This is a genomic window from Enhygromyxa salina (assembly GCF_000737335.2).
In the GTDB taxonomy this organism is placed as follows: Bacteria; Myxococcota_A; Polyangia; order Nannocystales; family Nannocystaceae; genus Plesiocystis; species Plesiocystis salina_C.
The window spans coordinates 1-56,776 of the sequence record NZ_JMCC02000008.1; the positions used below are offsets into that span (position 1 = coordinate 1).

Below are 56,776 nucleotides of genomic sequence, written 5' to 3' on the forward strand. Positions count from 1 at the left end.
TGACGACCCGGGCCAGGGCTGCGTTCTGGGGGGCCGGGTCGTCGCAGGCGAGCTCGAGCGCGGCCGCGACCGCGTCGCGCTGCGCGTGCTCGACGAGATCCCACCAGACCGGCGGACGCATGCCAAGCTCGTCGAGCAGCGCGGTCGCCAAGCTGCGGATCGCGACGCTGCGAACCTCTGGGTGGTCGGCCGTGGCGTCGCGCAGCGCGGCCGCGAGGGTCAGCTCTGCCATGCCCTAAGACCCCAGCGACAGCAGCAGCTGCTCGAAGTTGAGGCGGACGTTGGGGTTGCGCGCCAGGTTGGTCTGAAACTGCTGAATGGTCTGCATGTGGCCAGCCATGCGTGGATCTGTCTGCAGCCGCGGCATCCCGCGCAGGCCCTCGCGGCCGAGCAGGAGCTCGCGCAGGTGCAGCAGCCACAGCTCTGCGAGGCGCCCGGCCATGGCCCGCTGGCGGGCGGGCGTGGCCTTGGAGTCGGACTTGCTGGACTTGGACTTCTTGGACTTCTTCTTGGGCTTGCGCTTGGACTTGACCACGATGACCTCGTCCTCGCCGTCGTCGCCCTCGTCTTGCTCGGCCGAGGGATCTGGGGTCGCGAGCACGGCGGTATTCCAGGCGGACCACAGCGGCGAGCGGTCGCCAGAGAACACGGCGGGCGGCCCGAGCTCGAGCGCCCGCAAGGTCGCGGCCAGCAGCTCGCGGGTGGGCTCGAGGCTGGGGTCGCGCAGCAGCTCCAGGGCCACGCCGGGGCTCCCATCGGCCAGCGAGATCGCCAGCTCGCGACGCGCGTCGTCGATCGCCTCGGCGCTTGGATCCCGCGCGAGCTCAGCGAGCACGACGGCGCGGGTGTCCGCGAGCGAGAGGCCCTCGAGCGGGATCGTCATGCAGCGGCTCAGGATCGTGTCGAGGATGTCGCTGCGGTTGGCGCCGATCAGCGTCCAGTAGACCCCGGCGCTGGGCTCCTCGATCGACTTGAGCATCGCCGCGGCCGCGCGCGGGTGCATGCGATCCGCCGGGTCGATGATGATGACGTGGGCGCGGGCCTCGAACGGCGCGTGCTGGCTTCGCAGCGCGACCTCGCGGGCGGGCTCCGCCGCGATCGTGTTGGTCTTGCCTTGGCCCTCGAGCCGGCGAAGATCGGTGTGCCGGCCGCTGAGCAGCCGGCGGCAGGCGTCACAGCTGCCGCAGCCGCGGGCCGGGGCCACGTCGCAGATCAGCGCGCAGGCGAGCCCGCGCGCGAGCGTGGCCTTGCCGATCCCGCGCGGACCACAGAACACCAGCCCGTGGTGCAGGCGCTGGCGCTCGATCGCCCGCGACAGCATGTCCGTGACCCGTGCGTGGCCGACGACGCCCGGGAACCCGTGGTCCTGACTCACCCGCGCAGCGTAGCGCAAGCCTGGTGCGGGTTGACAGCCGGGTGGCGTTTCGCGGCCGCTTGCGACGCAAAGCGCGGCCGGTCACACTTGAGCGCCAGCCGGCCGCGCCGGCCGCCCGAGACCCCGATGAGCAGCGAAGACGGCAAACCAGGCCTTTTCACCCGCATGCGCCGCGCGATCTCGTCGTCGGTCAACGACGCGATGGATTCGATCAGCGATCCAGGTCAGGAGCTCGCGCTGATGCTCGACGACCTCGGCGCCGAGATCAAACAAGCCGAGGCCGACCTCAAGCAAGCGGTGGTCGAGCGCAAAATGATGGAGCGCAAGATCGCCGAGCTCGACAAGAAGGAGCAAGGCTGGGTCGCGCGGGCGGAGCAGGCCGTCAAGCTCGGCGACGAGACCCTGGCTCGCGCCGCGCTCGAGCGCAAGGTGGAGATCGGGCAGGAGCGCAGGGACATGCAGACGGGCCTGGTCGAGCAGACCAAGCTGGTAGAGGACATGGGCGATCACATCGCCACATCCAAGGCCAAGCTCAAGTCGCTCAACCTCCGCCGCGGCACGCTCATGGCTCAGGCCCGCGCGGCCAAGGGGGGCGGCAGCTCGGCGGCTGGGGTCGGCATGGCTCAGACCTCGCGGATCGACGCGATCGAAGACAAGATCGCCCAGCTCGAGGCCTTCAACGACGTCCACGCCGAGACCTCGCAGGGGCGCGCCGAAGAGGCCCGAATCGACGCCGAGCTGCGCAAGCTCGAGGGCAGCAGCGAGCTCGACGACGAGCTCGCGGCGCTCAAGGCCAAGATCGCGGGGGAGCGGCCCAAGGCGCTCAACAAGGGCAAAGACTGATCGCCGCGGCCCTTCTAAACTCCCCGTGAGCCTGTCGCCGAGCACGTCCGTCGCCACGCCGCGCTGGCAGCTCGCCGCGCTGCTCGGCGCCGTCGCGCTGGTGTTGCTGGCCGCGTTCCCCTACTTCGAGCAGGTCCGCAACGCCAACGAGCTCCCGCGCTTGTTGCAGGCGATGAGCCTGGTCGAGCACGGCGAGTGGGCGATCGATGGGCCGAGTCGGCGCGGCATTCCAACGGGCCCCGACGTCGCGCGCAGCCCGATCGACGATCGGCTGTATCCCAACAAGCCACCGGGCGCGAGCGTGGTCGGGGCGGTGGCGTACGTCATCGCGCGGCTCGGCGCCGAGCCGCCGACGCTGCGCGAATTCACCTGGTGGGCGCGGCTGTTGGCCGGCGTCGTGCCCGTCCTGATCATCGTGGGCTTGGCTTGGGGGCGCCTGCGTCAGTCGTACTCGGCCCCGGTCAGCGCGGCCGCGATCTCGCTGTTCGTGTTTGGGACGCCGATGTTCGTGTACGCCCGGCTGTTCTACGGCCACGCGCTCGCGGCTTGTCTGTTGTATGCGGGGGTGTTGGCGCTCGAGCGTGGCGTCGAGCGAGGCTCCTCGCGCGTGGTCGGGGTGGGGGCCGTGCTCGCGTCGGCGGCGATCACCGTCGAGTATGGGGCCGCGTTCGCGGGGCTCCCGATCGCGCTCATGTTCGTGTGGCCGATCCTCCGCGATCGGCGGGTCCGCGCGGCGCGGCGCTCGGGCACCACGCTGGCGGCGATCGCCCTTGGCTGCGCGCTGGTCCCCGTGATCGCGCTGTCGATCTACCAGCGCGCAGCGTTTGGATCTGCGTGGGCAACCGGCTACCACCACGCGGCGGATCCAGGCTTCGCCCAGCTGCACGGCCAGGGTCTGCTCGGGCTCGGGGCGCCGCGCTGGTCCAACGTCCTCACGCATCTGCTCTCGCCCAACACCGGCCTGTTGGTGTGGTCGCCCTTGGTCGTGATCGCGTGCGTGGGCCTGGGCGCGCTCGCGTGGCGGCCGGGCCCGACGCGGCGCGAAGCCAGGCTGCACCTGGCGATCTTCGTCGTGGTCGTGTTCGTGGGGCTGGGGCTGTCGTTCGAAGGCGGGTGGCGGGTTGGACCGCGCTATCTCGTGGTCGCTCTGCCGATGCTGATCCTGGGCATCGCCGAGTACATCGCCTGGGGGCTCGAGCTCGACAGCGCGCGGCGGCGCGGCGTGGCGATCGGCCTGCTCGGCGCCGCGGCGAGCTGGTCGTTGATCGCCAATTCGCTCGCCGCCACCCTGTGGCCGCACCTGGATCCAACCAACATCGCCGAGCCCTTCGGCGCTGTATTGCTGCCCCTGTGGCGGGATGGCTTCGGCCCCTATGGCATCCCCACCTGGTTTCGCGGCGGTCTGACCTTCACGCTGGCCCTGCCGATCGCCGTGGGGCTGGGCGGGCTCGGATGGGCGCTGCTGCGCGGGCACGAGCGGCCACGCGCGGCCCTGTTGCTGAGCTTCGCGCTCGGGGCGGGGCTCGGCGCGCTGGTGCCAACGGTAGCGATTCCACGCTCGGTCCAGGCTCACCCCAAGACCGAGCGCAATCTGAACTACATCGAAAAGGTCTACGAGCCCCGGGTCCACGCCGGCAAGCGCACCCCGGGTCGCAGCAAGGACTTGGCCAGCCCTACTTGAACAGGTTGCCGCCCAGCGGATCGTCGCTGTCGCCGGGATCGATCTTTTCTTTGTCGTCACGCGAGGTGTCTTCGCGCTCGAACTTGGTCGGGATGAAGGTCAAGGCGATCGCCAGCTTGCCGTCTTGGGTCCACAGCGACTGGCGCTTGCGCACCGGGTACGTGTCTTTGTAGGGCGCGATGACGGCCATGCCGTCGCGCTCGTAGGCCAAGGTGACCTCGAGCTTCTTGTCGCCCTCTTCACCCGAGGCGTTGAGCGTGAGCGCGTGGTGGTGGTCGGCGCCGTCGAACTCGAAGCGCCACTCGTTGCCGAAGCTACGCATCTCGCCGCGATGCTTGACGACGGTGCCGTCTTCCATGCGCACTTCTATCTTGACGCGCGCGCCGTAGTCATAGGTCTGCTCTTCACTGTCTGATCCGTCTTCGCCGTTCTGTGCCGCCGCCTGAACCTGAGTGGGGGAGACCAGGGGCGCGACCAGAGCGAGCGGGAGGACCAGAGGAAGGACTCGTACGATCCGATCCAAGGTATTCACGGTCACCCATTTTACACATGGCACCCCGCGCATCAAGTCAAATGGCTAACCAATATGGCCCCCCAGTCAGTTTCCGATCAGGAACTGGATCAGGCGGCGCTTGAGCGCCCCGTCGTAGGGTGGGGCGACGAGGTGCATCAGGTTGGGTCGCAGCTGCCGGTACACGGCCTTTTGATGGCTGAACGTCAAGAACCCCTCGCGTGCGTGATACTGGCCCATGCCGCTGTGGCCGACGCCGCCGAAGGGCAGCTCGTCTTGGGCAAAGTGCACGGCGGTCGCGTTGATCGACAGCGCGCCCGAGACCACGCGCCGACCAAAGCGATCGATCGTCTTCGCCGACTCGCTGTACACGTAGGCCGCGAGCGGGCGTGGGTGGGCGTTGATGTAGTCGATCGCCTCGTCGAGATCTGTATAGGTCTTGATCGGCAGCAGCGGGCCGAAGATCTCGTCTTGCATGACGCGCATCGAGTCGTCGACGTCGAGCAGCAGCGTCAGCGGGATCTTGTTGGCCTCCGCGAAGCGCTCGGGCGACTCGTCACCGGGGTTGATCTCGAGCAGCGTGGCGCCCTTTTCCCGGGCGTCTTCGAGGTAGCCCAGCAGCCGCTCGCGATGGCGCGCGTTGATGATCGCCGTGTACTCGCTGTTGTCCGCCAGCCGCGGGTACATGCTCGCGGCCTGGGTGCGGATCTGCTGGACGACGTCGTCGACCTTCGAGCTGTGGACCAGCAGGTAGTCCGGCGCGATGCAGGTCTGGCCGGCGTTGTAGAGCTTGCCCAGCAGCAGCGAGCCTACCCCTGCGCCAAATTTGGCGTCGCGGTCGATCAGCGCGGGCGACTTGCCGCCGAGCTCGAGGGTCACGGGCACCAGGTGTTCGCTCGCGGCCCGCATGACCAGCCGACCAATGCTGGTTGAGCCGGTGAACAACAGGTGATCGAAGGCCAGCGAAGAGAACGCCTGGGCGACCTCGACCCCGCCCGTGCACACGGTGACGTGCTCGGGGGTGAAGCTCTTGGCGATCAGCTCGGCCAGCAGCGCCGAGGTCTTTGGCGTCAGCTCCGAGGGCTTGATCATCACGCGGTTGCCAGCCGCGAGCGCGGCCGCGAGCGGACCGAGCGACAGCGACACCGGGTAGTTCCAGGGCGCGATCACACCGATCACGCCAAGCGGCACGTACTCGACCCGCGCCAGCGACGGCCAGGTGGCCCAGTGGGTGCTGCGTCGGCTTGGTCGCATCCAGCTGCGCAGGCACTTGATCGCGTGGCGAATGCTGAACACGGTCGGCATGATCTCGACCCGCAGCGTCTCGTCGGTCGAGCGGCCGGCTCCGTCGGCTCCGTCGGCTCCAAAGTCGACGGCGATCGCTGCGGCGATCCGATCTTGATTGTCCAGCACCAGGCGCAGCAGCAGCTCGAGGTGATGACGCCGCACCCGGTAGCCCGGCGGGCCCTCGTTCATGAAGGCGGCGCGCTGCAGCTCGAGGGTCGAGTTCAGCTGCTCGGCGGTGATCGACGGTGGGGACTCGCGGCGCAGTGCTTGCACGGACATGGGACCTCTGACGGCGGCTGACGGGCCAGCGCCGCGATGGTGGCACGGACCCAAGGTCGACGCAAAACGGTGTTCGGCGGGCGCAGCGGCGAGTTCAGTCGGCGGGCCGCGCGAGCGCTGCCGAAGGCCGGCGACGTGTCGAGTCACCCGGCGGACCCCCAACGGTGGCCTCGCCGTCTTCGCCGGCGATGCACCCGATCGAGATAGGGGTGCCAGCGCCGCTGATCAGTGGCGGATTCCTCAACCGTGGCCCCACGCGTCGGTATTTATGCGCGGACAATCATGCTCGCCGCACCGATCCAGGCACGACCCCCATTCGGCTCGGACCGCGGACCACTCCCGGCGAGCGCGGCCCCGTTCGGATCAAACCTCGGCCGACACACCTACGACGTGTTCGCTGGCGGCATCGTCGAGTGGCGGCAGGTCGATCTGCCCGAGGGCGCCGTCGAAGTCCTGCGCGGGGCGAGGAACCTCGCCTCGTCGGACTTCTGGACCACGTGCCGGTCGCAGTGGGACGGGGGAGAGTTCCTGCCAAACTGCTTCTACGAGGGCTTCGCGGCGTGCATGGTGTTTGCGAGCGAGGAGCAGGCCTGCGGCGACGATTCGGGCACAGGCACGGGTGAGGACCCGCCGATCGAGGAGCTACCCGAGTGGCCCGATGGTGGCCAGTACTCGGGGCCGTGCAACTCGATAGGGGAGTGCGCCGGGTTTGGAGGGGGACAGGCAGTGACCTGCGTCGGCGAGACTCGGACCTGCACGACGGGCTGCTTTGACGCGTCCGAGTGCGACCCTGCCCCAAACGGCGACGCCGTACCCGTGTGCGTCGATGGAGCGATCGGTGCCTGCCATCTCGACTGCTCGGGGGGCCAGACTTGCCCGAGCGGGATGTCCTGCACCGCGGGACTGTGCGGCTGGCCCTGATTCGTCGGTCGCGCGCTCGTCACCCTAACCAGGTCGTCCTCTGTTGTTGCGGATGACCAGCTGAGGTCCTAAGCAAGCCGACGCATACGCACGCGCTCGAGGGTCACCCCGAGACTCAAGCCAAGCCCCAGGCACGCGAGCGTCAGCGCCCACGATCGATCACGCTTGGGCGCAGGCGGCTCGGGACGCGGTCGCAGCCACACGTGGATCTGATTGGGCGCCAGCTCCGGAACGATCGCCCCGGCCAGCTCGGCGACCTCGGCCTCGAGTTGTTCAACGGAGGCGTCGGTGTGGGCAGGGGGCTGCGCGACCACGACCGCGCTGCCGTGCTCGGCTCGCAGCTCGAGATCCACGTGAACGGGGCCAAACTCCAACAGCTCGAGCGCGGTCGTGAGCTCGCCAGCGAGCGCCAACTCGCGACGGATACGCTCGCCCTCGCGGGTGGGAACCAGGCTCGCATCGGCGAACAGGCTGCGCTTGTCGGCCCGGCGTCGCTCCTGGACCGGGCGGGCCGGCGCCTCACAGCCAACGCTGAGAACCACCAGCGCAGTCATCAAGGTCCAGCTGCAGATCCTAGTGACGCGGCACACGGACGCAGCTTCGAGCAGATGCCGCGCATCACCAAGAAACCGACCAACCCGAGCCGAAACCATTCACGACGAAGGCATCCACTCTTGGGCGCGGGCCCGCTTGGCCAGTCGCGCCAGCAGCTTGGCGTGGCGCCGCGAGATCGTGGCGATGCTGGTCCCGAGCCGCTCGGCGAGCTCCTGCATCGTGGTGTCCTTCGTGTACAGGCCCTCGATGATCAGCCGCTCGTCCGGCTCGAGCTCGCTGACGAGGCTCCACATCCGGGCGCGCGCGTCGGCGTCGAGCAGCAGCTGCTCGGGATCTGGATCTTCGGCGGTGGCGGCCGCGTCGCCGAGGCTGATCGGCTCGGAGAGCCGGACCGAGATCACCGCCCGCCGGACCAACTCCCGGGCCGACTCGACCCGCTCCTCCAAGGTCTGACGCTGGCCGGCGGCTCGCTGTGCGTCTTGATCTTCGGCGGCTTGGGCCAGCAGCGCTTGCGTGGTGGCCAGTCGTCGCAGCGCCCGCTGCTTCTTGCGGCGACCGGGCGTGCGCTTGCGGATCTCGTCGATCATGGCCCCGTGGACCCGGTAGTTGGCGAAGGTCGCGAAGCTGGCCGGGCTCGATGGGTCGTAGCGCATCGCCGAGCGAACCAACGCCTCATTGCCAATGCTCTCGAGCTCTTCGACGCTCATGACGCCGACGCTGTGAGACACACGCCGCGCGATCGTCTGGACGAGGGCGGCGTGGCGCTCGACCCTCGCGGCCTGCTCGTCGTTCAACGGCGGGCTCATGCGGGGCTCCTAGCCTTGGTAGCGGGTCTGGGTCTCGCGCAGGTGCTTGCGCAACGCCCACTTTTGCTCGTCCGTGATGTCATGGAAGCGCACGCCCATGTCGCGCTCGGTGGCCCGCACGACCACCCCGCCGACGGGGATGCTCGCGTTGCTTGTCTGAAAGTCGAGGACCAGCTGCAGCTCGCGACCTTCTGGCTCCCAGGCCGGCGCGGCGAACCGGCAGCCGCCCAGCGAGATGTCGTCGAGGGGATGCGCGAGCATGACCTCGTCACCGATGACATCGGCGCTCACGTTGAGCCGCAGGCGAGGGTGGACGCGGGCCTCGTCACTCACGCCGCCATGATAACCGTCCTGCGCGCGAGTGACATGCGCTCATGACGCGATGACGACCTGACCCACAACGCCCGCTCGAATGTCAGTTCGTCAAACCAAGAACCTGACGCCAGTACTGGAACTGCTTGAAAATGCAATGTTTTTCGGGGGACCATGCTGGTCGCTTGCTTGCAGCAGCGCGGGATGGCAGTCCGGCTTCGGCCCACCCGACCCCCGACACGATGTCAGCTCCCGCGCACGTTCGTCCCCGCACCCCCGTGACCTCGCCGGTTCACGAGGTTGATTGTCCTACTCGTTCCCGTCGTGTCGCATCGGTGTTCGCGATGTTGATGGCGCTCTCGCCAGCCGTTCCGGTCGCGGCCACGGTCACGGCAACCGTGATGCTCGGGGGCTGCAAGGGGTCGCCCACGATCCCCGGCACCGAGGTCCCCGACACCAAAGACAACCGGCAGATCATCGCCGTGCTCGAGCGCTACCGGACCGCGTTCGTCTCACGCGACGCAGCGGCGGTGCTCTCGACCGCGCACCCAACCTACTACGATCACGCGGGGACCGACGATCCCAGCGACGACACCACCTACAACGAGCTGGGGTCGATCCTGCGTCGGCGGCTGTCGCAGCTCGATTCGATCCGGTTCACGATCGACTACCTCGAGGTCCAAGGTGTCGGCGATCGAGCGGTCGTTCGGGTCTGGATCGACGCGAGCTTCCGCTTCAAGCCCTTGCTCGACTCGTTCGGTGAGGCCCGCGCGTCGCCAACCTTCGCCCGGGTCATGGATCACTCGGAGTTCGAGCTGGTCCGCGAAGGCGACAACTGGCTGATCGTCCGCGGGCTCTGAGCGCAACCGCAAGCGCACCTTTGCAGCTGACGGATGCCGGGTCCCAGCGTCGGGCGTCCCGACCCTCTCGCTCGCGCAGTTCGCCGCGGTGTTGCGGGCGGGCAACCACACGCTCGAGCGCGCGCTCACGGATCCGCGGGTGTTCGACGGGATCGGCAGCGCCTACTCCGACGAGATCCTGCACGCGGCGAAGCTCGTCGGCCCGCTCGAGATCTACCGCGAGCGCGCCAACGGTACGCTGGACCTCGAGCGTGAGTCGCTGCACATCTGCGACGGCAGCGGGCGCATCTGCGGCGTCGAGACCTGGCCGGGGGCTGATCATCTGGAGCTGCCGCTTCGCCGGTCCTTGGGCGGGCGATCCTCCCAACCGAGGTCAGCGACCCTACCAACGGGCCGGTTTGGCAACGGAAATTTGGCATCTCTGCCGCAATTTTTTGCCAGCTTCAAAAAGGGATCCGTGCGACAAGGTGCCGACACCTACCCTTGCAAGGACATCATCACATGCTTCAAAACGGACGACGAACCCTCGGATTGATTTGCCTGACCACCTCATGGCTGACCGCGTGCGGTGACCCCTGCCTCGACGACGGTCGCGGCAAAGCCGGAGCCGTGTGTGACAACCAGACGGGTGCCGACGACTCGGGCACTGCCGAAGAGACCGCAACCGGCGCAGAGATGGAAGAGACCGCCGAGGCAGAGGCGGAAGAGACCGCCGAGGCAGAGGCGGAAGAGACCGCCGAGGAAGGCGAAGGGGCGACCTGGTGTGAGGACACCGACGCAGACGGCTTTGGCGATCCCGACAACTGCACGGAGGTACCCGTGGGCGAGGAGCCCCCGGCCGGCACCGTGCCCGAGGACATGGCCACCGACTGCGACGACGCCGATCCCAACACCTTCCCCGGTGCGGCCGAGCTCGACGATCCGATCGACGCTTGCATGACCGACGCCGACAATGACGGCTGGGGCGATGACATGCCGAGCTCGCCGGAAGCCGTGCCCGGCCACGACTGCGACGACAGCAACATCTTCACCTTCCCGGGTGCGGCCGAGCTCGACGACCCCATGGCCTGCATGCAGGACGAAGATGAAGACGGCTACGGCGAGCAGATGCCGTCAGAGGGCATCGCGGCCGGCTCGGATTGCAATGACGGCGACATCGAGGTCTTTATGTGCACGCTGTGGTGCGCCGACAACGACAGCGACGGCAAGGGTGATGAGGACATGTGCATCGGCGTGCCGCCGGGCGAGCTGCCGCCCGAGTTCTACGTTGATAACGACGACGACTGCGACGACACGAACCCCTTCATCTTCGTTGGCGCGGCCGATCTAGACGATCCCGACGCCTGCATGCTCGACGCCGACGACGACGGCTGGGGCGACGACTTCGCAGGCGAGATGCCCCCGGAGGGCGTCGTTGTCGGGCGCGACTGTGACGACGGCAACGAGATGCGGGTCGTGTGCGTCGACACGTCACCGTCGTGCGCCGACACCAACCTCGGCATGGGCACGCAGCTCGACGCCATGGCCTGGGGCGGCGACGGCAACTACACGTGGCTGTGGGACCACGAGATGACCCTCGACGACGCGATGAGCCCCAGCCCGATCGCGCAGCCGACGGAGATCACCACCTACACGGCGACGGCGACCGACGGCTCGGGCAACGTGGGCAGTGACCAGATCACCGTGCACCTGATCGATCGCCCGTGGGTGCTCGGTGGCATGGACGCCGAGTGCATGGCCGTCGGCTTCCTCGGCGCACCGGCACCGCACTCGTTCTCCAACATGAACACCACGACGTGCACGGACGCCAACTCCGATGCGACCGCCTACGTGTGCCCGACGGTGCACGAGAACGCGCGCATCACCGGCACGATGATCGTCAACCCGCCGGTCGACGACGACGACTACATCGGCTTCGTGTGGGGCTGGCAGAACTCCGACCAGTACTACATGCTGCAATGGAAGCAGGCCTATCAGTTCATCTTCGGCTGCGACAGCCCGGCTGGTATCACGGTCAAGCGCTTCAATCGCGTGGATCCCTACTCGCCAACCGACTTCGCCTGCATCACCGACACGGCCAACCAGACCGTGCTGATGCCCCCCGAGGAGACGACCATGCAAGGCTGGGTCCACGGCGTGACCTACGGGGTCGAAGTGCTCTACGCCAACGACCAAACCGAGATCACGATCACCGACACCGACAACAACTTGGTCATCGCCAACTTCGTCGTGATGGACGACACCTACCCCTCCGGCAAGTTCGGCACCTACGACTTCTCGCAGGTCCGCGCTTGCAACGGACCCTGGAACTCGACCTGCCTCTGATGCATTCACCCTACCCGGGTGAATGAGACATCCGATGCGGGGTCGCGGGGGGGCGTGAACGTCACGCCCCCCCGTACTCGTCGTGCTAAAGAAGAACGATTTTGACGACCTCGACGTCTCCGACGATGGCGTCGGCGATGTCTTGCTCGAGGGTCGCCTCTACAGCGGCATCGCATTCGAGCGGTACGAGTCGGGGGGGCTCCTTGCACTTGCTGGCTTTGATCAGGGCCGCAAGTATGGTGTTTGGCGAAAATGGTACCCGAGCGGCAAGCTGGAGTCCGAGAGGTTCTTCAACTGCGGCAACAACGGCCCCTGGCGTGAGTGGGACGAACGCGGGTTGCTGCGGGTGGATGATTACTGGGAGTGCGGTGTACTCGTTCGCAGGCGACGCTACGGGGAAGGCGGCGCCCTCGTCGAGACCTACGATCTTTCCCCAGACAGCACAGAGCACAAGCGACTCTTGCGGGCGCGTACCCGCATGACATGGAAGGTCGTCGACATCGATGTCGAGACCTGGCAGTTCGTCGAGCACCCGCCTGGCTGGGGGCTCGACGAGACCGCGGGGTGAGCAGCTCGAGTCGACGGCCCAGACCGACTGCGGCGCCAGCTACGAGGCGGCGCAAGCTGCCTGCATGAACCCCTGAGCGGGCCACCTGATCGGGCCACCTAATCAGGCCACCTAATCAGGCCACCTAATCAGGCCACCTAATCAGGCCACCTAATCAGGTTAGTCAGGCCAGCTGATCCGGGGGCGTCCACCAGCCCTTGGGATCGCGCGCGGCTTGGCCAAACACGACCTCGCCCGCGCCCTCGACTTGCTCGACGCGGTCGCGCCCGCGCGCGCTGATTAGCCCGCGCTCGTACAGCACCCGCGCGGCCGCGCCTGCGCTGGGGTAGCCCAGCACGCGATCATCGTAGCCCAGCACCCGGCGACCGTCGGGCTCGCGCACCAAGTTGATGTGGATGCCCAGCACGCGCTCGTGGACGGGGAGCTGCTCGGCGAGGGCGGCGACGTCCCGCGCGTAGTGCTGAAGGACCCCAAGCTTCACCTGGGTCGCGACGAGCTTGTCCCCGCGCAGCCGGCCCGCGCAGATGTCTGCGAACATGCAGTAGATCAACGCGTCGCGCTCGGCGTCGTCGCCGAACATGTAGATCTTTGTGCGCTCGGGGAACGCCTGGGCGAGCAGCAGCAGCGCGCCCAGCTTGAACGCGGTGTGCTCACGCAGGCTGCCAAACTCGCGCCGCCGAAACACCTCGAGCTGATCTTTGTAGGTGATCCCGTCAAACTCGACGCCGTCGATCAGCATCTTGCGCTCGATCGCCTTGCGGATGAACGGCGGGCTGGCCGTAATGAAGAACAGGGGCCGGTGCGCGCGGTCGCTGGGGCCCCCGCGCAAGGCGTGCAAGAGCGCGGTCGTGCCGGGCAGCGCCCGCTTGTCGACGGCGAACTCGAAGGGGATCTTGAGCATGCCCTTGACCTGCGAGATGCGGGTGTCGAGCCAGGTCTTGTCGATGTCCCAGATGAACGCGGGGCCGTCGTAGTCGCTTGGCAAGGTCCGCTGCAGCTTGCGGACCATGGGGAAGGGCGCACGGATCAGCTCATACTCGGGGGCCTCTCGATCAGCCATGGGGACCCCGCGATACGGATCCGGTGCCGGGCGCCGACCCGGTCGCCGCGCGGACCAGCGAGGGATCGATGTCGTCCTGGACCGCGGCGTTCATGAGCTCGGACAGCGCGGCGCGAGGATCGAGGCCCTCGTGCACGACCCGATAGACCCCATGCATGAGCGGCGAGCGGATGTTCAATTCGCAGGTCAGCTCAAACGCGATCTGGCTGGCCTTGACGCCCTCGGCGACCATGCCCAGCGAGTCGATTGCTTCGGTGAGGCTCATGCCGCGGGCCAGCGCCGCGCCGACCCGGTGGTTGCGGCTGATCGGGCTGGCGCAGGTGACCATGAGATCGCCGATCCCCGCGAGCCCAGAGAAGGTCATGGGATCGGCCCCGAGCGCGACGGAGAGCCGGGCGATCTCGGACAGCCCACGGGTGATGAGCAGGCTCTTGGCGTTCTCGCCCAGCTGCATCTGCGTGGCCATGCCGGCCGCGATCGCGATGATGTTCTTGAGCGTGCCGCCAAGCTCGACGCCGATCACGTCGGTGTTGCCGTACACGCGCAGCTGCTTGCTCTTGAGGTGATCGCGGGCGAGCTCGATGACCCGAGGAAAGCGCGAGGCGACCACGGTCCCGGCCGGCTTGCCCTCGATCATCTCGCGGGCGATGTTGGGGCCCGAGAGCACCCCGATCCGGCGCAGGCAGGTCTCTTCCAGCATGATCTGGGTCATGCGCTTGTGGCTGCCAAGCTCGAGCCCCTTGGTTGCGTGCACGGCGAGCTGCGAGGGATCGACGAGCTCACCGAGCTGCTCGCACACGCTGCGAAACGCCTGCGAAGGGATCACGATGAACATCAGCGGGACCCCACGCACGGCCTCTGCGAGGCTCGAGGTCGCTTCGATGTTGTGGGACAGGTGGACCCCCTCGAGGCCCGAGATGTAGCGGGAGTTGCGACGCAGCTGGTTGATCTCGTTGGCGAGCTCGGGCTTGCGCGCCCACAGCTTGACCCGGAACCCGTTTTGGCCAATCAGGTGGGCGACGGTGGTGCCCCAATTGCCGGCCCCCAACACCGAGACTTGGGCCGTTTGTTCGTCAGACATGTCGTGCTCCCCCCGGGCTGGCGAAGCTCGCGAGCGCAGGCGCGTCGCGGAGCCCGTAGCCATCGAGGCGGTTGCGATAGTAGAACAGCAGCTTGGCGTCGCATACGTGCAAGCGCACACCACGACGCTCGACGACGGGCTTGGGGTGGTAGGTGCCGAAGCTGCGCAAGGCGGCGCGCAGCAGCACCGCGACGTCGTCATTGGTGATCGCTTCGGTGATTACGCTGCTCAGGCGGATCTGGCCGGCGGCGCTGCGCTGCTCGAGCTGCTCGAGCAGCGCCTCGATCTCTTCTTCGACCTCCGGCAGCGCCAAGCTCTGCTCGGACCGACCCGAGCCGATTGACGACAACAGCCGGTACAGATCCACCCCTGGCTGGGCCCGACGCAGGAGCTCGAAGCAGGCGAACGCGAGCACATGGGTTGGGTGGATTACGTTCTGCCGCGAGAACTCGGTCAAGATCCGCTGCTCGAGCTCGCGGGTGTACTCGGCGTCGCGGGCCGGATCTTCAACGACCTCGCCGTTGACCTGAAGGTAGCCGCGCGCCGAGATCTGCCGGCCCTTGGGATCGAGCGAGTTGCCCTGGGCGTCGACGGGGTTCCCGAACGGATCCAGGGCCTGGCCAAACCGAATGTGAATCTTGAGATCGAGGGCGAAAATTCCCCGCAAGAAGTCGAGCCAGCGCTCCCACCGGGAGAACTCGTCGTCGACGATGATGTAGCGAGACTTGCCGACCTCGGCCAGCCAGTCTTCGATCAGGGTCGAGGCCTCGAGCACCAGCGGATACGAGATCGTGCACGGGACCACGTAGATGTCGGGGTTTGGCTTGCCCCGCATCAGGTTGTTTCGGTAGGCAGAGACCGAGCAGCCGAGCAGGCCCTTCTTGAGCCCACGCTCGATCGCCCCAGACCGGCTGCGGCTGCCGCCTGGAAAGAACAGGTTGTCCTGCCCGAACTCGAGCGAGACGGCGGTGAACGCCTTGAGGGTCCGCTTGTACAGCGGGTCGCGCTTGCGTCGGTCGACCGTGTAGGCCCCGAGGTTGTGCATGAACTTGCCGACGATCGGGTTGCGAAACAGGCTGAGCCCGGCCCCGTAGGTCAGCGGCGGCAGGCCGAGCTCGTGGACGGCGAACCCGATCAAGAGCGAGTCGAGGTTGGAGCTGTGGGTGGGCGTGACGATCAGGGTGCCGCGCTCGCGCAGGGTCTCGAGGTTGGCGGTCTCGCCCTCGATGATCACGTGCTGATCGAGGCGGGGGATGGCCTCGCGGCCAAACAGGCGCCGCGGTGACAAGCCGGTGAGCAGCGCGCTGAGCATTGGCGGGGCGACCTTGGCCGCGAACTTGTACACGGTTGGCGAGAAGTTGCCGGCGATCTCGTGGGTGTAGCGATCCACGATCTGGACCAGCAGCCGGCGCTGCTCGAGCGGCGTCGCGTGCTGCATCTGGCGATGCACGTCCGCGTAGAACTGCTTGTCGGCGAGGGTCTCTTCGTCGGTGGGATCCTGGCCGCGCAGGCGCTCTTGTTCCCACCACAAGGTCTCGTCGAGGGTCTCGGCGAGCGAGCGGCTTCCGACCCGCGTGATCACGCGTTCGGACACCTCGGACACGAGCTTGGCGACCTCGTCGGCGCTGAGCATGAGCGGCGAGCATAGGACAGTTTGGCCAGCCCGCGCCGACAAACATCAGCGTCACAGCCACCGACGACGCTTGCGGCTCGCGCGATCTGCCACGGCTTTGGCCGCGAAGCTCAGGCCCGTCACGACCGCCGCCACGCCAACACCCACGATCAACCGGCTGATCGAGACGTCGCGCAGATCGACGTGAACCTGGCCGTGGCGGCCGGCGTGATCGCTCGCGTCGGCGGCGGGAGCCGGTCCGCCACTCCAGCGTGGCGGGGCCGCGCCGAACTGCGCGGCGGCGTGCCAGCGGGCGTGGTCGCGGTCGAACGCGAGGCGTCGCTGCTCGTCGAGCAGGACTTGCTTGGCCCGAGACAGCAGGATCATCCGCTCGTTGGCGGCTTGGTCGTTGGGGTTTTGATCGGCGTGATCGCGGACCATCCGGGCCCGGTAGGCCGCCTTGATCTCGGCGCTGCTGGCTCGCGGGTGGACCTCGAGCAGCTCGTAGTAGTCGACGAAGACCATGTTCGTCCGCGATTATAGCCCGCAGAGCGGGCCCGACACGGACGGGTCGGTTGGGTTGGCAACGTCGTTGAAAACTGGCATTGTCACCGCGTGAAACTAACTTTCCTGCCTGTGAAGCGTGCCGCGGCGTCGTTTGTTTGGGCAGGTCTGGCCGTCACCGGATGCGAGAGCCCGCCTGCTACGGTCGATGACGAGACCAGCGCCAGCAGTGAGAGCGGGGACGGGGATGGCGACGGAGATGGAGATGGAGATGGCGACGGCGACGGCGACGGAGACGGCGACGGCGACGGCGACGAGCCGGACCCCTGCGACGCGCCCGTCGCCGGCGACGTGTGCTTCAACAGCGGCGGCTTCTTGGATCTGGGCGCGCCGCCAACGACGGTGTTGATCGATCACATCGACGCGGATCCACAGCTCGATCTGGTGGTGTCGAGCGTCTCGGCGTCTGGTGTCCGTGTGGTGTTGGGGCTCGGGGGCGGCGAGTTCGTCCAGGATCCGGTGGTGAGCGGCGTCGGGTTGGGGGTGCGTGGCGTCGCCGCGGGCGACTTCGATCAGGACGACTTCACGGATCTCGGCTTCGTCAACGTGTTCACGCCAGCCGGGACCGGCGTCAGCTACGGCGACGGCACAGGCAGCTTTGGACCGACCCCGTTCGCGTCGACCGGCGCAACCCCACGCTCGATCGCGGTTGGGTTGATCGACGCTGACAGCTGGCTGGACATCGCGGTCGTCGACGAGTCTGGCGACACGGTCTACGTGCTGCTCAACGATGGCATGGGCGGGGTGCCGGTGAGCTCGACGGTGGCCGTGGGCGCCGAGCCCTACGACCTCGCGCTCGCGGATCTCGACGCCGACGGCGCGCTGGATCTCGTCACGGTCAACCGCACCGACTCCAGCGTGAGCGTGGTCTGGGGGGACGGCCTTGGCGGGTTCGCGCCGATCCAAGCGCACGACGTGGGGGCCGGCCCGCGCGGGATCGCGATCGCGGATCTCGACGGCGATCGGCTGCCGGATCTGCTCACCGCCGATCATGACAGCGACACGATCTCGACCCTTCGAAATCTTGGCGACCGCGGCTTCGCCCCTGCGCAGTCGTGGGCCGTGGGGCCCAACCCCTACGCGGTGCTCGCCGCCGACGTCAGCGGCGACGGCTGGCTCGACCTGATCAGCGCGGACTCGGGCGCCGACACGATCACCGTCTACCCGTCACTCGCGGGCGGGTACGGCTCGCCGATCGACTTCCATGTTGGGGACGCACCCTTCGATCTCGCGGCCGCGGACCTCGACGGCGACGGCCGCAGCGACCTCGCCGTGGCCGTGTTTGGCGCAGGCCACGTGGCCGTGATGTTGACGGGCGCAGGTTGAGTGGGGGCGGGCACTCGCGGTACATTCCGCGCATGCGAGCCCGGTTGATCGCTGGATCCGTGCTGACCTGCTGCCTCACGCTGCCTGCTGTCACGGCCTGTGATTCGGGCAAGGAAGCCAAGCGCGACGACCTCGAGGCCGCGGGCGCGGCGATGCTCGGCGCGGGCAACGACGACAAGAACAAAGAGGCCGACGCCAAGGCCGCCGAGGCGCGTCGCAAGGCATTCAAGGAGAAGGCCGAGCAAGAGGCGGCCGAGACCGCCAAGCTCGAGGAGATCGCCGCCCGGCTGGTCAAGGCGGGCGACAAGCCCTCGAAGAACCTCGAGGCGGCGTGCGACTCGCTGATCGTGATCTACGAAAAGTGGATCCAGGTCGTCTACTTTGACGACGATGGCGCGCAGCTCGACTTCTTCGATCACAAGAAGAAGAACCTCGGCGTGCAGATGGCCAAGTGCGCCAAGCTGCAGAGCGTCCCTGCGACCGACTGCATGATCGAGGTCATCGAGGGCGTGACGGCCGAGGACTTCACAGAGGCGGACGCCAAGCTGCTGCAAGCCCACCCGGACTACATGTTCGCCAAGTGCATCGCCCAGTTTGCGCCGGAGACCCTGGAGTAGTCGCTGGGCTTGCGCAGGCGAGGTCGTTCACGCACAGTCCCGCCAGCATGGTAGGCGGTGGGGCAGGCAAACGGGCGGGCAATCGGACGGACCCTCGGGCGGGCGATCGACAGGCGCTGTCCAACGTCGGCGGGCCGGTCGAGGCCCGCGGTGACATGGCGTTTCGATTCCCGCTGGTCGAGGCGCTGCGAGCCCAGGATCTCGACGAGCCCTCGGAGCTGATCCACGGCTTTCATGCCTACCCGGCGCGCATGCACCCCGCGGTCGCGCGCGTGCTGTTGCGCGAGCTCAGCGTCGGGCCCGGGTCGGAGGTGCTCGATCCCTTCTGCGGCAGCGGAACGGTCGCGGTCGAGGCGCTGATCAGTGGGTGGCGGGCGCTGGGCAGCGACCTCGATCCGCTGGCGCTGCGCCTGGCCAGGGTCAAGACGGAGCGGCGCGGGCCCAAGACCCGCGCCCGGTTCTTGGATCGGCTCGCGGCGATCGGCGCGGCCTCGTCGGCTCGGGTCCGCGACCGCGACGACGTGCAGGCCAAGATCTCCGCGGACGAGCGGCGCTGGTACGAGGTGCATGTGCTCAAGGAGCTCGCCGGTCTGCTCGAGGAGATCCGCAAAGTCGACGACGAGCGTGACCGGCTCGCGCTCGAGATGGTGTTCTCGGCGATCGTCGTGAAGTTCTCGCGGCAGCGATCCGAGACCGCGGCGCGCACCACTGACAAGCGCCTGCGCAAGGGCCTGGTCACCGAGTTCTTCGTGCGCAAGGGTGAAGAGCTCGCCGCCGCGTGGGCCGAGCTGTCGGCCGCGATCCCGCGCCCGCACCACCTGCCGCGCTTCGTGCTGTCGGACGCGCGCAGGTTGCCGCGCACGCTGGCCGGCGAGTATCGCTGCGATCTGGTGCTGACCTCGCCGCCCTACGGCGGGACCTACGACTACCTGCACCACCACGCGCGCCGCCACGCCTGGTTGGGGATCAGCCCCAAGAAGCTGCGCGAAAAAGAGATCGGCGCGCGCCGCTACCTGTCGCGCGGCAACGGCGGAGCAGGGTCACGCGCGCGCTGGGACGACGAAATGACCGCGGTGTTGGGATCCATCGCGGAGCTGTTGCGACCCGACGCGGTGGCCGTGCTGCTGGTTGGCGACGCGGAGCTGGGCGGTGAGCGAATCGCGGCCGACTCGCAGCTCGAGCGTCTGGCGCCAGCCGCCGAGCTCGAGTTTTTGGCCGCTGCATCGCAGCCCCGGCCCGATTGGCGCGGTGGCCCGCCGCGCCGCGAGCACCTGGTCGCGCTGCGACGGGTCGACTTTGCCGGCCCGCGCGGCTGATTTTAACGCAGTTGGCTGCCCACGGTGAAGCCGTCCTCGGCCGAGCTGAATACAGGTGAAGCCGTCCACGAATACGGTTCGCAAGCCGGTGAGAAGCGGTCCAGCCGCATGCCTCCGGCATTGTGCTACGGCTGGGTGTGACCACAGAGCCCACGCGGTGCGTTTTGCCCCAAGCACTTCACCCGCAAATGCGCGCTGCGGTCGCCCATTTGGTCGCGTGATGTGATAGCTCAGAGGAAGTCCCGGAGGCCCGTTGGACAGCGAAGAACTCAGGTGGACCGAGCCAAACGAGAAGGAGCCCGAGAGTGGCACGCTCGTTGGTGGCCAGATTTCGCCGGGCGAAGCTGACTTCGAACCGGGGGCGAAGCTCGGTCGCTACGTGGTCCTGGCGCACATGGGATCCGGCGGGATGGGGGTCGTCTACGGCGCTTATGATCCGCACCTCGATCGGCGGATCGCGCTCAAGCTGATGCACCAGCGCGGCGACGATCCGGCCCAGGCCGAGCGGGCGTCGCAGCGCATGTTGGCCGAGGCCAAGGCGATGGCCCAGCTCAACCACCCCAACGTCATCAGCGTGCACGACGTCGGCACGATCGACGGTCGGGTGTTCATTGCGATGGAGTTCGTCGAGGGCGTGCCCCTGTCCGAGTGGATGCGGGTGCCAGGGCGCACCTGGCAGGAGCTACTGGGTGCCTTCACCAAGGCCGGACGTGGTCTCGAGGCCGCCCACGCGGCTGGTTTGGTCCACCGCGACTTCAAGCCCGACAACGTATTGGTCGGCGCAGACGGCCGCGTACGGGTGCTGGACTTCGGGCTTGCCCGGCGCATCGACGGCAGCCGCGACCCAAGCGAACGCCGCGAGCGCGAGGCTGGCACGCCCGCGTACATGTCCCCCGAGCAGCACTTGGGCAAGCCCCTCGATCACCGCGCCGACCAGTTCTCGTTCTGCGTGGCGCTGTACGAAGCCCTCTACAGCGAGATGCCGTTCGCGGCCAAGACTCGGCTCGAGCTGGCGCTCGCTGTCACAGATGGGCGGGTCGGGCCGGCACCCAAGCGCGCCTCGGTGCCAAACTGGCTGCGCTGGGCGCTGCTGCGCGGGCTGGATCCCGATCCCGACGGACGCTGGGAGAACATGGGCCAGCTGCTCGCGGAGCTCGGTCGCGATCCCAGCCACAAGCTGCGCACGATCGTGCAGTGGTCGGTGGCGTCGGTCGCCGTGGTCGCGCTCATGATCACGGGGGTGGTGCTCGCCAACGCTGGGCGCACGGACCCGGTCGAGCCGGCGTCACGCTGCACCAGCGGCGCCGACGAGATCGCCAAGGTCTGGAACGAGGAGCGGGTCAACGGGGTGCGTGCGGCGTTTGCCAAGGTCGACGCCGCGTGGGCCCAAGAGATCGGGCCCGAGGTCGAGGCCAAGCTCGGCGCGTGGGCGCACGACTGGGCGGCCATGCATCGTGAGTCCTGCGAGGCGACCGACAACGGCTCGCAGTCGCCGTGGATGCTCGACAGGCGGAGCGTGTGTCTGAATCGCAAGCGGGCCGAGTTTGACGAACTCGTCGACGTCATCAGCGGTACCAAGGCCGAGACCCTCGCGCGCGCACGCGAGGCGGTGGTCGAGCTGCCGTCGCTGAGCAGCTGTGAGGCGGCCGCGATCGAGCTGGACGGGCCGTGGCCCGAAGGTGAGACGGCGACCGGCAGCGAAGATGAGCAGGCCGTGCTTCAGCTGCTCGATCGCGATCTCTACCGCGCGCACAGCCTCGAGATGACCGGGGCGTTCGACGAGGCCCTGCGCCTGGCCAAGACCTGCGTCGACAAGGCCCGCGAGCTCGAAGATCAGACCCGCCTGGCCACCGCGCTGCTGACCCAGGCCCAGATCGCGATGGCAACGGGCGGGCACGAGGCCGCGGCGCCGCTGCTCGAAGAGGCCGAGTTCGCGGCCGAGCGGGCCGGGGCCGATCGCCTGCGTGGCGGCATCCTGATCGCGCTCGCGCGGGTCGACGCCAAGGCCCGCGACGGTCGCTCCGCGAGCCGCCACATCCGCGAGGCGCGGGCCGTGTTGGATCGTGTGCACGGCACCGCGATCGAGTACGCGGAGCTCGACGGCGTCGAGGCGCTGGCCTCGGTCGCGGATGGCCAGCTCGATCGAGCCGAGCAGCAAATTCGGGCCGCGATCGAGAGCATCTCGGCCGCCGAGGCAGAGCCCGACGCGCTGCCGCCGATCGAGCTCGCCCAGCTGCACGCCACGCTTGGCGTGATCTTGCGTGATCTTGGGCGCTACGCAGAGGCTCGGTCCGCGCTCGAGCACGCCCAGCAGCTGTGGATTGGCCGCTATGGTGAGCAGCACCCCAAGGTCGCCGCGGTCCGCTTCGAGCTTGCGACCATCGATGATCGGCAGGGCCGTCACGCCGACGCGGTCGCCGGCTACGAGGCGGCGCTGGTCGTGCTCGAGCAGGTGTTCGGCAGCGGCTCGCTCGACGTCGGCTACGCGAGCGCGGCGCTGGCCGTGAGCCTGGGTGAGCTCGGGCGCTATGAAGAGTCGCTGCGCCAGCATCAGCGCGCGCGGGCGATCTTTCGGGCCCAGGGGGATCGGGCGATGGTCAACCTGGCCAAGACGCTGGACGCAGAGGGGGTGGTCTACCTGCGCCGCGAACAGCACGACGAGGCGGTCAAGCTGCACGAGCAGGCCCTGAAGATCCTCGAGCGTGCGCGTGGGACTCGCGGCTTCGACGTCGCTGACCTCGCGCCGACACAGGTCCGCCTCGGCGAAGCTCTGATCGCGCTCGAGCGGTTCGAAGCCGCCCGCAAGCCGCTAGATGACGCGCTCGAGCTGTTGGTGTCGACCCAGCCGGCGCCAAGGCTCGAGCGCGAGCGCGAGCAGCTCGCCGCCGCGCGTCTGCTCGCCGCCAAGGCGTGGGCGAGCGGGGACGCGGCCAACGTCGAGCGTGCCCGTGAGCTGGCCAGCGCCGCGCGGGCGGACTATGTCGAGCTGCAGCGCGCCGACTCGGTCGCCGAGATCGACACCTGGCTCGGGTCTGAAGCGCTCGGCTCGGGTGGCGGCTGAGCGCTCACTCCAGCCAGCCGTGCAGGAACCAGCGGCGCCGCGGTCGATCGTAGAACACCCACAGCACCGCGCCGCTGCGGGTCTCGGCGAAGTAGTAGTCACGCTCGACCTCGCGCACCCACCAGCCACCGCTGGCACGATAGGGCCCGTGCAGGTGCTCGACCGGGCCAAGCTCGGGCTCGATGCACCAGCCGTCGGCTTCGTGGCGCGGTCGCGGAGGCAGCCGCTTGGGACGGTGCAAGAGCCGACGGATCCGCGGGGGGTGCTCGCCCTCGATCTGCATGTTGCGTTGCTCGGGGAAGCGCACGTGGGCGGTGGGGACGTAGGTCAGGCGGGCCTCGGGCAGATGGGCCGCGCGCAGCTGCGGGCGGGTCACGGCCTCGGGTCCAAGCGCGGCGCACAGGCGCGCGAGCGCTCGATCGGCGGCGTCTAGATCACGCCGCGCTTGCGTGCGAAACAGCGCGATCTGGCCGGGATCGGTGCGTTGGCCCTCGAGCTCGAGGGTGAACTCTTCGACGGCCGCGGCCAGCTCGAGCGCGTCGATGCGCAGCCGCAGCAGCTCGAGCACCTGCATGGTGTCGAGGGTTGGGGCGGCCGGCTCGAGCCGCTGCTCGACGGCGCCCGCGTGGTCGAGGCGCATGCGCAGGTGCAGGGCCGACATTGCCGAGCCGCGATCGGCGAGCTGCTCGAGCAGGCGCTCGAGCACGGGCTTGATCCGAAACAGCAGGCGGGTGACGTCGCCCTCGGGCGGATCGATCTCGACGCGCTCGTTGACCGGATCGACGAGCGCGCGGGCCTGCATCGGCGCCCAGTGACCGTCGCTGCCGCGCTGGTGCAGACGCTCGGCCTCGACGCCAAACCGCACGCGCAGCTCGGGCCCCGGCAGGGCCATGAACTCGCCGAGGGTGCGGACGCCGAGCCCGGCTAGATCGTCGCGCAGGCGGGCCGAGATACCCAGGCGATCGAGCGACACGGCGGCGGCCATTCGCGCCTCGCGGCCGGGATCCGCGATGACCCAGGCGCTGGCGCGCGCTGCCTGACCGCGGGCGATTGCGAGGCAGCGAAACCGGTGAAACCCAACGACGACCGTGGCCGCGAACCCGGCCGCGTTCACGGCCTGCTGCAGGGCCGTCGCCCACGCGCCGAGCTCACCCCACAGCGGCACCATGCCTGAGGGATCGATCCAGAAGCTGCCGGGTTGCTGAAGATCACCCGGCTCGACGCGCGGGGAAAAATTGAGCAGCACGCCGAACAGCTCGGACACGGCCAGCTCGATCCGCTCGGTCGAGATGACCGACGCGCGCAGCTGTGGCGCGAGGCTGCGCGCGGCCGCGAAGCGCATGCCCGGCAGCACCCGCAGGCGTCGCGCGTGCTCGTTGACCCACACCAACTTGGCCTGCGGACGGTCGGCCTCGACGACCGCGACCGGGTGCTCGCGCCAGCTGGGTTGATCGAGCAACAGAAGCTGCAAGGGCAGGGCGGGGAGCTCCACACAGGCCACGCGCTCGCGCTCGTCTGTGCCCGCGGTCCGGCCCTGAGAGGACATCGAAGCTGTATACTGAACGCGCCAGCAGTGTTCAAGCGCGATGCGACCGGGCACGGTGGACGCATGTCAGTGGTCTCAGTTAGCGGACGAATGAGGCGTGGTCTCGAGGGGTGCTTGGGCGCGTTGGTGCTGGTCTTGGTGGCGAGCTGCACCGACGATCGCGCGGGCGACTCGAGCGACGCCGAGCAAGGCACGTCTGGCGATGGTGATCCGGGCGATGGTGATCCTGGCGATGGCGATGGCGATGGCGATGGTGATCCGGGGGACGGGGACGGCGATCCTGGAGATGGGGATGGCGACGGAGATGGGGATGGAGATGGCGACGGGGATGGGGATGGGGATGGCGACGGCGACTGCCAGACCTGGTGCCCCACGCCCGGGACCAGCTGGCAGTGGCAGCTGACCGGTACCCTCGACACCAGCTTCGACGTCGTCGCCTACGACATCGATCTGTTCGACACCCCACCCGCGACGATCGCCGCGCTGCACGACGACGGTCGCGTCGTGATCTGCTACTTCAGCGCCGGCTCCCACGAAGACTGGCGGCCCGATGCGGATCAATTCCCACCCGCGGCGATCGGCGACCCGCTCGACGACTGGCCCGGTGAGCGCTGGCTCGACATCCGCGACGCCGAGGTCCGTGCGCTCATGCAGGCTCGCCTGGATCTGGCCCAGGCCAACGGCTGCGACGCGGTCGAGCCCGACAACGTCGACGGCTGGACCAACCCGACCGGCTATGATCTGACGGCGACGGATCAGCTCGACTACAACTCGTTCCTGGCCGCCCAGGCCCACGCGCGCGGGCTCTCGATCGGGCTCAAGAACGACCTCGATCAGATCCCGGATTTGGTCGACGAGTTCGACTGGGCGCTCGATGAAGAGTGCGTGAGCTACGACGAGTGCGAGCTGCTGCAGCCGTTCTTGGACGCCGGCAAGGCCGTGTTTCACGTCGAGTATGTCGATGACCCCAGCGAAGGCCCGGCCGCGGCCGCGAGCGTGTGCGGGCAGGTGCCCGACGGGTTCTCGAGCATGATCAAGCTGTGGGATCTGGACGCCTGGCGGCTCGCCTGCGGGGCGTGACCGGGCGAGTCACGGCGCCGCGAACCGGGCGAAGCACAGCGCGTGCACCAAGTTCCCCGCGAGATGCAGGCACGTCGCAAGCCCCACGCTTCGGGTTCGAGCGAACGCCAGGCCGAACACGACGCCACCAAACACGAACCCTCCCGAGAGGCGAGCCCCGTGAAGGACGTGCACCAGCTCGAACGACACAGCCTGGATCGAGATCGCGTACGGGCGTCGCAGGTACCCCTCCAAGGCCCGTTGGATCAGGCCGCGAAACAGCAATTCCTCGGTCAGCGCCGACACCAAAAAATACCCAATCAGCCAGCCCCACTCGAGCTGCCCCGAGCGCTTGAATGGGACATAGAGCGCGCCAAGGCTCCGCAGCGCCGCCTCGGGGGCGGTCGCGTAGACGATGGCCTGCGCACCCATGAAAACGCCGCATAGCCCAACGACCAGCCACCCGGCCTCACGCCACCGCGAGCCGAGCAGCTCGACGTTGGACTTGGTATTGAGGACGGTGAACGCTAGCCACGCCGGCACTGCAACGACGATGAGGTGCAGCGTCCGTCGTATCGTGAGCCCTGGGCCGCTCCCTGGCCGCGCGAGTCCCAACGCGTCCAGCGGCGCCCAACCCAGCCGCATGATGAGCAAGTAGGCGAACAACGCCAAGAGCGCCAGAGTGAGGTGGCGACCCCGGGCGAATCCTGTGGTGTCTAGATTCACGCGGCGTCAATCTTCCCCGTCGCCGCCTCCGCCCGATCCTTCACCACCGCCGCTATTGCCGCCCGCGCCACCACCACTGCTATTGCCCGGATCTCCACCCTGTCCGCCGGGTACGTTGGTCTCACTGTCGTCAGTGCACGCCGTCCAACCAAACGCACAGCCTGCGGCGAGCGCGGCCACCCCCGTGCAGATCAGCGCGACCCAACCCAGGCATGCAGGCTCGCTGGGGTCGGCGTAGAGGATGTTGGCCGGCTCGGTGCCGCCGATCGGATCACCGTCGACTACGCCTTCGAAGTCAATGTAGTCATCGTTGATCCACATTTCGATGTGATCACCGGTCGCCAAATCATGCGCGAAGACGTCCCCACCGAGTTGACCGTTCTCGCGCCAGATCGCGTACTCGATCTGGACGCCGCCATCTGTGTGGGAGCCACCTTCGAGGGCCTCGTGATCAGAGACTTGGCTGGCGACCGCGGTCGCGTGAAGTGGTGTGAGCAAGACACACAGTGCTGTGATTGTGGATGTCATGGACTCATACATGTTTGTATTTCTAGTTGATCGATCCAGTCTGCGCGCCGGAATTTTGTTCGCGTGGGCTGGCTCCGCACTGGGAGTCAACCCAGATCGAGTGGCGTCTCGCGTCAGTACGATTTCGATCGACGCGCGGCGCGGCCATGGGCGCGCCGGGTGATCAGCCGGTGCGCGCGTCCGTCCGCCGCGGGCATGACCCTCGGGCATGGCAGGCGGCGAGCGAGCCGGCGAACGACCGCGACGTCGAATCACGCCGCCGTCATCGGCAAGCGCGGCGCCGCTCGATGCGGCCACTCGGCCCGCCCAACCCGACCTACGCGACGCAGTCGGACTTGACCCAAAGGCCACTTGAGAGGGGCGGCCGCGCGTGCTTGTGTGACACCCATGCGCTCCACTCGTTTCTTGCAGCTCGCCTGGCCGTGTCTCGCTGTCTGTGTGCTCGCGTGCAGCGACGACGGCCGCCCGGCCGCCGACACCGAGGCGGGGGTCACCCAGGGCACCGGCTCCGAGACCGCAGACTCCGACGAGTCGAGCGACACCAACACCACCGACGACGGCGAGACGCTCGGCGATCCCGATCTCCCACCCGAGTGCGATCCCGGGTGCGAGGACAGCCAGCAGTGCATTGATGGCATGTGCTGTGACGAGGCCGCGATCTGTGGCGGGGTCTGCTGCCTCGGCGAAGAGGTCTGCTCGTTCACCGAGTGCGTGATCCCGGGCGACGAGTGCATCGACGCCAGCGAGTGCCCCGAGGACTACTACTGCGAGTACAGCCTGGGCGATCCAGCCGGCGGGATGGACATGTGCCAGGGCACCAGCATCGCAACAGGCAAGTGCTTGCCGAGCCCGCCCGACTGCCCGCCGGGCGAGCGGCCCGATCCCAACGAGGAGCTGACGTGTCTGCCGGTCTGCGAGTTCTTCCCCGAGACAAACTTCGCGCCCGAGCTCAAATTCCACGTGCCGGATCTGCACGTCATGATGTCGCCGATCGTCACCCAGCTCGACGACGACACCTGCGACGGCTTGGTCGACGAGCGCGACATCCCCGAGATCGTGTTCTCGAGCTTCGAAGGTAGCGCCTACAACAACAACGGCACCCTCCACGCGGTCTCGATCATCGACGGCGCGGTGGTCGAGAAGTGGGCGGTCAACCCTCAAGGTCCGCCGCTGCATCCTGGCGTCGAGATCGCGGCGGGTGACATCGGCGGGATGCCCGGCTCGGAGCTGTTCGCGTGCGCGGTGGGGGGCCAAGTTCGGGCGTTCAACCCCGACGGCACCGAGCTGTGGACGTCAGCCTATAACGGCGGCTGCCTGATGCCCTCGCTCGCGGATCTCGACCATGACGGGCAGGTCGAGGTCGTGGTCCGTGGCGGGGTGCTCGACGCGGCGACCGGCGCGACCAAGGCCACGTTTGGGATCACCCAGCTCACGGTCCAGGCGATCGACATCGACGGCGACGGCAACCTGGAGATCGCGGGCCCGCAGGCGGTCTACGAGGCCGACGGCACCTTGCTGGCGATGACCGGCGTGACCGGCAACTGGACCGCGGCCGCGGATCTCAACCTCGACTTCAACCCCGAGATTATCGTCGCGGAGTTTGGCTCGCACCGCATGCACATCTATCACTGGGATCAACAGTCCCAGCAGATCGTGATTGATCGGCAGAACCTCGACATCAACGGGCCGCTGTCGCCGGCGCTGTGCCCGATGGGCAGCGCGGGCAACACCGCGGGTGGCGGGCCGCCGACCGTCGCCGACTTCAACGGCGATGGCACCCCGGACGTGGCGATCGCCGGCGGGGTTGGCTACGCGGTCCTCGATGGCACCAAGGTCATGGACCCGATGGTCGCGGACGTTGACGCGTTCTTGTGGATCTCGCAGACCCACGACTGCTCGTCGGCCCAGACCGGCAGCTCGGTGTTCGACTTTGACGGCGACGGCTCCGCCGAGGTCGTGTACAGCGACGAGTGGTACCTGCGGATCTACCGGGGCACCGACGGCGAGGTGTTGTGGCAGACCTGCAACACGACCGGGACCCTGCGCGAGCTCCCGGTCGTCGCCGACGTCGACAACGACGGCCACGCCGACATCGTGGTCGTGTCCAACGACTACTCCTCGATCACCTGCGAAGACACCAAGCAGACCGGCGTGCGCGTGTTTGGTGACGAACTGGGCAAGTGGGTGCGGACCCGGCGGATCTGGAATCAGCACCACTATCACGTCACCAACGTCAACGAGGACGGCAGCATCCCGAGCCAAGAGATGCCCAACTGGCTGACCGAGGGGCTCAACAACTTCCGGCAGAACGTGCAGCCGCTCGGTGAATTTTCTGCGCCCGACCTGGTCGTGGATCTGCAGTCGCTGTGCCAGGGCGGCTACGAGGTGTTCGCTCGGGTCCGCAACATTGGCCAGGCCGCGGTGCCAGCCGGCGTGCTGGTTGGCTTCTACGACGGCGACCCAGCCCTTGGCGGCAACTTGTTGGCGCAGGGGATGACGACCAAGACCCTGTATCCGGCCGAGGCCGAGAACGTATTTTTGGACGCAAACCTGGTGCCCCAGGCGATCCAAGACGGTGATCAGGATCTGTGGGTGGTCGTCGACGACGGCATGCCCGAGCACCCGTGGCACCAGTGCCGGACCGACAACGACGTTCACCACGAAGATGTGGCGTGCGACATCATTGGCTGAGCAACGCTGATGTGACCCGGTGTCGGGACCGGGGGTTTCAGGCGCAGCTGTGAGCTTGGCGAGCGCGCGCGCAAGTAAAGCTCGCACGGGACAGGGGACATGGAGTGAGCTGAAGCGTAGACTCGGCGGCGATGCGGACGACACCGGCTTTCGTGGTTCAATCTTTCTCGCTCTTGCTGGCGTGCAACTTGTTGGCGTGTAACAAGAGCACCGACGACGCGGGCGACACCGTCGTCGATGTCGAGCCAGAGACGAGCGGTGACGGTGACGGCGACGCGCCGCCCGGTGATGGCGACGGCGATACCGGTGACGGTGATGGCGACCCCGGTGATGGCGACGGCTTCGTCCCGACCAACGACATCCCGTCGATCAACGACTGCGATCCGTTCGCGCAAGACTGCCCGGACGGCGAGAAGTGTGTGGCCTACGCCAGCACCGGCGGGACCTGGGACGCCAACAAGTGCGTGTCCGTGACCGGTACGGGGACCTCGGGAGATTCGTGCGTGTACCAAGGCGCGGCCTCGGGCGCCGACGACTGCGACGACAGCAACGTGTGCTGGAACGCGCTCGACGTCGACGGCATGCTGATCGGCACCTGCTTCCCGTTCTGCACGGGCGGCGTCGACAACCCGATCTGCGGTGATCCCGATACCAGCTGTCGGGTCGTCAACGACGGTGCGATCGCCGTTTGCCTGCCGAACTGCGACCCGCTCTTGCAAGAGTGCGCCGAGGGCCTTGGCTGCTACTGGAGCGGCGGCAGCCAGACCTTCCAATGCATCATCACCGCAGGCGGGATCCCAACCGGTGAGCCGTGCGGGTTCAACAACGACTGCAACCCCGGGCACTTCTGCGCCGACGCGGCCGCGCTCGAGACCTGCAACGGGGCGGCGTGCTGCGCCGTGTTCTGTGACCTCAACGAAGATCCCACCACCTGCCCGGCGCCGCTCGACTGCGTGAGCTTCTTCGAGGAGGGCCAAGCGCCGCCGCTCTACGAGGATCTGGGCTTGTGCATCCTGCCCGGCTGATCGCAACCAAGAATCAACACGACCCCCAGAGCTCCTTGCAAGCTTGGCCGCTTGCAGGGACAGCTCATGGATCAGGCCGGGTTCCGCGACGCGGCGCCCAAGCAGGGTTAGACGTCCCAGCGCAGGCTATAGGTGCACGCCTGCGCGCCCTGACGGCGGCACTCGCTGCCCATGTGCGTGGCGATGGCCCGCGGCTCAAACCGCCGAACCATCGTCGCAACGATCCCAAAGTCGAACTCGCACGGATACGGGGTCTCGCAGGTCGAGAGGATGTGGCTCGGGCCGAGCCGGTCGTAGCCATAGTGCCCGATCCCCTCGAGCATGGTCTGGGTGGCGGCGTCGTACATGACCCGGCCCGCGCGGCGGTGGTTGAGGTGGTAGGCCAGGTCGATCGATTGCACGGCGGTGTGCACGTCCACGGCCGAGGCCGGAAACACCGCGTTGTTGGGGATCTCGGCGCCGATGTTGAACAGGATCTGGGTGCCGAAGCGCTTGTCGACCTCGAGCAGCGCGTCGAGCCAGGACTGCTGCGGATACCAAGCGTCGCTGGTGTCGGGACGTCCGGTGTCGATCAGGCCGTGACGCAGCAGCGTCCGCTCGACGATCGCGCGCAGCGGACCAAACCCACCAACGGTCGCCAGCATCGCGGCACCGTAGATCTCGATGTCCGGCTCGAAAGCTCGGTACTGCATGGGCGCACAATAGCGTCTTCTCGACTCGGTTTAGTAGACGCGGCCCGCGTGTGTTCAGCTCCACTTGCAGCTCAATGCGCGAGCGCGCGGGCGAGGTCGGCCCACAGGTCCTCGGGGTCTTCGATGCCGACACTCAGCCGCAACAGGGCGTCGGCGATGCCCCGGCTGCGGCGCAGCTGCGGATCCAAGCTCGCGTGACTGGTCCGCGAGGGCAGGCAGATGAGCGTCTCGATGCCGCCCAAGCTCGTCGCGTGGGTGCACAGTCGCAGCCGCGCGAGCATGCGCTGGGCCGCGTCCTCGTCCCGACTCGCAAGCTCGAATGCGAGCACGGCCCCGGCGCTGCGCAGTGGCGCGGCGCACATTGCATCGCGCGCGAGGCTGGGGTGATGGACCCGCGCGACCGCCGGGTGATCCGCGAGCCGGGCCGCGAGCAGGTTCGCGGTTTGAACCTGTCGATCCCAACGCAGCGGCAGCGTGCGGAGCCCGCGGGCCAGCAGCCACGCCGCCTGCGGATCAATGCAGCAGCCGGTGTGACACAGGGTCGCGAAGCAGCGATCGATCGTTGCCTCGTCGCTCACGATCGCCCCGGCGATCACGTCGCTGTGGCCGTTGAGGTACTTGGTCGCCGAGTGCACGACCACGCTCGCGCCGAGCTCGAGCGGGTGCTGGGCCATGCCACCAGCGAAGGTCGCGTCGACGCCAAGCGGGACGCCGGCGGTCTGGCACAGCTGCGCGAGCTCGCGGACCCGGGCGACCTGCAGCAGCGGGTTGGCGATCGACTCGCACCAGACCAGGTCGGGCTCGAGCTCGCGCAGCAGCTGCTCGAGCTGGGCCGGCTCGCACGCGTCGAAGCGCGCGGTCTGGATCCCGCGGGCCGCGAGGCCGGTGGCGATCACCGAGTCGGTGCCGCCATAGACGACGTCGGCGCAGACGAAGCGGCCGCCTGGGGGGATCAGCGAGGTCAAGGTCGTGGTGATCGCCGCCATCCCCGACGAGGTCAGCAGCGCGGCCTCGCCATGCTCGAGCCGCGCGATCAGCTTGGCCGCCTCGCGGGTGGTCGCGGTCCCAAACCGGCCGTACACGTCGGCGTCGCGCAGGCCGTGCCCGGCCACCAGCGCGTCTGCGCCGGGTCCATCGAGGGTGTTGATCGTGCTGCGGGCGATCGCAGGGACGATCGCGCGACCTGGGATCGCGGGCCCGGGATCCGCGTGTGCGGGATAGTCGGGGTGCAGCAGCAAGGTCGAGGGCGAGGTCACGGATCGGTTGTCGACGAATCCGTGGGCCCAAACAAGCGCGAGCGCGGGTCGCTCGGCGGCGTCGCCCGGCGAGGGGCCTGAACGCTGAGCGTGCCTCAGGGCCCGAAATCCGCGGCCTGGACCCAGCTATGGACGCACCCGCGAGCGAGTCGGTATACCCGGCCCCGCGCGCTCATCGAGCCCGCGATCGAACACCCATGTCACGCCGCAACAAGATCACCGTCATCGGAGCTGGAAACGTCGGAGCGACGACTGCCCACTGGGCCGCGTCGCGTCACCTCGGGGACGTGGTCCTCGTCGACATCAAAGAGGGTCTGCCCCAGGGCAAGGCGCTCGATCTCGCCGAGTCTGGCCCGCCCATGGGCTTCGACCTCAACCTGGTCGGCACCAACGACTACGCCGACACGGCGGGCTCGGACGTCGTGGTGATCACCGCTGGGGTGCCGCGTCGCAAAGATCCGGTCACCGGCGAGTACACCAGCCGCGACGACCTGATCGAGATCAACCGCAAGATCGTTGGCGGCGTGACCCAAGCTGTCGCCGCGCAGTCGCCCGACGCAATCCTGATCTGCGTGGCCAACCCGCTCGACGCGATGTGCCACGTGACCTTCGCCGAGTCGAAGTTTCCCAAGCAGCGCGTGATCGGCATGGCCGGGGTGCTCGACACCGCCCGCTACAAGACCTTCATTGCGATGGAGCTCGGCGTCAGCGTCGAGGACATCCACGGCATGGTGCTTGGCGGCCACGGGGACACGATGGTCCCGCTGCCGCGTCACACCTCGGTCGCCGGGATCCCGCTGACCGAGCTCATGTCCAAGGACAAGATCGACGCGATCATCCAGCGGACCCGCAAGGGCGGCGGCGAGATCGTCGGCCTGCTTGGCTACTCGGGCTACTACGCGCCCGCCGCTGCAGCCTGCGTGATGGTCGAGTCGATCGTCCGCGACCGCAAGCGCGTGCTGCCGGTCGCGTGCCTGTGCGAGGGCGAGTACGGCTATGACGGCCTGTACCTGGGCGTGCCCGCCGTGATCGGCAGCGGCGGCGTCGAGAAGATCATCGAGATGCAGCTCAACGACGAAGAGAAGGCGATGCTCGACGTCTCGGCCAACGCCGTGCGCGACGTCGTCAAGCTGCTCCCGTACTGATGATGGTCCCGATCTGGGGGATCTGAGCGCGGCGATTTCGCAGGTCCGCGCTCGGGTTTGCGCCCACGTTTTCCCTTCTACCCAAGGACAAGAGATGAAGATTCACGAGTATCAGGCCAAGGATCTGCTGCGTGACGCGGGTGTACCCGTGCCGCTGTCGCAGGTCGCGTTCACGGCCGACGAGGCCCGCGCCGCCGCGCAAACACTGATCGAGAAGACCGGCAACGACGTCGTCGTCGTCAAGTCGCAGATCCACGCAGGCGGACGCGGCAAGGGGCGCTTCAAGGAGCACCCCGACCTCGGCGGCGTCAAGGTGGTCAAGGGCGCCGACGCGGCCAAGGCGATGGCCGAGCAGATGCTCGGCAGCACGCTGGTCACGATCCAGACCGGGCCCGAAGGCAAGGTGGTCAATCGCCTGCTGATCGAGCAGGGCATGGACATCGCCAACGAGCTGTACCTCGCCGCGACCCTCGACCGGGACACCGGTCGGATCACGCTGATGGGCTCGAGCGAAGGCGGGATGGACATCGAAGAGGTCGCCGAGACCCACCCGGAGAAGATCCTCAAGATCCAGATCGACCCGGCGTTTGGGCTGCTTGGCTACCAGGGCCGCGAGCTGGCCAAGGGCCTGGGGCTGACCGGCAAGACCGCCCGCAAGATGACGGGGTTCTTGGACAAGTTCTACAAGGCCTACGTCGCGCTCGACTGCGCGCTGCTCGAGATCAACCCGTTGTTGATCACGGGCGCGGGCGACGTGATCGCGCTGGATGCCAAGGCGACCTTCGACGACAACGCGATGTATCGCCACGCGAACATCGAGGCCCTGCGCGACCCGGACGAAGAGGACCCGGCGGAGCTCGAGGCCAAGAGCTGGGATCTCAGCTACGTCGCGCTCGACGGCACGATTGGCTGCATGGTCAACGGCGCGGGCCTGGCGATGGCGACCATGGACATCATCAAGTACTTCGGCGCGGAGCCGGCCAACTTCCTGGACGTTGGCGGCGGCGCGACCGAAGAGCGGGTCACCGCGGCGTTCAAGATCATCACCAAGGATCCGCAGCTCAAGGGCATCCTCGTCAACATCTTTGGCGGGATCATGAAGTGCGACACGATCGCGCGCGGGGTGATCGGCGCGGTCAAAGAGGTCGGCCTGCAGGTCCCCTTGGTCGTGCGTCTCGAAGGCACCAACGTCGAGCTTGGCAAGAAGCTGCTCGATGAGAGCGACCTCAAAATTACCTCGGCCGGCTCGCTGCGCGAAGCTGCCCAGAAGATCGTGGAGATGACCCAATGAGCGTGCTCGTCGACAAGAACACCAAGCTGCTCGTGCAGGGCATCACTGGCAAGACCGGTGAGTTCCACGCCAAGCTCTCGATCGAATACGGCACCTCCGTGGTCGCCGGCGTGGTCCCCGGAAAGGGCGGATCCACGGCCTGTGACGGGCGCGTGCCCGTGTTCGACAGCGTGGCCGAGGCCGTCGAGGCGACCGGCGCCAACGCCTCGGTCGTGTTCGTGCCGCCGCCGTTCGCGGCCGACGCGATCATCGAGTCGGTCGCGGCCGAGGTCCCGCTGGTCATTGCGATCACCGAGGGCATCCCGGTCAACGACATGATCGTGGTCAAGCGCTTCTTGGAGGGCCGGGCGTCCCGCTTGATCGGGCCCAACTGCCCCGGCGTGATCACCCCAGATCAGTGCCGGATCGGCATCATGCCCGGCTACATTCACAAGCCAGGCAAGATCGGCGTGGTCTCGCGCTCGGGCACGCTCACCTACGAGGCCGTGCACCAGCTGACCACCCTCGGGCTCGGTCAGACCACCGCGATCGGGATCGGCGGCGACCCGGTCAACGGCACCAACTTCGTCGACTGCCTGACGCTGTTCAACGAGGACCCCGAGTGTCACGGCATCGTGATGATCGGCGAGATCGGTGGCGCCGCCGAAGAGGCCGGCGCGGCGTTCATCAAGGACCACGTCAAGAAGCCGGTCGTCGGCTTCATCGCGGGGATCTCGGCCCCGCCCGGCAAGCGGATGGGGCACGCTGGCGCGATCATCTCGGGCGGCAAGGGCACGGCCGAGGCCAAGCTCGAGGCCCTGCGCGACGCCGGCGTGAAGATCGCCGACACCCCGTCGGACATCGGCTCGGCGATGGCTTCGCTGATCGGCTGAGTTGTTCTTCGCTTCGTTGGGCGCCCGATCGCAGTCGATCTGGCGCCCAACGTGATCGCATCGCCCGTGGCCATCGCCCGCAAGTCACTGTTCAAGCTGCACAACGGCGTGGGCCTTGGGGTCTTCGCGGTGGTGTTGATCTCGGCGTTGACCGGGGCGGTGCTGAGCTTTCGCGGGCCGCTGAAACAGCCGCCACCGAGCGCGCCTGTCGTCGCGGAGCACCTGCCGCTCGAGCAGATCATCGCGCGCGCGCAGGCGGCTGGCGACGGATCCCCGGCGACCGACGTGCAGCTCGCGCTCGAGCCCGAAGACCCGTATTTGGTCTGGCTCGACGATGACGCCGAGACCGAGGTGTTCCTGGATGGGGCCGGCAACGTGCTCGAGACCCGCGAGGGGCGGGGGCGGCTGACGCGGGTTTTGTTTCAGATCCACACGGGCGAGCTGCTGGGGTTGTTTGGCCAGGCCGTGATGGTGTGCGCGGCGCTGGGGTTGTGCCTGCTGGCGTGGTCGGGCGTCTTCATGTGGTGGTCGCGTCGACGCGCGAAACATCGTTGAGCTGCCTGGCCTTCGCGGCGCCGTATCTGCCGGCGTAGCAACCGGCAGTCGCGGCTATGCTGAGCGGCGATGCAGGTGCCGCACAACAATCCACGCGGGCGGGTCGCTGCGGTCGCCATCGCGCTGACGACGGCGTGCACCGCGGGCAACGGGATCACGAACTCGACGACGACGAACGCGTCGGGGACGACCGCGGACGAGGCCACGCAGACCGGCGCGGACACGGGCAGCGACACGGACACGTATACAGGCACGGGCACGGGCACGGACACGGGCAGCGACACGGACACGGACACGGGCGACACGCTGGACACGAGCGGCGAGTCCGAGACCGACACGGGTGGGCCCGTGTGCAGCGAGTTCGAGACCCTGGTGGGCGAGTGGGCGGGGATCGATCCGGCGCTGGTCGACTGCGGCGTCGTCGGTCCGCAGTCTTCCCAGCAAGCGTGGCAGCATGCCCACGACTGCGCCCTCGAGGCGAACGCCCTCGAGCAGTCGTTCAAGCTGGTGATGTGGCTGCAGGGGATCGACAGCCAGGTGGGGCTCGCGTACGTCGGGGTGGCGGGTGAGAGCTATCAGCTGACGCAGCTCCAGTGGGACAGCGATCCGTGCGGGGGCGGCGGGTGTGGCCCGGCGGCGGTGGCCAGGTCGTGCGCGGATCTGGTGTTGCTAGACGGCTGCGCGGTCGAGCCACCCAAGGCCTGCCTCGCGTGCGCTGGCGCGGGGCAAGCTGACTCGCTGTGCTAGGACCCCGCATGAGGCCCGCCGCTGAGCAGGCGCCGCGAGGGTTGAGCGCCACCGCCGGCGCGGGCGTTTCGTGCGACCACACCGCCGACGAGTCGTCGGAGAGACGGCCCGCAGATCGGGTGGCGTTCACCGACAGGAGCGGCGTTCACTGGTATTTCCGCAAGGCCGTCAAGGTCGAGCCGCCAACAGCCTCGGCGAAAACTGGTGGAACAGCATTCCTAATCATCGTGCAAACACGGTCGATGTAATCAGTCGAGAAGACATAATAAGTCGCGGGGAACGACTGGAGAACAGCGGCCTCTCGGACAGAAATTGTGTTGTGTCGCCTCCGATCTGGATGTCCGAAATGCCCTTTTGCCGGCGTTGTGCACCCTCCAGTGATGGTCGGTGCTGGCTGGTTCCAGGTCACTCGACCATAGACGCTTGTGAATTCACTATATCCATTTCGGTGACAGCGGGGCCGCAATTTTCATCAACACCGTGCCAGGACTGACCTGGAACCGCGGCAATCAGCCGCTTATTCGTTTGCGCTTGTAGATTGCGAACAACGTGCCATTCGCACTCCTGCGGCCCGCCAACTTTCCACGAATCCGAAAGGCGTACCGGATTGGCGAAGTTCCCTATCGCGTCTCGCACGGTCCTCCACTTCGGCAGCCCCCCCATCTCGTTCACGACGCTCGTCGTGGGATTGTGTCGGCAGTCCAGGGCAGCCAAGGCGCGGCGCGGGATCGGGCCGCCGGGCTCACGCCGGACCAACGCCGCGCCGCGTTGTTCGCCTCGGGCCAGCTCGCTCGGTGTAATGACGACGCGCTCACGTGGTGAGCGTGGCTGTCCTCGAGGAGGAGACGACGTTCACAACGTTCTGCTCTCTCAAAGAACGCTTGACATGCGCGCATCGCGTGCGTCACGCTGTGACAGCAATGTCATTCGAGAGATTTCGTAGTGCGTTTCTTGGATTGACCGTGATCGCGCTGTCCGCCTGCTCGCGCGAGGAACCCGTCTCGCCGCTCGGCGGTGAGTCCGGAGACACCGGCGGGGGCGAGGAGCAGCAGCCGCTGCCCGGCGGCGAAGATTGCGACGCCAACTGGTACGAGATCGATGGTGACCCCGTCCCCTACCAACAAAGCGGGCCCGAGGCGCTGAGTGGATTGCTGGCGAACTATCAGAGCCACATTGAATTCACCGCCCCCCCGAAGCGCGCGCCAACCTACGAGCCCACCCCGGCCGACCCCGTGTTCGCAAGCATGAGCTTCGAGACCTTCGCGGCCCGCTACGGTGAGCGTACAGGCAAGGACTGGTTCGTCGAGGGCGATCAACCCATGACCGAAGCCGACTTTCGGGCGCTGCACGAACGCCTGCGCGCCGAGGCGAGCGCCGCCGCCCCCAACACGCCGGTACCGGTCGCTGCTGCTTATGGCGTCGATGGCTTCGACGCCGCGTGGAGCTCCGGCCGCAAGCTCGCGCTGACGTGGTGTGTCGGCCGGATCATGCCCTCGCCGTCCACCGATCAAGAAGCGCACGAAGCCCGCTACGCACATATGGTAGAGACCGTCGAGTGGGCCACCCGGGCATGGGAACGGGCCGGCGACGTCAACTTCATCCACCTGTCCGAGTACGACAGCCCCGCCTCGCAGGGATCGGGCGAATGTCAGCCCGGTGAGAACGGGATCCACTTTCGCGTGCGCACCGGGCCCGAATGCACCGGGAGCTGCGGGGGCCATACATTCATCGAGGCGATCCCGCAGTACGAGTATACCGATCCGGCCGAGCTCGACGGGACCGCGGAGATCGTGTTTGGGCTGCAGCGGTTCTTCTGGAGCGTGGACGAAGGTCGCATCAACGCGCTGCACGAGCTCGGGCACATGATGGGCTTCACCCACGAACACCTGCGCTGGCTCGAAGATCAAGTCCCTGGCAGCTGCACGAACCTTCAGAATATCCCGTGGCGCGGGCTGACGCCCGAGGACCCGGACTCGGTGATGGGCGTCGACTCGTGCGTTGGCGTCAACAAGAACGTGCCGCGGCTGTCCGCGTGGGACCGGCTGGGGGCGTACTACCAATACACCTGGGGCCGGCGGCGCGCGTCGATGATGGGCGTCATCAGCCAGGTCGACGACTACGCGTATGACGGGACCGGGCAGACCGGGATCCTGTGGCAGACCAGCCGCAGCGCGCAGATTCAGCGCTGGACATCCACGAGCACGCCTGGTCAGCCGATTGAGTTTGCGGTGGACGAGCTGTGTGCCAACGGCGGCGTGCCGCCATGCGATGGGCCGTTTGACAGCGAGGGCCGGGTCCGACCGATCCCCGCGCTGCTCAGCGGGGGGGCGAGCGATCTGGATGTGCTCTTCCACGGGTCGGGGCCGGTGCTGGGGGACTCGGTGGCGGTCAACGATGGGGTCGGGCTCGAGCCGTTGAACCTGGAGCTGGACTGGTTCTCGGTGCCGGTGGTCGGGAGCTTTGGGGCGGGGAACGGGGATCAGGTGTTGATGTACCGGCCGGGCGGCGAGGGGGACGCATTGATGGTGTTCGAGGACGGAGACGTGACGACGCTGCCGATGAACTTTGCTGGGTATGCGTATCCGCTGGCGGGGCGGTTTCGCGGGTTCGGTGGGGGGCGGAATGATATTGTTTGGTATGATCCGCGGAACAATGAGGTGTCGACTTGGATGTGGAATCAGCCGAACTTCGGATTCAATGCCAATGGTCCCTCGGATGCTGACTCACTGGGTCTCGACGCTGGAGTGGAGTACACGCCCATTGTCGGTGACTTCAACGCAGATGCCATGACTGACATATTTTGGTACTCGGCCGGCAGCGGCGCCGACATCATGTGGTGGTCACAGAGCACTCCGTTCGCCATCCACTTCGCCGCGGCCGCTGCACAGGTCACTCATGACTATCGTCCCTTCGTGGGTGACTTTGACGCCAACGGCGCCGACGACATCCTCTGGTTCGCTGCTCACGCGGAGGCCGTACAGGTGACATCCAAGATCTGGTATTTCACCGAGGATGAGACCTATACGTCCCGCGTCTTGTCGACGCAGCAAGACTACAGCCCCTACGTGGCCGACTTCGACGACGACGGCTGCTCCGACATTCTGTGGTACAAACCCGACGACCCCAACCTCGAGAGCCCGATATGGCGATGTCTACCCAACGAGCGCGACTTCGCGTGCGACCCACCGCTCTCCACGCCGGCTGGGGCCTACCCCGTCGGCTTCGGAGGAGCCTACTGATGCGACGTCAAACCGTGATTTTGTTCGCCTTGCTGACCGCGTGCAGCGCACGGCCCGTGGACTCTGACTGCGACGGCATGTGCCAACCTGCCGGTCCCCGGTTCCCCGGAGTCGGGGAATGCAAGGAAGGGGTCTGCACCCCGACCTATGCGGCATGCTCGGCCATGGTTGACATCTCGACATGCGCCGAGGCGTGCGAGGCCCAGGGCAGCTCGTGCGCTGCCAACGGATGTGGTGGGTTCACGTATCAGATATTCTATGACATGGAGTTTTGTGAGGATCCTGTTGCGTATGGTGTCGAGCTCGAGGGCGAATGTGACGATCCCATTGACTGGCAGGTGAACGAGGCGGTCAAGTGTTGCTGCGAGCAGGAGTAGTGATGCGATGTCGAAGCTTGATCTTGTTCTCCTTCCTGACCGCGTGCAGCGCACGGACCGTGGACTCCGACTGCGACGGCATGTGCCAACCTGCCGGTCCCCGGTTCCCGGGGGTCGGGGAATGCAAGGAAGGCGTCTGCACCCCGACCTATGCGGAATGCTCGGCCATGGGTGACGTCTCGACATGCGGCGAGGCATGCGAGGTCCAGGGCAGTTTGTGTGCCGCCAACGGATGTGGCGGGTTCACCTATGAGATATTTTATGACATGGAGTTTTGTAAGGATCCTGCTTCGATCGGTGTCGAGATCGAGCGCGAATGTGACGATCCAATCGACTGGCAGCTGAACGAGGCGGTCAAGTGCTGCTGCGAGCAGGAGTAGAACGGCCCTACATGGCCGACTTCGATGACGACGGCTGCCCCAACCTCGAGAGCCCGCTATGGCGATGTCTACCGAACGAGCGCGACTTCGCGTGCGACCCACCGCTCACCACGCCGGCTGGGGCCTATCCTATCGGCTTCGGGGGAGCGTACTGATGCGACGTCGAAGCTTGATCCTGTTCTCCTTGCTGACCGCCTGCAGCGCTCGGCCTGTGGACTCTGACTGCGACGGCATGTGCCAACCTGCCGGCCCCAGGTTCCCCGGGGTCGGGGAATGCAAGCAAGGCGTCTGCACCCCGACCTATGCGGAGTGCTCGGCCATGGGTGACGTCTCGACATGCGCCGAGGCATGCGAGGCGCAGGGCAGCTCGTGCGTCGCCAACGGATGTGGTGGGTTCACGTATCGGATATTCTATAATATGACGTTTTGTGAGGACCCCGGTATCGATGGTGTCGAATACGAGCGCGAATGTGACGAGCCAATCGACTGGCAGGTGAACGAGGCGGTCAAGTGTTGCTGCGAGCAGGAGTAGTGATGCGATGTCGAAGCTTGATCTTGTTCTCCTTCCTGACCGCGTGCAGCGCACGGACCGTGGACTCTGACTGCGACAGCATGTGCCAACTCGCCGGTCCCGACTACCCCGGGGTCGGGGAGTGCAAGGAAGGCGTCTGCACCCCGACCTATGCGGAGTGCTCGGCCATGGGTGACGTCTCGACATGCGCCGAGGCATGCGAGGCGCAGGGCAGCTCGTGCGTCGCCAACGGATGTGGTGGGTTCACGTATCGGATATTCTATGATATGGAGTTTTGTGAGGCTCCTGATGCGATCGGTACCAAGCTCGGGGGCGAATGCGACGAGCTAATTGACTGGCAGGTGAACGAGGCGGTCAAGTGCTGCTGCGAGCAGGAGTACTGATGCGACGTCGAAGCTTGATCTTGTTCTCCTTCCTGACCGCGTGCAGCGCACGGACCGTGGACTCTGACTGCGACAGCATGTGCCAACTCGCCGGTCCCGACTACCCCGGGGTCGGGGAGTGCAAGGAAGGCGTCTGCACCCCGACCTATGCGGAGTGCTCGGCCATGGGTGACGTCTCGACATGCGCCGAGGCATGCGAGGCCCAGGGCAGTTCGTGTGTCGCCAACGGATGTGGTGGGTACACGTATCGGATATTTTACGACATGATGTTTTGTGAGGCTCCTACTGCGATCGGTGTCGAGATCGAGCGCGAATGTGACGAGCCAATCGACTGGCAGCTGAACGAGGCGGTCAAGTGTTGCTGCGAGCAGGAGTACTGATGCGACGTCGAAGCGTGATCTTTTCGCCTTGCTCACCGCCTGCAGCGCTCAGCACGAGCACGACGACGACTCTCATCGGCGGATCGCGCGACGGTCCGGGGCGCGAGTCATCAGGCGATCTCCGCCAACGACATGGGGTCGGTATGGGTGCTCACCGACCGGCCCGCCATGCGACGAAACGTGAGGCTGATGCGCGGCCCCACGGGCTGCTTGGTCTTCGGCACCCCGTGGGTCGCTACGGTATTGGTGAGCCCGCGCATCTCCAACAGGCTGCCGTCCTCCAAATGCAGAACGTGACGCGCTTTGGTGGCCCGGTGCTTGATAGCGAACTTGCGCACCGCTCCCAGGCTCACCATCAAGATCGGCGCGTCTGGATCGAGGTCGTCCTCGTCGTCCGCGTGTGGAGCGATGCTGTGGCTCCCGTCTTGATACAAGTTCGCCAGCACAGCGTGTTGGGGACCATGGTCCCGCTCCACGAGCGCGCGGATCTTGTCTAGCGTCGGCGTCCACGGCCGGCACGGGTGCTGCTGTCCCGAGTAGCTGTAGGTGCAGCCGTCATCCGCATGCCATGCAACCAACCGCGGAACGGGGTGCTAGCGACCGAACACCCGGATCCTCGGCTGGTGCCAGGCAGCCTCGCGCATCACGGCCTCGAACAGTCGACTGCTCAGGTCGGGCGGGATGAACTGCGGCGTGTAGGCGACGTCGACGCCGTCCTGCTTGATCTCGGTCCGGAACACGAGGCGCGGAGCTTACCCGCCGTGTCCACGAAAAGGCAGTGTCAGCGCCGGAGCGGGCACCCTGGTGTTCTTGACCGCGCGGATCCAGACAAACGCGCCCTCGCTGCTCGGTGTCAGCACGTCGAAGCCAAGCCGGCCCAAACTGTCGCGGAACGCGTCCAGGTCCTCGAAGTAGTTCGCGGGCTCCCAGATGTGCAAGGTGGCATCCAGCCGCAGGCATCGGTGTGCTTCGCGGATGTAGTCCGTGAAGTTGGATCCCATGAGCGAGAGGCAGAAGATCGCTACGTCCAACACGCCGTCGTCGAGCGGCACAGACGCGATGTCGCACGCGACCACGCCCTCAGCGAGAGCGACGTGGTCGAAGCTGTGGACCTGGTGTCGCTCGGAGACTGCCTGCGCCAGCAGAGCCTCGCCGCAGCCGAAGTCGCCAACGACCAGGCCTTCGCGCGCCATCAGCCAGCGAATCTCTTCCTTGTACGGCACCACCACCCACGACTCGCGCAGCTCACGATACAGGGTGTGGTAGTGCGCCCACTCCTCGGGGTTCGAGGCGAGGCGGGCGTGGGTGAGCTGGCTCGACGAGGCGTACCAGCGGTTGTTGACCCGCGAGAAGTCCCCGTAGGTGCTGACCCGGCGCTTGACCTCGCTGGGCTCACCCGAGAGCGGGATCTTGATCTCTGGCCGGACCACCACTTGGATCTCGCCCGACTCCAACCGGCTCAGCCAGTCCATGATGTCCTGCTGGGCTTGAGTCGGCGTCCGCAGGTTTCCTTCCGGGACCACGCCGTCCACGGCTGCGTCGGCGATCGACTTCTTGTACTCGAGGCGATCGAGCTTGGACTCGCAGTACGACCAGCGCACGCCGTTGACGACCGCGTAGGTCACCGGGATGACCACCGTGATCTTGTCGAACCTGCTGCCCTGCCGCCACAGACGGCCACGGAGCTGCTCGTACTGCGCGTTGGTCCACGGCAGGGCGTTGATGATCAGCTTGTTGCAGACATGCTGAAGCCCGTCGACGCCGGTGGCGATCCGGCTCGACGCGATCAGCACGTCGATCGTGCCGTCTTGCTGCTTGAATTCGTCGAGCGCCGTGTCGTCGACGCCACCCACGCACAGGCCGACGCTAAACCCGGCATCCGCGATCGCCTCGCGGAGCTGGTCGACGATGCCATCGACGTAGTGGGTGTAGACGATCGCCTTTTCGCCGTGCTGCAGGTGCTCCAAGATCGCGGGCAGGCGTACGCGCGTGAGCACCCGCTCGAGGTCCAGCACCGAGCCACGACCCACCTTGCGGATCTCGTCGAGGAACGGCCCGCAGTCGACCTGCGGCCGCGTACCCTCGTCGAGCTGCATCTTGTATGGCGGCTTGTAGCGGGTGCCGAGGGTCACCAGGCGCTGGTAGAGGCGCATGCAGTTCTGCACGGTCGCCTTGGTCTCGAGGTCGTCATGGCGATGACCGGTGATCATCTCGATCAGGCTCTTCCCCTCTTGCAAGGTGTTGATCACCGGGGTGCCAGACATCCCGAGCACGCACAGCTCGGGGTTCTTCTTGCCGGAGTCGAGCACGAGGCCTTGCACGAGCTTCTTGCGCCTGCTCATTGTCGTGCCGGCGTCGCGCTGCTTGGCGTAGTGGATCTCGTCGATGACGATGAAGTCCACGATGTTGCGGTCGAGAAACGCCACCAGCTTCTCTTCTGAGGTCGGCTGCTGGAACTGCTCGTAGTTCATCACCACATAGCGCGGCGAATTGGTCAGTGGGTGGTTCCACTCCGGGGTCCAGGTCTTCTTGGCCACCTCGCAGTGGGGGAAGGCGTTGCGCACCTCCGTCTCCCAGTTGTCGACCACGGCGTTGGGGCAGCAGATCACCGTGAGCCCGGCGCCCACGACTCGGGTCGCAAGCACGGCGCTGAGGGTCTTGCCTGCCCCCATGCCCGACCAGTTGAACGGGGCCGCGCTGGCCGGGAGTGCTCCGGGGTTGGATCCGAACGGGGGTCGCACGGGCTGGAGGTGGGCCGAGGTTGGATCCGAACGGGGCCGCGCTGCCCGGGAGTGGTCCGGGGTTGGACGCCCGCGGGCAGGCTTGGGCTACCTCCGCGGACTTTCCGCCGGCCTCGGCACGGACGGGGACTACCCAGGACCATGTCCCGGACGCCCGCGGACAGGCTTGGGCTACCTTCGCGGACTTTCCGCCGACCTCGGTACGGACGGACGCTACCCAGGAGTATGTCCCGGACGCCCGCGGGCAGGTTTGGGCTACCTTCGCGGACTTCCCGCCGACCTCGGCACGGACGGACGATACCCAGGGGTATGTCTCGGACGTCCGCGGGCAGGTTTGGGCTACCTTCGCGGACTTCCCGCCGACCTCGGCACGGACGGAAGGTACCCAGACGTATGTCTCGGACGCCCCCGAGCAGTCCCGGCCTACCTTCGCGGACTTCCCGCCGACCTCGGCACGGACGGAAGCTAGCGGGAGGCAGCAGCGCCAGCAGTGTGAGCGCGACCGCGAGCCCAGGCTGTAGCTCACCGCAAGTCCGAGCCCGCGCTCGCTCCCCGGCGCCCGAGCTCCGCGACCAGGGTTGCGAGCACGCGCTCGAGCAGCCCCAACTCTGCGCGGGAGCGTCCGATCAGCAGCCCACTGACGCGGGCAGTCGCTTCAGTCACGTCGTCGAGTTCGAAGCTAGCGAACAACGCCGCCACCGAGAGAAGACTGCTGGCACGGGGAGCTTGCACCCCGTGAAATTCGCCGCCGCGACAAGCCGCAGAAACCTAGCCCAGTGTGTCAGGCGCCGGCTAGTGTTGCACGAATTCCTAGGTTGATCATTGGCTGGCGGAAGCCTAGAGAGAGCAGTATGGTCCACACAATCGCGTTCGCCATCATCGCGGCGCTACCGAGTGCCACAACGCTCAACCCGGATTCGGTGGAGGTAATCCAGTCTGGAGATTCAGCCCAGTTGGTGATCCTGGACGAGGACGGCGTCCAGTCTGGATCTGTGGTCCTTTGGGTCGAGCCGGACGAATCCCTTACAATGGTATTCGACTACCCGGACGGCTGGGCCCAAGCAACCATCACGGATGCCGTTGCGTTCGATCCTGATTCCACTCTAACGCCCGCTCAGATTGCGCAGCGTCTCCAGGCTGTAAAAGCAGCGCTCGGGCACGAAGTGCCCGACTACGGAACCCACCCACAAAAGGGTTGGGTGCCATGCGCGTTTGGGATTGTGTCAACCGCAATTCTGCTCGCTCAAGCGAATCCATTGGGGTTGGCCGCGGGGTATAACGCAGCTTGCTCTTGTGCCCCCCATCTCTCCAAGGAATTCAAGGACATCAAGTGTCCGGGCTACTAGAGACGCCACGGGTGCCGTGGTACGCAACGGCCTCCGCCGTCACAATCGGGCTAGCCGCGCTCTACCTGGCAGTGGTTCCGATAGTGGCCGGGCGATGGCAAGATGCGCTGATGCCTTCGGGGTTGGCGATCGTCTCAATCCTGGCGTGGTGGTCCATGCGCCGTCAACAGGACACCAACGGAGCCGACGCAATGTTAGGGCTCGTCATGTTATGGGTCGCCTACGTTTGTGCACTGCGCACATGAGGCTTCACCTTGCGACGCTGTTGGTGATCGCGTGTTGTGCCTGCGCGCCCGACGACGAGTACCCGCCGCTCCTCAATCACGCCGGCGATCCATGCCGCTCCCCCTACCCGAGCTGCCTCGACGACGAGATGGTTCGCGAGTGCGTCGATGAGATCTGGGTCGACCGCAGCTGCGAGGAGAGTTGCGCGGAGCTGGGACCCGCGATGCTGTCCATGGGCTGCGTCAGCGACGGACCGCTAGAGAACTGCGCGTGTGTGCCCGAACCGGGCGCGTGCGCTCCAAGGAGTACGGCGTGCGAGTCCGACACCGAGCTTGGCTACTGTGAGACCGGGCAAGTCGGGGTCGTCTAGTCGTGCGAAAGCTCGTGTGCGGCGAGCCTGGTCGACTTTGGATCCGCCGGTCGCGGAGGATCGGCCACACGAACATGACCGCGATCGGGAGCCCCGCGAACGCGGCCCCATACTCGACGGTGATCGCCGCAGACGCGAGCACGGCCCCCAACCCGACCACGCGCGAGGAGCCTCGCTCGACGCCACGCAACGAGTAGAGGTCGAGCGGCTCGCTCGGGGCTCGGGCCGGGCTAGGCGCTCACGCGTCGCGCCGCGACGGATCGCGCGGGGGCGGTGCGATCCCAGATGACCTGCGGCGGCCCCAACAGCTGCTCCGCCAGCCCCAGCGTGCGCTGGCTGTCGAGATCTTCGGGCAGGTAGATGCCCGGCGCCGCGCGGCGCAGCTCGTGCCAGCCCGCGAGCACGCCCGCGCTGACCTGCAACAGCGTCGCGTTGGTCGAGTAGGGCAGGGCATCGGCGACCGCCGTCTGCCAGCCGATCCACAGCTCACCCAGGGTGTGGCTGCACAGCAGCAGGCCCACGCGGTTGAAACCAGTGAGATCGCCCAGGTGGTCCGGCGGGTACAAGCGCCTGGTTTGCCACTGCGCAGCGGTGCGATCCGGGGACGCCGCGAGCGAGGCTTCGGACGCGGGCGGAAGCCGATAGCAATAGGCCAGGTCCACGCTCGGGTACATGGCGCCGAGGCTGACCAGCTCTTCGTGGGGGACGAGGTGGCCGCGGATCAGCTCATCGCCGCAGCGGGCTTCGTACAGCGCCCGGTGGGGAGCGTGGGACAAGATCTCGAGCTCGCCGCTGGCGGTGATCATCGCCTCGGGCTCGAGCAGCTCCTCGAGGCAGCCGCCGGGGCTCCACGTACACGGGAACCGCTCGCTGGCGGGCTCGAGCGCCTTGCTGGTGGTCGTCGCGTCGATCTCGGTGAACAGCAGGGTGTGGAGATCCAGCTCGTTGAGGCTGGGCGGGCGACCGCTGAGCGCAGCGAGCTCGTTGAGCCCGCGGGCGACCAGCAGGTTGATCAGCCCCGGGTTCATGCCCATGCACAGCAGGTGCACGCCGGCCTCGATGTCTGGCGGATCAAACAGATCCTGGGCGCGGACCATGCAACGCGCGCCGTCGGGGTTGAGGCGCGCGACGGCGCTCCAGTCGTCGTAGGCGGTGGTCAGATAGTTCGCGCCGGCTTCAGCGCAGGCGCTCATGCAGTCCCGGGTCCCGACCGCGGCGAGCTCGATGACCTCGTCGGGGCGGTGTTCGCGGAGTACGGAGGCGAGGTCCTGCTTGTGCTCGAGCCGCTGGGCGGGGAGCCAGCGCGCGCAGGCGGGCATCGGTATCGGGTCGCGCGCGGGATCGCTGTCGAGCAACAGCAGCTCCGAGGTGCCCGGCAACAGCGAGCGGCCTAGCGGATGACCGGCGAGAAGCGCTAGGGTGGCGCGTCCGACTCCGCCGGCGGCGCCAAGCACCAGCACCTTGCGGGTCGTCGGCACAGATACGCGATCATTAGCCAAGGCCGGGCCAGTATGGCCCACGACGTGCGCATCCGTCGAGCGCCCCGCCACCGCCCCTCGAATTCACCAACGTGTCCGACCAGACGATCACAGAGCCATTTAGCCAGGGCGTCAGCATCAGCTACGCGATCGAGCGCGTGATCGTGGAGGGCCAGACCAAGTTTCAGCACTACATGATCGCGGACACGCCTGGCTACGGCCGCGCGCTGTTCCTCGATCGACTGATCCAGTCGTCCGAGTCCGACGAGCCACTCTATCACGAGCCGCTGATCCACCCGGCCGCGGTGCTGTCGGGCGGCCCCAAGCGGGTGTTGGTCGCGGGCACGGGCGAGGGCGCGACGCTGCGCGAGCTGCTCAAGCATCCCAGCGTCGAGCACATCCTCGCGGTCGACCTCGACGCCGAGGTCGTGCAGGTCTGCAAGCAGCACCTGCCGAGCTGGCATGAGGGCGCCTTCGATGACCCGCGGGTCGAGCTGCGCTACGAGGACATCCAGACCACGCTCGCCCGCTCGAAGGACGGCGAGTGGGACATGATCGTGCTCGACATCACCGATCCGGTCGAGGATGGCCCGTCGCTGGATGTGTTCACGATCCAGTTCTACGCCGAGGTCGCGCGCGCGCTGGCCGATGATGGGATCGTGACCATGCAGTGCGGCGAGCTGGATCCGGTTGACATGCGCGTGTGCAGGTCGGTGCGGACCTGCCTGTCCGCGGTGTTTCCCTGGGTTCGGATCCTGCAAACGTATGTGCCGTCATTTCACTCGCTGTGGGGCATTGGGATCTGCGCGAAGCGGGCCTTCGATCTGGATCCGCCCGATCTCGACCAGCGGATCGCCGCGGTTCCGGGGCTGCGCGTCTACGACATCCACTCGCACGCGGCGCTGGTCCACATGCCCAAGTTGCTGCGCGAGCGGCTCGAGCAGCCGGGCCAGGTGGTCACGGGTCGCGGCGAGGAGCGGTTGATAAGCTACGACGTGAAGGGGACGGGCATCGTCGATGACGAGAGCTGATCGGGTGGGACCTGGATCTGATTCACCGCCGTGGAGCCGGACCAACCTGCTGATCGCAGCCGCGGCCGCGCGCCTTGGCGTCGAGGCGACGCCGCTTGGCAGCGAGCACAGCGATTTTTTCATGCGCCTGCGCTGGCCGGGCGCGCCCGAGGGGGCGCGGGCCGTGATCATCTCGAAGACCCGCTCACCGTTCTTGACCGAGGTCGCCCAGACGCTGGCCAACAACAAATTCATCTCGCGCGAGCTGCTGGCCAAGCGGGGGCTCCCGGTGATCTGCGGGGCGCTGTTCGACGAAGCCAGTGAGTTGGCGGAGAGCGGCCGCGCGGGCGCGCTGCTGGCCGAGCACGGCCGACTCGTCGTCAAGCCCAATTGGGGCAACCGCGGGATCGGCATCGTGACCAACGTCGTCGAGTTTCAGCAGCTGGTCGCGGCGATCGAGTTCGCGCGCGGCCACGATCGCGACGAGGAGGTCGTGGTCGAGCCGTTCGTGGCGGGCATCAACCTGCGCGTCGCGGTGATCGGTGATCAGGTCGCCGCTGCGGCGCAGATCAGCCGACCGCAGCTGCGCGGGGACGGCCAGCACACCGCCGCGCAGCTGCTCGACCAGCTCAACGCCGACGGGCGACGGGGCAGCTGGTCGCGGCCGAGCTTGGTGCCCCTCGATCAGATCGAGGCCGATCTGGTCGCCGAGCGCCTCGCGGTCGCCGGCTACGGCCTTCAGGATCGCTTGCCGCCCGGCGTGTGTGTCGAGCTGTGCTTCGAGGAGTCGGACGTGATCGATCGCAGCGACGAATTGGATCCTGGCTGGGCCGCGATCGCGGTCGAGGCCGCGAACGCCCTGGGCGTTGACGTGGCCGGCGTCGATCTGCGCGGGCCCGCGCATGTGTTGTTGCGCGGCGCGGCGGGGCCCGAGGCCGGCGACTCGAGTGGCTCGACCGCAGGCGTGCTCGAGGTCAACGCCCTGCCAGCCCTGCACCTGCACGCGCTGCCCACCGTGGGCCAGCCCCGGCCCGTGTTCGATCAATTTGTCGCCTATTGTTTGCAACTGCCCGGCGCGCCGCCGGCGTCTGCGGGAGTTCAGGTATGAACGAGAGCTCGAAGGTCAGGCGCCGCCGCCGAATCAAACAGATCGCGCTGGGGTTGTCGGTCGTCACGCTGGGCGTTGGCGCGGTCGTGCTCTCGCAGGCGTGGGTGCCGATCGGGCACGGCGCCAGCGGGCCCAGGCTCGAGCGCATGCAGGCGTCGCTGCAGTGGGACGGGGGCGGGTTCGAGAACCCCCAGCCGCTGTGGAACGACATGTGGGGCGGGGCCTGGGAGTTCCTCTTGGGCAGCGATCAATCGAGCCCCGAGCAGCCGCTGACGTTCGACGCGGGTGATCTGGCCCGGTTTGACAAGCCGCCGGCCACCGGCCTGCGCGTGACGTGGCTCGGGCACTCGACCAGCTTGATCGAGATCGACGGATACCGGGTGCTGACGGATCCAGTCTGGGGCGAGCGAACGTCGCCGGTCAGCTGGCTGGGGCCGTCGCGGTTCTTTCCTCCGCCGATCCCCCTTCAGGATCTGCCGCCGATCGATGCGGTGGTGATCTCGCATGATCACTACGACCACCTCGACTACCCAACGATCGACGCGATCAAGGACTGGGACGTTACCTTCGTGGTCCCGCTGGGTGTTGGCGCGCACCTCGAGTACTGGGGCGTGCCCATTGAAAACATCAAAGAACTCGACTGGTGGGATCGGACCCGCGTTGGCACCCTCGAGATCGTGTGCGCGCCAGCTCGCCACGCGTCTGGGCGCCAGCTGTTCGACCAAAACGCCACGCTGTGGGCTGGCTACGCCCTGCTTGGCCGCGATCATCAGGTGTTCTTCTCGGGTGACACCGGGCTGTTTCCGGGGATGACGGAGATCGGCGAGAAGCTTGGCCCCTTCGATCTGACGATGATCGAGACCGGCGCCTACGGGCAAGGGTGGCCGGACTGGCACATCGGGCCCGAGCAAGCCGTGCGTGCCCACCAGATGTTGCGCGGTGACGTCATGCTGCCGATCCACTGGGGGCTGTTCGACCTCGCGTCGCACGCCTGGACCGAGCCGATCGAGCGCACCTTGGTCGCGGCCGCGGAAGCGGGGGTCATCGTCGCGGCGCCGCGTCCAGGGGAGAGCTTCGAGCCCGAGGCGCTCGGGCCGATCGAACGGTGGTGGCCCGCCGTGCTGTGGCGGACCGCGAAGGAGTACCCGATCGTCTCCACCAAGGTTGACTAGTCCCGAGCTCTTCAAGGGGGCTTAAAAAAGCCCCCTCGCTTCGGCGGCGGAGCCCCCTTCGCTCACCCCAAACGCTCGCCTCGCGGATCGTGTTCGACACTGTTACGGGACGTCGCCCTCGAACACCGCGACCGTCCCGTCCGCGAGCAGGACCGCCAGCTCATCGTCGCCGTCGCCGTCGTGATCACCCACGCTCAACGCGACCGCCGGGCTGCCACCGGTGTCGAGCAGCACGTAGCACTCGCCAGCGCCAATGAACGCGTTGAGGTGCAGCCACAGCCCGTCGTCGGCGATCATCGCGATGTCGTTGACACCGCCGCCGTCGAAGTCGCCGCCCCGCATCAGCGAGACCACGCCAGGGAAGCCGAATTTGGCCAGGGCTCCGCCAGGCTGCGTCGGGTCCCAGGCCTCGAACATGGACCAGTCGCCGCTGTTGGAGGTCAGTCGACTCGCGCTGAACTCGAACTGGAAGTTCGACGCGAACAGAGCATGCGGCGTGGTGCCGCTCAGGATGAAGCTTGGATCGCTCGCGCCGCTGATGTCGAAGAACTCGATGTTGTTGTTGTCTGCGTAGGTCAGCGTGAAGCCGGAGAGCCCTGCGACCGCCGCGCTTGTCTGCGAGTTGTCGGTCAGCACCAGCGACCCGATCCCACCTTCGACGCGGGCACCCTCCGTGCCCCACATCAGCACCTCGTCCGGCGCCTCGCCGTCGAAGTCACCCGCGAGCATCCCAGCCGCGAGACCGATCGAGCTGGGGGTGGTGTCAGGCGGCGAGAAGCTCGCGACGCCGTCCGAGCTGTGCAGTGACTGGTTCGCGTCGAAGTGCAGCAACACGTCGTCGCCTGGGGCCATGTCGAGCTGGCCGCCAACCATCGCGTCGATCTTGGCCGAGCCGTCCACGCGCGCGCTGGTGGTTGGAATATCCACCCCGCTCTCGAACACGTGTAGTTCGGTCATGGTCGCGACGACCAGCTCGTCTGCGCCGTCGCCATCGACGTCGGCGAAGCTCAGGTTCAGCGCCTGTCCGGGGATCGGCAGCGGTGTCGGTAGCGGCAGGTCTGCAGCGCAGTAGGTCGCCCGCTCGGTCGGCAGGCAATAGTTGAAGTAACACTGCTCGAGCTCATCGCACTCGTAGTCGGCGAAGCACTCGTACTCGTAGATGTCGAATGAGCCGTCGTGGTGCTCGACGTAGTGACAGACCTGGTCGAGGCAGTAGTAGCCGGCCGGGCAGTCGCCGTCGGTGATGCACTCGGGATCCGTGTCGGTGCTGGTGTCGGAGGTCGGTTGGGTGTTGGTCGTGACGGTCGCGCCGTCGTCGGAACCGATCACCCGGTTCCCACAGCCGGCGAGCGCGAGCGTGACGCCAGCGAACAAATTCCAGGGTCGGGGATCGAAGGCGTCACGCATCGGCGGAGCATGCCATATGCCGATGTGTTTGAGCGGCGATCTGGTGTCAGCTCGGGCGAGCGCTTCTCGCCCGCTCGCTGACGCCTCCGTGGCGGACAGCAGCTCGAGACCCCGACGCCCAGGCCGGTCGAGTACTACACTGGCGGTGCGGACTTGGACTTGGACTCGGACGTGGGCGCAGGTTGGGAGATGCTAGCGAGCCGCCGCCCGAGCGCGTCCGCGAACGCGGCGTGGCCCTTGGGTGTCATGTGGATGTCCCCATCCAAGAACGCGCCGGGCTCGGCGTCGCGCAGCGTCTTGGTCACGTTCAGCGCCGGGATCCCCAGCTTGGTCGCGCTGGCGACGGCGTCGTCGAGCAGCGCCAGGGTGGGGCTGAGATCGGGCCCATCCTTCACGCCGTACTTGGCCCACTCGTTCGACGAGACCTGCACGTCGAAGGGCAACACGACGATCAGCAGCTCGGCGCCGTGCGAGTCACATAGATCGCGCAGCTCGGTGAAGTGATCCTCGAACACCGACCGCGGCAGATCCGGGGGCTCGGGCGGGACGAACTTGACGACCTGGCCAAGTTCCTCGCGCAGCACGGCGGCGCGGGCTTGCAACGCCTCTCGCTCGGCGACCGCCTGCTCGCGGGCCTGCTTGCGCGCGAGGGCGGCCCGGTAGGCCTCGGCCGTGACGGTGATGTTGCGGGCGGCCTCGCTGTAGCGCGAGCGCACGATCCCGCCGGGCCGGGCCTTCAAGATGTCCTCGTCTGCTTCGCGTTGACGATCGTCCCTGAGCTGCTGCGGACCCTGCTTGGCGTGGACCGAAGCGGGGTTGCGGGGGTCGAGCTTGGCCTCGATCGCGGCGAGCTCTTCTGCCAATCGCTGCTCGTGGGTGAGCGAGTCATTGTGTAGCTGCAGCGCCGTCGCGGCGGCGGCGTCGAGCTGGGCGTGGGTGCGCTCGCTGTCGACCAGCAGATCGCTCCAGTCGCCCTCGGACGGCAACCCACGGTCAACGCGGGCGAACCACGCTTCATCGCGCGAGTGCCACCAGCGGCGCGCCGCGTAGACCGTGTGCGAGCGCGACATCAGCCACTTGCGCCCCGGGAATTGCACGATGTCACCGGGGGCGGGCGCGGTCTCGATCTGGACCGCCCAGCCGTCCCAGATCGCGTGCCGCTGGGTGTTGGGCCGGTCGAGCTCAAAGGGATCGTTGAGGAAGTTGAGGACATAGACGACCCGGGCACCCGTGGCGTCGCGCTGCTCGAGCAGCTCGCGGGTCAGGGCCAAGTACTCGAGCGGGCCGTAGGTCGGGACCCCAGCGTTGAGCACGGTCCAGCCCCGCTCGGCCGCCAGCACGGCCGAGAAGGTCTGCGTGTCATCAACCCCAAGCCCAAACACCTGCGAGTCGCCGATCACCAGCACCTCACCCTCGCTGGGAGCCGGCCACTCGCGCCCGCGGTAGCCCTGCGAGTTGACCGTGATCGTGGTCAGCGGGTTGCTGCCCAGCTTGAAGTTCATCGCCGCGCCGGGCTCGAGGCGGACGCCAAGCTCGGGATCGGGCACGTAAAAATTGACGTGGGGGAACGCGTGGTGATCGCGGGTCGAGAACGCGAACTCGGTGAGCGCGAGGCCAACGCCGAGGCCCAGGGCCAGCTGGCCGGCGATCATCAGCCGCCGTCGCCATGGGGACCTGCCGGCCTGTCGCCGCGCCGACCCGCCGGTAAGCGGAGCCGGCTCGCTGGGCTGTCGTTCCGGCGTGTCCGCCTCGAGTGGGGGCTGAGGTGTCAACGGCATGGTGGCTTCGGGCGACACACGCTCGCCCGTGTGATCAGGTCTTGGCCGCGGGTCGGAGCTTCAGTCTACATGAGCGGTTCGCAGGCGGGCGAGCAGCCTCGGCCGAGCGCAATGCGGTCAGGGCTCACCCTCGGGCTTGGCCGGCTTCAAGGCAGCAGGCTGGGCCCGACGTGAGAACGGCCAGAGCAGCTCCTGCACCCACGTCGCCGGCTCGACCTGCTCGAGCCCAAACTCGCGCGGCCGCTCGGTGTTGATCTTGGCGGTGCCAAACACCACGTCCCAGACCAGCAAGAAATTGCCGTAGTTGCCGTGATAGTGGGTGACGCCGTCGGCCGCGTGCTTGCCATGGTGGGCGGCGTGGGTACACGGCGTCGAGATCGTGCGCGCGACCACCCACATCAGCGGCGCGAGCCAGCGGATCTTCACCAGCTTGGTGTCCCATCCCACGCTCGAGTGTGCGCTGATAATCACCGCCATCTTGGCGATGTAATAGACATAGTAGACCGGCGCGAACCCAAGGTGCAGCAGCACGCCCGACAGCCACAGACCCGGCATCATCGCGTAGTAGAGCAGGTTGTTGCGGTACACGACCCGGATCGATAGATACTCGGCCGAGTGGTGGGCCCGGTGCAGCAAGTTGAGCCGCGGCCAGGTGTGCGAGGCCCGATGCCACCAGTACTGCGTGAGGTCGTCGGCGATCAGCAAGGTCACGAACATCGCCCAGGCCGGCCACCCGGCGAGCGCGTTGGCGCTGCCTGGCGCGATCGCTTCGGTCGCCGCGGCGGAGCTCGTCATGATCACCGGGAGCACCAGGATCGGCAGCCCCAGCCCGGCGCCAAGGTCCAGCGCGAGGTCCTTGGCCGTGGTCTGTTCGCGGAACAAGAACCGGCCCCAGGCCAGCTCGAGGAGCGCGCCGCCAGCGAACATCGCGGTGATCACCAGGCGGTAGTCGATCATCGGGCCTGGGCTCCGGGGATCATGAAGCGGTTCTAGCCGAACGACTCCAACCGAGGAACGGCTCAGCGCTGGCGGATCGAGACCGCGAGCCGTTGGACGCGGACGTCCCCGTCTTCGGCGAGCGTTGCGAGCGAGCCCAACGAGGCGGCGAAGCTTGGATCGATGCGATCGATCGCGCGGAGGGCCTGCAGCCTGACCTCGGGGTCGGCGTGGGCCAGCAGGTCGACCATGCCGTGCTTGGCGGCATCGACCCCGAGCACGCCGAGCGATCGCGCCGTGTCAGCGCAGACCTTGTTGTCTTGATCCTGCAGCAGCCTGATCAGGCCCTCGGCTAGCTCGGCGCCGTCCTTGCGCGCGGCGATCGTGCGAGCTGCCGCCGCGCGGACGCTGGCGTCGCTGTCTTGCAGCCCGGCCATGAGCCCGACGTGGGCAGCGGGGGAGGGCGCTTGGCGACCAAGCGTACCCACCAACATCTCGCGGACGCGTGGGTCGGCCTCGCTGGAGATCAGCGGCGAGACGCGGTCGGCGTAGTCGGCGGTGGTCCGCCCAATCGCCTCGGCCAGAGCAGCCCGGACCTCTGGGGTGTCGCCGCCAGCGACCAAGCGCTCGATCAGGATCGGCGCGGCCTCGGGCGTGTTGATGATCGGATCGGTGATCCGCAGCCACCCCGCCCGGGTCTTCTGCGGCTGCAGTGCCATGATCTGATCGTGCAGCGATCCCTCGCCCGAGGCGCTCGCGGGGTTGGTGCCCGACTCGACCGTAGCCTGAGCGGGGACCGGCACCGGATCGATCGACCCCGC

56 protein-coding genes and 1 pseudogene (1 of these 57 cut by a window edge) are annotated in these 56,776 nt (G+C 67.4%); 31 read left to right on the forward strand and 26 right to left on the reverse strand.

Annotated elements, in window-relative coordinates:
* Positions 1-232 (reverse strand): annotated as a pseudogene (locus DB30_RS03640) (hypothetical protein); the annotation flags it as partial.
* 3 nt (positions 233-235) lie between these two features.
* Positions 236-1,375 (reverse strand): DNA polymerase III subunit, encoded by a 1,140-nt coding sequence (locus DB30_RS03645; RefSeq protein WP_052546570.1) that lies wholly within the window; start codon positions 1,373-1,375, stop codon positions 236-238.
* A 126-nt stretch (positions 1,376-1,501) separates the two neighbouring features.
* On the opposite strand from DB30_RS03645, the gene DB30_RS03650 reads away from it, so the two are divergent.
* Both DB30_RS03650 and DB30_RS03655 read left to right on the forward strand, forming a co-directional pair.
* A complete protein-coding gene (locus tag DB30_RS03650) occupies positions 1,502-2,218 on the forward strand; it encodes a PspA/IM30 family protein (RefSeq protein ID WP_052546571.1) in 717 nt (238 codons plus the stop codon).
* A 25-nt stretch (positions 2,219-2,243) separates the two neighbouring features.
* On the forward strand, positions 2,244-3,899 hold the full coding sequence (locus DB30_RS03655; protein WP_052546572.1) for a hypothetical protein: 1,656 nt from the start codon (positions 2,244-2,246) through the stop codon (positions 3,897-3,899).
* Here DB30_RS03655 and DB30_RS03660 read toward each other — a convergent pair.
* Both DB30_RS03660 and DB30_RS03665 read right to left on the reverse strand, forming a co-directional pair.
* Positions 3,892-4,431, reverse strand: coding sequence for a hypothetical protein (locus tag DB30_RS03660; protein ID WP_146657971.1), 540 nt, complete (start codon positions 4,429-4,431; stop codon positions 3,892-3,894). The genes DB30_RS03655 and DB30_RS03660 overlap by 8 nt on opposite strands.
* 66 nt (positions 4,432-4,497) lie before the next feature.
* A complete protein-coding gene (locus DB30_RS03665) occupies positions 4,498-5,976 on the reverse strand; it encodes a coniferyl aldehyde dehydrogenase (protein WP_146657972.1) in 1,479 nt (492 codons plus the stop codon).
* Positions 5,977-6,258: 282 nt separating this feature from the next.
* Here DB30_RS03665 and DB30_RS03670 point away from each other — a divergent pair, with 282 nt between their 5' ends.
* A complete protein-coding gene (locus tag DB30_RS03670; RefSeq protein WP_052546574.1) occupies positions 6,259-6,897 on the forward strand; it encodes a hypothetical protein in 639 nt (212 codons plus the stop codon).
* A gap of 68 nt (positions 6,898-6,965) precedes the next feature.
* Here DB30_RS03670 and DB30_RS03675 read toward each other — a convergent pair whose 3' ends face one another.
* From DB30_RS03675 to DB30_RS03685, 3 genes are all read right to left on the reverse strand, one after another.
* Positions 6,966-7,487, reverse strand: a complete 522-nt coding sequence (locus DB30_RS03675) for a hypothetical protein (RefSeq protein ID WP_165703614.1) — start codon at positions 7,485-7,487, stop codon at positions 6,966-6,968.
* Positions 7,488-7,550: 63 nt separating this feature from the next.
* A complete protein-coding gene (locus DB30_RS03680) occupies positions 7,551-8,258 on the reverse strand; it encodes a sigma-70 family RNA polymerase sigma factor (protein WP_052546576.1) in 708 nt (235 codons plus the stop codon).
* Between the two features lie 9 nt (positions 8,259-8,267).
* Entirely contained in the window at positions 8,268-8,591 is a 324-nt protein-coding gene (locus DB30_RS03685) for a PilZ domain-containing protein (RefSeq protein ID WP_052546577.1), read from the reverse strand.
* Between the two features lie 314 nt (positions 8,592-8,905).
* Here DB30_RS03685 and DB30_RS03690 point away from each other — a divergent pair, with 314 nt between their 5' ends.
* The 4 genes from DB30_RS03690 (at position 8,906) to DB30_RS03705 (ending at position 12,323) form a co-directional block, all read left to right on the forward strand.
* Positions 8,906-9,430, forward strand: coding sequence for a nuclear transport factor 2 family protein (locus DB30_RS03690; RefSeq protein ID WP_052546578.1), 525 nt, complete (start codon positions 8,906-8,908; stop codon positions 9,428-9,430).
* An 88-nt stretch (positions 9,431-9,518) separates the two neighbouring features.
* The gene (locus DB30_RS42165; RefSeq protein ID WP_052546579.1) at positions 9,519-9,965 is read left to right on the forward strand and encodes a hypothetical protein; all 447 of its coding nucleotides are present in this window, start codon (positions 9,519-9,521) and stop codon (positions 9,963-9,965) included.
* Positions 9,962-11,755 carry a hypothetical protein gene (locus tag DB30_RS03700; RefSeq protein ID WP_240480156.1) on the forward strand — a complete coding sequence of 598 codons (1,794 nt, stop codon included), beginning with the start codon at positions 9,962-9,964 and terminating at the stop codon, positions 11,753-11,755. Before DB30_RS42165 ends, DB30_RS03700 begins: the two co-directional genes overlap by 4 nt.
* A gap of 82 nt (positions 11,756-11,837) precedes the next feature.
* On the forward strand, positions 11,838-12,323 hold the full coding sequence (locus DB30_RS03705) for a toxin-antitoxin system YwqK family antitoxin (protein ID WP_052546581.1): 486 nt from the start codon (positions 11,838-11,840) through the stop codon (positions 12,321-12,323).
* Between the two features lie 163 nt (positions 12,324-12,486).
* On the opposite strand, the gene DB30_RS03710 is transcribed toward DB30_RS03705, so the two are convergent.
* The 4 genes from DB30_RS03710 to DB30_RS03725 are packed head-to-tail and all read right to left on the reverse strand — an operon-like array spanning position 12,487 to position 16,601.
* On the reverse strand, positions 12,487-13,383 hold the full coding sequence (locus DB30_RS03710) for a phosphatase domain-containing protein (protein ID WP_052546582.1): 897 nt from the start codon (positions 13,381-13,383) through the stop codon (positions 12,487-12,489).
* Positions 13,376-14,464, reverse strand: a complete 1,089-nt coding sequence (locus tag DB30_RS03715) for an NAD(P)H-dependent glycerol-3-phosphate dehydrogenase (protein ID WP_052546583.1) — start codon at positions 14,462-14,464, stop codon at positions 13,376-13,378. Before DB30_RS03715 ends, DB30_RS03710 begins: the two co-directional genes overlap by 8 nt.
* A complete protein-coding gene (locus DB30_RS03720) occupies positions 14,457-16,097 on the reverse strand; it encodes a 1-acyl-sn-glycerol-3-phosphate acyltransferase (protein WP_052546584.1) in 1,641 nt (546 codons plus the stop codon). The genes DB30_RS03715 and DB30_RS03720 overlap by 8 nt, the downstream gene beginning before the upstream one ends.
* 51 nt (positions 16,098-16,148) lie before the next feature.
* Positions 16,149-16,601 carry a J domain-containing protein gene (locus DB30_RS03725; protein WP_052546585.1) on the reverse strand — a complete coding sequence of 151 codons (453 nt, stop codon included), beginning with the start codon at positions 16,599-16,601 and terminating at the stop codon, positions 16,149-16,151.
* 111 nt (positions 16,602-16,712) lie between these two features.
* On the opposite strand from DB30_RS03725, the gene DB30_RS03730 reads away from it, so the two are divergent.
* The 4 genes from DB30_RS03730 (at position 16,713) to DB30_RS03745 (ending at position 22,960) form a co-directional block, all read left to right on the forward strand.
* Entirely contained in the window at positions 16,713-17,966 is a 1,254-nt protein-coding gene (locus DB30_RS03730) for an FG-GAP repeat domain-containing protein (protein ID WP_052546586.1), read from the forward strand.
* Positions 17,967-17,998: 32 nt separating this feature from the next.
* Positions 17,999-18,583, forward strand: a complete 585-nt coding sequence (locus tag DB30_RS03735; RefSeq protein ID WP_052546587.1) for a hypothetical protein — start codon at positions 17,999-18,001, stop codon at positions 18,581-18,583.
* A gap of 155 nt (positions 18,584-18,738) precedes the next feature.
* The gene (locus tag DB30_RS03740; RefSeq protein ID WP_052546588.1) at positions 18,739-19,899 is read left to right on the forward strand and encodes a DNA methyltransferase; all 1,161 of its coding nucleotides are present in this window, start codon (positions 18,739-18,741) and stop codon (positions 19,897-19,899) included.
* A 253-nt stretch (positions 19,900-20,152) separates the two neighbouring features.
* The gene (locus DB30_RS03745) at positions 20,153-22,960 is read left to right on the forward strand and encodes a serine/threonine-protein kinase (RefSeq protein WP_052546589.1); all 2,808 of its coding nucleotides are present in this window, start codon (positions 20,153-20,155) and stop codon (positions 22,958-22,960) included.
* Between the two features lie 4 nt (positions 22,961-22,964).
* Here DB30_RS03745 and DB30_RS03750 read toward each other — a convergent pair whose 3' ends face one another.
* Complete coding sequence (locus tag DB30_RS03750; RefSeq protein WP_052546590.1) at positions 22,965-24,506, reverse strand: Y-family DNA polymerase; 1,542 nt, start codon at positions 24,504-24,506, stop codon at positions 22,965-22,967.
* Between the two features lie 90 nt (positions 24,507-24,596).
* On the opposite strand from DB30_RS03750, the gene DB30_RS03760 reads away from it, so the two are divergent.
* Positions 24,597-25,586, forward strand: coding sequence for an endo alpha-1,4 polygalactosaminidase (locus DB30_RS03760; RefSeq protein WP_205632899.1), 990 nt, complete (start codon positions 24,597-24,599; stop codon positions 25,584-25,586).
* A 9-nt stretch (positions 25,587-25,595) separates the two neighbouring features.
* On the opposite strand, the gene DB30_RS03765 is transcribed toward DB30_RS03760, so the two are convergent.
* Entirely contained in the window at positions 25,596-26,108 is a 513-nt protein-coding gene (locus DB30_RS03765; RefSeq protein ID WP_165703615.1) for a CPBP family intramembrane glutamic endopeptidase, read from the reverse strand.
* A gap of 189 nt (positions 26,109-26,297) precedes the next feature.
* Positions 26,298-26,789, reverse strand: coding sequence for a hypothetical protein (locus tag DB30_RS03770; RefSeq protein ID WP_205632900.1), 492 nt, complete (start codon positions 26,787-26,789; stop codon positions 26,298-26,300).
* Positions 26,790-27,206: 417 nt separating this feature from the next.
* Here DB30_RS03770 and DB30_RS03775 point away from each other — a divergent pair, with 417 nt between their 5' ends.
* Both DB30_RS03775 and DB30_RS03780 read left to right on the forward strand, forming a co-directional pair.
* A complete protein-coding gene (locus DB30_RS03775) occupies positions 27,207-29,510 on the forward strand; it encodes an FG-GAP repeat domain-containing protein (protein ID WP_146657980.1) in 2,304 nt (767 codons plus the stop codon).
* Between the two features lie 131 nt (positions 29,511-29,641).
* The gene (locus tag DB30_RS03780) at positions 29,642-30,535 is read left to right on the forward strand and encodes a ribulose phosphate epimerase (protein ID WP_240480157.1); all 894 of its coding nucleotides are present in this window, start codon (positions 29,642-29,644) and stop codon (positions 30,533-30,535) included.
* Between the two features lie 107 nt (positions 30,536-30,642).
* Here the strand turns inward: DB30_RS03780 and DB30_RS03785 are convergent, their stop codons facing one another.
* Both DB30_RS03785 and DB30_RS03790 read right to left on the reverse strand, forming a co-directional pair.
* Positions 30,643-31,227, reverse strand: coding sequence for a hypothetical protein (locus tag DB30_RS03785; protein WP_052546595.1), 585 nt, complete (start codon positions 31,225-31,227; stop codon positions 30,643-30,645).
* 71 nt (positions 31,228-31,298) lie between these two features.
* On the reverse strand, positions 31,299-32,483 hold the full coding sequence (locus DB30_RS03790; RefSeq protein WP_052546596.1) for a trans-sulfuration enzyme family protein: 1,185 nt from the start codon (positions 32,481-32,483) through the stop codon (positions 31,299-31,301).
* 197 nt (positions 32,484-32,680) lie between these two features.
* On the opposite strand from DB30_RS03790, the gene mdh reads away from it, so the two are divergent.
* The 5 genes from mdh to DB30_RS03815 all read left to right on the forward strand — a co-directional run bounded on the left by mdh (position 32,681) and on the right by DB30_RS03815 (position 37,093).
* On the forward strand, positions 32,681-33,628 hold the full coding sequence (gene mdh / locus DB30_RS03795) for a malate dehydrogenase (RefSeq protein ID WP_052546597.1): 948 nt from the start codon (positions 32,681-32,683) through the stop codon (positions 33,626-33,628).
* 94 nt (positions 33,629-33,722) lie between these two features.
* Positions 33,723-34,919, forward strand: coding sequence for an ADP-forming succinate--CoA ligase subunit beta (sucC, locus tag DB30_RS03800; protein WP_052546598.1), 1,197 nt, complete (start codon positions 33,723-33,725; stop codon positions 34,917-34,919).
* Positions 34,916-35,791, forward strand: coding sequence for a succinate--CoA ligase subunit alpha (gene sucD, locus DB30_RS03805; RefSeq protein ID WP_052546599.1), 876 nt, complete (start codon positions 34,916-34,918; stop codon positions 35,789-35,791). The genes sucC and sucD overlap by 4 nt, the downstream gene beginning before the upstream one ends.
* Before the next feature lie 66 nt (positions 35,792-35,857).
* Positions 35,858-36,346, forward strand: coding sequence for a PepSY-associated TM helix domain-containing protein (locus DB30_RS03810; RefSeq protein ID WP_052546600.1), 489 nt, complete (start codon positions 35,858-35,860; stop codon positions 36,344-36,346).
* A 69-nt stretch (positions 36,347-36,415) separates the two neighbouring features.
* Entirely contained in the window at positions 36,416-37,093 is a 678-nt protein-coding gene (locus DB30_RS03815) for a hypothetical protein (protein WP_052546601.1), read from the forward strand.
* Between the two features lie 145 nt (positions 37,094-37,238).
* Here DB30_RS03815 and DB30_RS43010 read toward each other — a convergent pair whose 3' ends face one another.
* Complete coding sequence (locus DB30_RS43010; protein ID WP_205632901.1) at positions 37,239-37,502, reverse strand: DNA cytosine methyltransferase; 264 nt, start codon at positions 37,500-37,502, stop codon at positions 37,239-37,241.
* 281 nt (positions 37,503-37,783) lie between these two features.
* Between DB30_RS43010 and DB30_RS42700 the strand changes: the two genes are divergently transcribed.
* From DB30_RS42700 to DB30_RS03850, 7 genes are all read left to right on the forward strand, one after another.
* Complete coding sequence (locus tag DB30_RS42700) at positions 37,784-37,915, forward strand: hypothetical protein (RefSeq protein WP_276204327.1); 132 nt, start codon at positions 37,784-37,786, stop codon at positions 37,913-37,915.
* A gap of 140 nt (positions 37,916-38,055) precedes the next feature.
* Positions 38,056-40,332 (forward strand): FG-GAP repeat domain-containing protein, encoded by a 2,277-nt coding sequence (locus DB30_RS03825; RefSeq protein WP_146657984.1) that lies wholly within the window; start codon positions 38,056-38,058, stop codon positions 40,330-40,332.
* Positions 40,332-40,709: a hypothetical protein gene (locus DB30_RS03830; RefSeq protein ID WP_146657985.1), complete on the forward strand. Its 378-nt coding sequence runs from the start codon at positions 40,332-40,334 to the stop codon at positions 40,707-40,709. The genes DB30_RS03825 and DB30_RS03830 overlap by 1 nt, the downstream gene beginning before the upstream one ends.
* A 2-nt stretch (positions 40,710-40,711) precedes the next feature.
* Positions 40,712-41,089, forward strand: coding sequence for a hypothetical protein (locus tag DB30_RS03835; protein WP_146657986.1), 378 nt, complete (start codon positions 40,712-40,714; stop codon positions 41,087-41,089).
* Between the two features lie 154 nt (positions 41,090-41,243).
* A complete protein-coding gene (locus DB30_RS03840) occupies positions 41,244-41,621 on the forward strand; it encodes a hypothetical protein (protein WP_146657987.1) in 378 nt (125 codons plus the stop codon).
* 2 nt (positions 41,622-41,623) lie between these two features.
* Entirely contained in the window at positions 41,624-42,004 is a 381-nt protein-coding gene (locus tag DB30_RS03845; RefSeq protein WP_146657988.1) for a hypothetical protein, read from the forward strand.
* Entirely contained in the window at positions 42,004-42,384 is a 381-nt protein-coding gene (locus DB30_RS03850; protein WP_146657989.1) for a hypothetical protein, read from the forward strand. The genes DB30_RS03845 and DB30_RS03850 overlap by 1 nt, the downstream gene beginning before the upstream one ends.
* Positions 42,385-42,494: 110 nt before the next feature.
* Here the strand turns inward: DB30_RS03850 and DB30_RS03855 are convergent, their stop codons facing one another.
* The 4 genes from DB30_RS03855 to DB30_RS03870 all read right to left on the reverse strand — a co-directional run bounded on the left by DB30_RS03855 (position 42,495) and on the right by DB30_RS03870 (position 45,788).
* Positions 42,495-42,962, reverse strand: coding sequence for an alpha-ketoglutarate-dependent dioxygenase AlkB (locus DB30_RS03855; RefSeq protein WP_052546609.1), 468 nt, complete (start codon positions 42,960-42,962; stop codon positions 42,495-42,497).
* A gap of 15 nt (positions 42,963-42,977) precedes the next feature.
* On the reverse strand, positions 42,978-43,124 hold the full coding sequence (locus tag DB30_RS03860) for a hypothetical protein (RefSeq protein WP_153258210.1): 147 nt from the start codon (positions 43,122-43,124) through the stop codon (positions 42,978-42,980).
* A gap of 12 nt (positions 43,125-43,136) precedes the next feature.
* Positions 43,137-45,125: a helicase-related protein gene (locus tag DB30_RS03865; protein WP_146657990.1), complete on the reverse strand. Its 1,989-nt coding sequence runs from the start codon at positions 45,123-45,125 to the stop codon at positions 43,137-43,139.
* A gap of 522 nt (positions 45,126-45,647) precedes the next feature.
* Positions 45,648-45,788, reverse strand: a complete 141-nt coding sequence (locus DB30_RS03870) for a hypothetical protein (protein ID WP_153258212.1) — start codon at positions 45,786-45,788, stop codon at positions 45,648-45,650.
* A gap of 188 nt (positions 45,789-45,976) precedes the next feature.
* Here DB30_RS03870 and DB30_RS03875 point away from each other — a divergent pair, with 188 nt between their 5' ends.
* Entirely contained in the window at positions 45,977-46,471 is a 495-nt protein-coding gene (locus DB30_RS03875; RefSeq protein WP_052546612.1) for a hypothetical protein, read from the forward strand.
* Positions 46,472-46,712: 241 nt separating this feature from the next.
* Positions 46,713-47,066: a hypothetical protein gene (locus DB30_RS03880; protein ID WP_052546613.1), complete on the forward strand. Its 354-nt coding sequence runs from the start codon at positions 46,713-46,715 to the stop codon at positions 47,064-47,066.
* A gap of 230 nt (positions 47,067-47,296) precedes the next feature.
* Here the strand turns inward: DB30_RS03880 and DB30_RS03885 are convergent, their stop codons facing one another.
* On the reverse strand, positions 47,297-48,445 hold the full coding sequence (locus tag DB30_RS03885; RefSeq protein WP_146657991.1) for a homospermidine synthase: 1,149 nt from the start codon (positions 48,443-48,445) through the stop codon (positions 47,297-47,299).
* A gap of 191 nt (positions 48,446-48,636) precedes the next feature.
* On the opposite strand from DB30_RS03885, the gene DB30_RS03890 reads away from it, so the two are divergent.
* The 3 genes from DB30_RS03890 to DB30_RS03900 are packed head-to-tail and all read left to right on the forward strand — an operon-like array spanning position 48,637 to position 51,834.
* Positions 48,637-49,575, forward strand: coding sequence for a spermine/spermidine synthase domain-containing protein (locus DB30_RS03890; protein WP_052546615.1), 939 nt, complete (start codon positions 48,637-48,639; stop codon positions 49,573-49,575).
* Between the two features lie 4 nt (positions 49,576-49,579).
* Positions 49,580-50,662 carry a hypothetical protein gene (locus DB30_RS03895; RefSeq protein WP_052546616.1) on the forward strand — a complete coding sequence of 361 codons (1,083 nt, stop codon included), beginning with the start codon at positions 49,580-49,582 and terminating at the stop codon, positions 50,660-50,662.
* Complete coding sequence (locus DB30_RS03900) at positions 50,659-51,834, forward strand: MBL fold metallo-hydrolase (protein WP_052546617.1); 1,176 nt, start codon at positions 50,659-50,661, stop codon at positions 51,832-51,834. Before DB30_RS03895 ends, DB30_RS03900 begins: the two co-directional genes overlap by 4 nt.
* 102 nt (positions 51,835-51,936) lie before the next feature.
* Here DB30_RS03900 and DB30_RS03905 read toward each other — a convergent pair whose 3' ends face one another.
* The 4 genes from DB30_RS03905 to DB30_RS03920 all read right to left on the reverse strand — a co-directional run.
* The gene (locus DB30_RS03905) at positions 51,937-53,241 is read right to left on the reverse strand and encodes a hypothetical protein (protein WP_146657993.1); all 1,305 of its coding nucleotides are present in this window, start codon (positions 53,239-53,241) and stop codon (positions 51,937-51,939) included.
* 134 nt (positions 53,242-53,375) lie between these two features.
* On the reverse strand, positions 53,376-54,893 hold the full coding sequence (locus tag DB30_RS03910; protein ID WP_052546619.1) for an alginate O-acetyltransferase AlgX-related protein: 1,518 nt from the start codon (positions 54,891-54,893) through the stop codon (positions 53,376-53,378).
* Between the two features lie 243 nt (positions 54,894-55,136).
* Positions 55,137-55,976 (reverse strand): sterol desaturase family protein, encoded by an 840-nt coding sequence (locus DB30_RS03915; RefSeq protein ID WP_052546620.1) that lies wholly within the window; start codon positions 55,974-55,976, stop codon positions 55,137-55,139.
* Between the two features lie 62 nt (positions 55,977-56,038).
* A protein-coding gene (locus tag DB30_RS03920) for a HEAT repeat domain-containing protein (protein WP_052546621.1) crosses the window boundary here: on the reverse strand, positions 56,039-56,776 show its 3' portion. It continues 123 nt past the right edge of the window; 738 of the gene's 861 nt are visible here — the last part of the coding sequence; its start codon lies beyond the right edge, outside the window — the gene reads right to left on this strand; the stop codon is at positions 56,039-56,041.

What these genes read in the sequence shown, in the direction of transcription:
- DB30_RS03780 (WP_240480157.1), top strand. Translation starts at nt 29,642, where the DNA reads ATGCGGACGACACCGGCTTTCGTGGTTCAATCTTTCTCGCTCTTGCTG.
- DB30_RS03720 (WP_052546584.1), bottom strand. Translation starts at nt 16,097, where the DNA reads ATGCTCAGCGCCGACGAGGTCGCCAAGCTCGTGTCCGAGGTGTCCGAA.
- DB30_RS03910 (WP_052546619.1), bottom strand. Translation starts at nt 54,893, where the DNA reads ATGATCGCCGGCCAGCTGGCCCTGGGCCTCGGCGTTGGCCTCGCGCTC.
- DB30_RS03900 (WP_052546617.1), top strand. Translation starts at nt 50,659, where the DNA reads ATGAACGAGAGCTCGAAGGTCAGGCGCCGCCGCCGAATCAAACAGATC.
- sucC (WP_052546598.1), top strand. Translation starts at nt 33,723, where the DNA reads ATGAAGATTCACGAGTATCAGGCCAAGGATCTGCTGCGTGACGCGGGT.
- DB30_RS03710 (WP_052546582.1), bottom strand. Translation starts at nt 13,383, where the DNA reads ATGGCTGATCGAGAGGCCCCCGAGTATGAGCTGATCCGTGCGCCCTTC.
- DB30_RS03735 (WP_052546587.1), top strand. Translation starts at nt 17,999, where the DNA reads ATGCGAGCCCGGTTGATCGCTGGATCCGTGCTGACCTGCTGCCTCACG.
- DB30_RS03850 (WP_146657989.1), top strand. Translation starts at nt 42,004, where the DNA reads ATGCGACGTCGAAGCTTGATCTTGTTCTCCTTCCTGACCGCGTGCAGC.
- DB30_RS03775 (WP_146657980.1), top strand. Translation starts at nt 27,207, where the DNA reads ATGCGCTCCACTCGTTTCTTGCAGCTCGCCTGGCCGTGTCTCGCTGTC.
- DB30_RS03835 (WP_146657986.1), top strand. Translation starts at nt 40,712, where the DNA reads ATGCGATGTCGAAGCTTGATCTTGTTCTCCTTCCTGACCGCGTGCAGC.
- mdh (WP_052546597.1), top strand. Translation starts at nt 32,681, where the DNA reads ATGTCACGCCGCAACAAGATCACCGTCATCGGAGCTGGAAACGTCGGA.
- DB30_RS03905 (WP_146657993.1), bottom strand. Translation starts at nt 53,241, where the DNA reads ATGCGTGACGCCTTCGATCCCCGACCCTGGAATTTGTTCGCTGGCGTC.
- DB30_RS03815 (WP_052546601.1), top strand. Translation starts at nt 36,416, where the DNA reads ATGCAGGTGCCGCACAACAATCCACGCGGGCGGGTCGCTGCGGTCGCC.
- DB30_RS03750 (WP_052546590.1), bottom strand. Translation starts at nt 24,506, where the DNA reads ATGTCCTCTCAGGGCCGGACCGCGGGCACAGACGAGCGCGAGCGCGTG.
- DB30_RS03760 (WP_205632899.1), top strand. Translation starts at nt 24,597, where the DNA reads ATGAGGCGTGGTCTCGAGGGGTGCTTGGGCGCGTTGGTGCTGGTCTTG.
- DB30_RS03845 (WP_146657988.1), top strand. Translation starts at nt 41,624, where the DNA reads ATGCGATGTCGAAGCTTGATCTTGTTCTCCTTCCTGACCGCGTGCAGC.
- DB30_RS03875 (WP_052546612.1), top strand. Translation starts at nt 45,977, where the DNA reads ATGGTCCACACAATCGCGTTCGCCATCATCGCGGCGCTACCGAGTGCC.
- DB30_RS03915 (WP_052546620.1), bottom strand. Translation starts at nt 55,976, where the DNA reads ATGATCGACTACCGCCTGGTGATCACCGCGATGTTCGCTGGCGGCGCG.
- DB30_RS03715 (WP_052546583.1), bottom strand. Translation starts at nt 14,464, where the DNA reads ATGTCTGACGAACAAACGGCCCAAGTCTCGGTGTTGGGGGCCGGCAAT.
- sucD (WP_052546599.1), top strand. Translation starts at nt 34,916, where the DNA reads ATGAGCGTGCTCGTCGACAAGAACACCAAGCTGCTCGTGCAGGGCATC.
- DB30_RS03670 (WP_052546574.1), top strand. Translation starts at nt 6,259, where the DNA reads ATGCTCGCCGCACCGATCCAGGCACGACCCCCATTCGGCTCGGACCGC.
- DB30_RS03650 (WP_052546571.1), top strand. Translation starts at nt 1,502, where the DNA reads ATGAGCAGCGAAGACGGCAAACCAGGCCTTTTCACCCGCATGCGCCGC.
- DB30_RS03665 (WP_146657972.1), bottom strand. Translation starts at nt 5,976, where the DNA reads ATGTCCGTGCAAGCACTGCGCCGCGAGTCCCCACCGTCGATCACCGCC.
- DB30_RS03785 (WP_052546595.1), bottom strand. Translation starts at nt 31,227, where the DNA reads ATGCAGTACCGAGCTTTCGAGCCGGACATCGAGATCTACGGTGCCGCG.
- DB30_RS03830 (WP_146657985.1), top strand. Translation starts at nt 40,332, where the DNA reads ATGCGACGTCAAACCGTGATTTTGTTCGCCTTGCTGACCGCGTGCAGC.
- DB30_RS03840 (WP_146657987.1), top strand. Translation starts at nt 41,244, where the DNA reads ATGCGACGTCGAAGCTTGATCCTGTTCTCCTTGCTGACCGCCTGCAGC.
- DB30_RS03880 (WP_052546613.1), top strand. Translation starts at nt 46,713, where the DNA reads ATGAGGCTTCACCTTGCGACGCTGTTGGTGATCGCGTGTTGTGCCTGC.
- DB30_RS03740 (WP_052546588.1), top strand. Translation starts at nt 18,739, where the DNA reads ATGGCGTTTCGATTCCCGCTGGTCGAGGCGCTGCGAGCCCAGGATCTC.
- DB30_RS03680 (WP_052546576.1), bottom strand. Translation starts at nt 8,258, where the DNA reads ATGAGCCCGCCGTTGAACGACGAGCAGGCCGCGAGGGTCGAGCGCCAC.
- DB30_RS03725 (WP_052546585.1), bottom strand. Translation starts at nt 16,601, where the DNA reads ATGGTCTTCGTCGACTACTACGAGCTGCTCGAGGTCCACCCGCGAGCC.